This window comes from Tabrizicola sp. (assembly GCF_022842145.1).
Lineage (GTDB): Bacteria > Pseudomonadota > Alphaproteobacteria > Rhodobacterales > Rhodobacteraceae > Tabrizicola.
In genome coordinates, this window is record NZ_JALHQD010000003.1 from 1 (window position 1) to 55486 (window position 55486).

Genomic DNA, 55486 nt, shown 5'->3' on the forward strand with positions numbered 1-55486 from the left:
AGCGCATGGTCGCGCCGGTTCCAGGGCAGGTCCTCGTTCGAGATCACCCCGGCCTCGCGCTCGGCCTTCGAGATGTTGCGGACCTGGCTGGTGCCGGTCTTGCCCGCCATGACCATCGTCGGATCGACGATGCGGCTGGACTTCGCCGTGCCGTGTTCGCCGTTCACCACCTCGTACATGCCCTTGCGCACGGCGGCGAGGTATTCGGGCGGGACCTCCAGCGGTAGTGCCTCCGGGGCGGGTAGTTCCTTGTCGCGGACCATGCGGACCAGACGCGGCGTCACGGCGCGACCGCTGGCGATGCGGGCGGTCATCACGGCCAGTTGCAGGGGCGAGCTCAGCACGTAGCCCTGCCCGATCGAGGCGTTGATCGTGTCACCGATCCGCCAGTCCTGCTTGTGGCGTTCCATCTTCCACTGCTTGTTCGGCATGATGCCGTCGGTGATCGCCGACATCGGCATGTCGTAACGCTGGCCCAGGCCAAGCCTGCGGCCCATGTCGGCGATCCTGTCGATGCCGACCTTCTGGGCGATGTCATAGTAATAGACGTCGCAGCTTTCCGACAGGCTGCGTTCCAGCCGGACCGTGCCGTGGCCCGCGCGTTTCCAGCAGTGGAAGCGGCGGCCGCCGAATTCGATGTAGCCGGGGCAGCTGACCTTGGTGTCGGCGTTGATGACCCCTGCCTCAAGAGCGGCGAGCGCGGTGACCATCTTGAAGGTGGACCCCGGCGGATAGGCGCCCGAGACGGTCTTGTTCGCCAGGGGCCGGTGGTCGTCCTCCATCAGGCCCTTGTAGTCGGTATGGCTGATACCGCGCACGAAGAGGTTCGGGTCGAAGGATGGGGCCGAGGCGCAGCACAGGACATCCCCGTTGGTCGTGTCGATCACCACGACGGCGGCGCTTTCCTCGCCCAGGCGCACCTGGGCAAAGTTCTGCAGGTCTGCGTCGATGGTCAGGCGAATGTCGGTGCCGGGGTCACCCTCCTGGCGTTCCAGTTCGCGCATGACGCGGCCGGCGGAGTTCACCTCGATCCGCTTGGTCCCGGCGTCGCCGCGCAGGGTGTCCTCCATCCACTTCTCGACACCGATCTTGCCGATCTGGAATTTCGGGATCTTCAGCAGGGGATCGGGGGCGTCCAGTTCTGCCAGGTCCTTGTCGCTGACCGGGCCGACGTAGCCGACGACATGGGCGAAATCGAAATCCAGGGGATAGCGGCGGGACTGGCCGACCTCGGGAACGACACCGGGCAAGGCGGGGGCGTTGACGGCAACCTTGGAGAAATCGTCCCAGCTCAGCCGTTCGGCCACGGTCACGGGGACGAAGGCCGACAGCGCGTCCACCTCTTCGATGGTGGCGCGCATCTCTTCGGCGGTCATCGGAATGATGCTGGCAAGACGCCGCATGACAAGATCGACGTCGCCCGCCGCCTCGCGCGTGATGACCACGCGGTAGTTCTGTTCGTTGCCCGCGATGATCTTGCCGTTGCGGTCCTGGATCAGGCCGCGGACCGGGGGGATCAGGCGGATGTTGATGCGGTTTTCCTCGGCGAGAAGCTTGAACTCGTCGGCCTGATCGACCTGAAGATAGCGCATCCGCACGCCCAGGACGGCGACCATCGCCGCCATCGCGCCGCCCAGCATCAGGGTACGGCGGTTGAGGGTGCGGTTGCTTTCCTCAGTGTCGCGGGCCGTGCGTCTCACAACCGTCTCCCGAAATTGTCCACTTCGCCGGTCGCGGGCTTCCGGAGGTCAAGCGCCAGCCGCGACAGGCCCACGACCACCGGGTAGACCGCGATCGACCACAGCACCTGCACGATGGCAAAGCCGAACGGGGCCTGCGGCACGAAGGCAATGCCCAGGGCCAGCCGGTACAGCAGCATCATGCCGAGCATGGCGCCCGAGACCAAGAGCCATTCCACCACGAAACTTAACTCCCGCGTGAGCGCGATGCGCCCGCGCAGGATTTCGGTCGCCAGGATCACCACGGCGGTCCAGAGGCCGGGGGGGCGCATCAGGATCAGGTCCTCGGCCAGGATGATGATCAGGATCAGCGGCATCGGCAGGAAATCGGGCCGCCGCACGATCCAGGCCATGATCACGCAGATCAGAAGATCGGGGCCGGGCAGCGCGCCGGGCGCATTGCCCAACGGCAGAAGCCGGATGAACAGCAGGACCAGCGCGATGGCCACGAAGAGCGCACGGAAGACCCACTGTTCCTGACGCCAGAAATCACCCATCGACGGCCTCCGGCGCGGGGCCTTCTGCGGCACCGGAACCGGCTTCCTCGACGTTGCCGCCCTCGGTCTCGACTGGCGGGGCACCCGCCGCGGCCTCGGCGGCCCCGGCCGAGGTGTCGGGCAGGGGCGCTGTGGCGGGCGGGGCGATCAGGCTGCCGGGATCGGTGATCGGTTCCAGGTTGTGGCTGCGCAGCACGCGCAGGAACTCCAGCCGCTGGTAATCCGCCGCCAGAACCACCCGCAGGCGCTTGTCGGTGCTAAGCGCCACCTGGCCGACCAGAAGACCGGCTGGAAAGACCTCGCCCTCGCCCGAGGTCACGACGCGGTCGCCGGGGCGGACCTCGTCGGTGTCCTCGATGAACTCCAGCGGCGGCAGGGGCGAGTTGTCGCCCGAGAGAAGCGCCTTCTGCCCCGAGGGCTGGATGGTGACGGGAATGCGGCTGTTGCTGTCGGTGACCAGGATCACCCGCGCGGTGCGTTCGCCCACGCCCGAGATGCGGCCCACAAGGCCGATCCCGTCCATCGTCGCCCAGCCGTCGCGGATGCCGTCGCGGGCGCCGACGTTCAGCAGGACCGACTGGCGGAAGGGGCTGCCGCTGTCGGCCATCACGACCCCGGTGACATGGGTCAGCTTGGGGTCAAGGCGCACATTGTTCAGGTCCAGGAGGCGGGCGTTCTTCTGTTCAAGCTGAAGCGCCGCCTCTTTCCAGGCCTTCATCTGCTGCAACTCGCGCTTCAGCTCCTGGTTCTGTTCGTAGATCCGGGTGTAGGACTGGAAATCGTCGACCATGCCCGCGACCATCGTGATCGGTCGCATCGCCCAGTCGAAGTTCGGCACCACCGCATCGATGATCGCGGCGCGGAAGCGTTCCACGCGCGGGGAATCGATCCGCCAGATCAGAAAGATCGCCAGCAGGAACAGCACCGCGATCCAGACCAGCAGACGGCGCAGCGGGCGCGAGTATTCCTCGGGGGCGGTGCGGTTCTTGGCCACGTGTCAAGCTTCCTTCGCCGCAGGGGCGCGCGCTCAGGTATCGTAGTCGATCACATGCCGAAGCTGCTTCTCGTATTCCAGCGCCTTGCCGGTGCCGAGGGCAACACAATTCAGTGACTCGTTGGCGACAGAGATCGACAGCCCGGTCTGTTCGCGCAAGGACAGGTCCAGCTCGCCCAGAAGCGCACCGCCCCCGGTCAGCATGACGCCCCGGTCGACGATGTCGGCGGCCAGGTCCGGCGGAGTGGCCTCCAGCGCCTGCATCACCGCGTCGCAGATCTGCTGCACGGGTTCGGCCAGCGCTTCCGCGACCTGGGCCTGGTTGATCTCGGTTTCCTTCGGGACGCCGTTCAGAAGGTCGCGGCCGCGGATGGTCATCGAGGAGCCGCGCCCGTCGTCCGGCATCCGCGCGGTGCCGATCGAGGTCTTGATGCGTTCGGCGGTGCTTTCGCCGATCAGAAGGTTCTGGTGGCGGCGCAGGTAGTTCACGATGGCTTCGTCCATCCGGTCGCCGCCGACGCGGACCGAGCGGGCATAGACGATGTCGCCCAGCGACAGGACGGCGACTTCGGTGGTGCCGCCGCCGATGTCGACGACCATGTTTCCGGTGGGTTCGGTGATCGGCATCCCCGCGCCGATGGCCGCCGCGATGGGTTCGGCGATCAGGCCCGCCCGCTTGGCGCCTGCAGAAAGCACCGACTGACGGATCGCCCGCTTTTCAACGGGGGTCGCGCCGTGCGGCACACAGACGATGATCTTGGGCTTACTGATCGTGGACCGCTTGTGCACCTTGCGGATGAAATGCTTGATCATCTCTTCCGCCGCTTCGAAGTCGGCGATCACCCCGTCGCGCATCGGACGGATCGCCGAGATGGTACCGGGGGTCCGGCCCAGCATCAGCTTCGCATCTTCACCCACCGCGAGGACCTGCTTCTTGCCGTCCTTGATGTGATAGGCCACCACCGAGGGTTCGTTCAGCACGATCCCCTTGCCACGGATGTAGACCAGCGTGTTCGCGGTCCCGAGGTCGATAGCCATGTCCGACGAAAACAGGCTTGGGAAGAAAGCCATGTGCAGTCCTTCAGGTAATAGATACGGCCCCGACTCGGGGGCACCGACGGGGCGCCTTCTTATAGTGGCATGGCGAGCAGAAGCGAAAGCCCCGCTGGAGGTACTCCGCGCACTTCCGCGTGCTTGAGGTAATGCGACTTAAATGGCAGAGGATCAGGCTGGATTTTCCGTCTTCCTTGCACTTTTACGATATGAGACCGTCAAGGCACCCAGGGACAGGATCAGGCAATGACAGGGACTGGACGCGTGGCGCTGGTGACGGGGGCGGGATCGCCCGGGGGAATCGGCTTTGCCACCGCGCGGGCGCTGGTGGCGGCGGGCGCGCGGGTTGCGATCAGCGCGACCTCGACGCGCATCCACGACCGCGCGGCGGAGTTGGGTTGCCTGGCGCATATCGCCGACCTGACCGACGCGGTGCAGGTGGCGGGCCTTGTGGCCGCGGTCGAGGCAACCCTGGGGCCGGTGGAAATCCTGGTGAACAATGCCGGCATGGTGCAGACCGGCAAGACGGTCAGCGACGGACGACTGGCCGAGATTGACGATGCCGCCTGGGCGCATCATCTGGCTTTGAACCTGAACACCACCTTCCACTGCTGCCGCTCTGTCCTGCCTGGAATGGCCGCGCGCGGGTTCGGCCGGATCGTCAACATCGCCTCGGTCACCGGACCCCTGGTCACTTTCGCGGGGGCGGCGGGCTATTCCACCGCCAAGGCCGCCGTGGCCGGCCTGACCCGGTCCATCGCGCTGGAATATGGGGTGCAGGGTGTCACCTGCAACGCGGTCCTGCCCGGCTGGATCGCCACCGAAAGCCAGACCGAGGAGGAAGCGCGGGCAGGTCTTGCAACCCCCTTGCGGCGGTCCGGCACGCCCGACGAAGTGGCGGCTTGTGCCGCCTTCCTTGCGTCGGATATGGCCTCATACGTCACGGGCGCGATGCTGGTGGTCGATGGCGGCAACGTGCTGCAGGACATGAAGGGCCAAGACCTATGACCGATTTCCTGCCTGGTGTTCCCGGCGATGCGGTGCTTGCCGCCCTTGGCCGCTCACCCGGCAACGAACTGGCCTCGGGCAAGTTTGACAGCCCGGAATCCTCCGCCGCGCTGGTGGCCAATGCCTTCGGCTGGTTTCTCGACCGGCCCAGGTCCATGCTTCCCCTTCCCGGCGTGCCGATGGGTCTGCCGGAGGCCCTGGAGATCGAGGCCGAGTTGCGCTTTCCCTGGAGCGGCGGACGCCACCCCTGGCTGGATGCGGCGATCACCACGCCCACCACGCTGGTCGGGATCGAAAGCAGACGCTACGAGCCGTTCCGGCCCGGCAAGGCCAACAGCTTTTCCGAAGCTTTCGACAGCCGGGACTGGGGCGCTGGCATGAGGCGGTATACGGCGATGCGGCAGGCCTTGGCGACGGGGCGGCAAAGCTACCGCTGCCTGGACGCCGTGCAATTGGTCAAGCACGCCTATGCGTTGCGGACCCAAAGCCTGAAGCGGGGCCTTGGCGCGGTGCTGGTCTATCTGCACGCGGCGCCTGCCACCTGGGCCAACGGCAAGCCGGTGTCCCGCGACGCCATCGCCCGGCATCAGGCCGAGATCGCCGATTTCGCCCGGGCGGTGAAAGGCGATAACGTCAGCTTTATCGCATTGCGCTGGGCCGACCTCCTGGCCGACTGGGCGAAGATCCCTGCGGTGGCCGCCCATGCTGCGGCGATCAGCGCAAGGTTCGGCCCGCTTTAGGCCAGATGCAAGGAGTTTGGCGCGGGCTAAGGTCAAGACCCGTGAACGCCCGCAGCCAAGTCATTGACTTCATAGGGATGGCCCCAGCCGCCACGCATGGCGCCGGGGGCCGGTTCCTCATTCGCCGTGGTAAGAGACGGTCTTCACATCCTCGCCCGGCGCGGTCTTCTGCCGCCGGATGATCAGCCGGTTCAGCGCGTTGATATAGGCCTTCGTCGAGGCCACGATCGTGTCGGTATCCGCCGACGAGCCGGTCACGATGCGCCCGTCCTCCTCCAGCCGGACCGAGACCGTCGCCTGCGCGTCGGTCCCCTCGGTCACCGCATGGACTTGATAGACCTGCAGCCGCGCCTTGTGGGGGAAGAGCATCTTCACACACATGAACGCCGCATCGACCGGCCCGTCGCCCGTGGCGTCGATGTGGTGGTCGACCCCGTCGATGGTCAGGATCATGTCGGCCTCTTGCGGGCCCTCGGTGCCGCAGACGACGCGCAGCTTCTTCAATTGCAGGTATTCGTAGGCGTCGTTGGTCTGCTCGTCGCTGACGAGGGCGATCAGGTCGTCGTCGTAGACTTCCTTCTTGCGGTCGGCCAGCGCCTTAAAGCGGACGAAGACGTCGTTCAACTGGTTGTCGGCGAGGTCGAAGCCCAGGTCCTTCAGCTTGGACCGCAGCGCCGCGCGGCCCGAGTGCTTGCCCATCGTCAGGTTCTTCTGGGTCAGCCCGATATCCTCGGGGCGCATGATCTCGAAGGTCTGGACGTTCTTCAGGACGCCGTCCTGATGGATGCCGGATTCATGCAGGAAGGCGTTCTTGCCGACGATGGCCTTGTTGAACTGGACCGGGAAGCCCGAAACCTGAGAGACGCGGCGGCTGAGGTTCATGATCTTGGTGGTGTCGATGCTGGTCTGGAACGGCAGGATGTCGTTGCGGACCCGCATGGCCATCACGACCTCTTCCAGCGCGGTGTTGCCCGCCCGCTCACCCAGACCGTTGATCGTGCATTCGATCTGCCGGGCACCGGCTTCAACGGCCGCCAGGGCGTTGGCGGTCGCCATGCCGAGGTCGTTGTGGCAGTGGGTGGCGAAGATGATCGTGTCGGCGCCGGGGACGCGCTCCAGAAGCATGCAAATGATCTTCGCCGATTCCATCGGGTAAGTGTAGCCGACGGTGTCGGGGATGTTGATCGTCGTCGCCCCCGCCTTGATCGCGATTTCCACCACGCGGCAGAGGTAGTCGTGCTCGGTCCGGGTCGCGTCCATCGGGGACCACTGGACGTTGTCACAGAGGTTTCTGGCGTGGGTCACCGTGTCGTGGATCCGCTCGGCCATCTGATCCATGTCGAGGTTCGGAATCGCCCGGTGGAGAGGCGAGGTGCCGATGAAGGTGTGGATGCGGGGGGATTTGGCGTGCTTCACTGCCTCCCAGCAGCGGTCGATGTCCTTGAAGTTCGCGCGGGCGAGGCCGCAGATGGTGCTGTTCTTGGCCCGGCGGGAGATTTCGGAGACGGCGGCGAAGTCGCCTTCGGAGGCGATGGGGAAGCCGGCCTCGATGATGTCGACCCCCATCTCGTCCAGGAGGGAAGCGATCTCCAGCTTTTCCTCGTGGGTCATGGTCGCGCCGGGGGACTGCTCTCCGTCGCGCAGGGTGGTGTCGAAGATGACGACTTTGGCTTGTTTGGCTGGATCGGGGGTCATTGGTCTGGTCCTTGTCTTAGCTGAGCGTGGGGGGCGCTGGTCACCTCTGAGCGGTCGCGCCCGGGGGCACGCTCAGAGGCGGCTAAGAAGCAGGAGACCAAGGGGCATCGTCGGGCGGAGCGCCCGGACGGTGGGGGAGATGTGGTGAGCCCTGATCATGGGGGGCGACTATACGGGGGAAATCCGGGAAGGGAAGGGGTTTTGTTGCGGGCGGGGGCCGGGAGGGGACCGCTAGGGACATCCGGTGCGTCCACAGCGGGAAAATCGGTAAGCCGTGGAGTTTACTGGAAAGATTGTGGACAGTCAGGTTTGTCATCGGGTCCGGGTGTAGCCACTATGCAGGATAAAGCTTCGCTGGCTCGTGATGACGAGAACAGATGGAACGCTTGACGAGAAACCGCGTTGGACAAAAGGGACCGTCCTCGACCTGACCGCGATTAGAATAGTTCTCTGCCGTGGTCATGTGCTACCAGTAAGGTTGACAGCTATCGGCCTGGGTTTTCGCGCGCGCAGTCCATTCGGAACCATGCGTGTACAACAGAGCATCAGGAGGAAGCGTCTTGCCACATACACTTCTCGAGCCCGCCGAGGCTGCGAGCACCTTGGCTGTGGTTGTTGCCTCCAACGAGCCGCTGCTTTTTCTGACCGAAGATCTGGTCGTCATCGCGGCAAGCAGTTCGTTCTGTCGGGCATTCGCCGTCGACCCGAAAACGGTCTTCGGACGTCATCTCAAGGATCTGGGACATGGCGAATGGAAGATGCCGAAACTTGTCTCCTTGCTGAAGACGACGGCCTCTGGAAGCGCTGAGGTCGAAGCTTACGAAATCGATCTTGTCAGACCGGACCAAGAGACGCGCAATCTGGTGATGCATGCCAAGGTTCTTGCCGATGGGCAGGACGGACCAGTGCGGCTTTTGCTGGCCATAACGGACGTTACGGTCGCGCGCGCCGAAGCGCGACACAAGGACGACCTGATCCGCGAAAAGGCAATCCTGGTGAAGGAGATCCAGCACCGGGTGGCAAACAGCCTGCAGATCATCGCCAGCGTGCTGATGCAGAGTGCCCGCCGCGTCCAGTCCGAAGAAGCGCGGGGCTACCTGCAAAGCGCGCATCACCGCGTGATGTCGATCGCAGCCGTGCAACGGCAGCTGTCCGGATCGGACGGCGACACCGTCGTGATGCGCGACTATCTGGTCCAGCTTGGGGAAAGCCTGAGTGCGTCCATGATCCCCGATCCGGAATGCCTGCGCCTGACCGTGACGGTGGATGACAGCGTCGTCCCGGCGGCGTTGTCGGTCAGCATGGGGCTGATCGTGACCGAACTGGTCATCAACGCGCTGAAGCATGCTTTCCCCGAAAAGCGGCAGGGCTTGATCGCCGTGGACTACCGGTCGGAGGGGACCGAGTGGACCCTCTCGGTGATCGACGACGGCGTCGGGATGGACACGGGCGAGAATGCTCCGAAGGCCGGGCTGGGGACGGGGATCGTCGAGGCTCTGACCCGCAACCTTGATGCCGGGATCGTGGTAAGCGATGCAGAGCCTGGTACTGCCGTCGTGATCAGTCATCGCGGGGCGAAGACGCAGAAGGAAGATCTTCCGCCCGCCGCCTAGGAACAACACCCTCGCAGCGCAGTTGAGTAGCATGGCCGCCCCGAGTGCCGCCGAAATAAGGTAAGAGTCATGAAGAACGACAGGGCGGTCGTGCTGGTGGTCGAGGACGACCCGCTGATCCGGATGGGAGCGGTCGATCTGGTTATGGCGGCCGGCTACGAGGCGCTGGAAGCGAGGGACGCCGACGCGGCGATCGCGATCCTGGAGATGCGGACAGACATCGATCTGGTCTTCACCGACGTGCAGATGCCGGGCACGATGGACGGGATCAAGCTGGCCCACTACATCCGCGAGCGCTGGCCTCCGGTGCGGATCATGGTCGCCTCGGGGGCCGCGATCCTGGCGGAGAGCGAACTGCCGATGGGGAGCCTGTTCTTCTCGAAACCCTACAATGACACCGCGATCACCGACACGATGGCCCGAATGCTGGCCAGCTGAGGCGCTGGTAGGGGCCGCAAGGGACTCCGTCGGGGTGCCCGCGCGTGGCGCGAATCGCAAATAGTTGATTTTATTGATGGATGCGGTGGGCGTTAGGGGTTTGTTAAGGGGTTGATGAGCGGAGTGCTCGTCCCGTCAAAGCCGGTACTCTTGCCGATGTCGATGAGGGGCGTGGAGGCGCCGAACGGGGCCTGCAAGGGACTCCGGTGTGTCCACGGTGGACGGTACGGGTTTTGCAAGCATGAGGGATAACAAGGGTATGCATAGATAATGCAACTATCCATTGCCCGGATGTTCAGAGGAAGACCTCGGGGATATCAACGCCGGTGTTCATGCGGGATTGCGTGTCCAACACCGATGTAGGAAGACAATCAAGTGGCAAGGGCGAAAGGCTCTCTGATATTGACGGAGGGAAGATCGGGGTCGAACTGGCTTATCTCTCTGACCAATGGAACTGGCTTTCTTGGCAACAGCGGTGAATGGTTTTCCAGCTGGTTCTTGCGGAACCCGATGCCGAAAAATCAGGAAGAACTGATAGAAAGAGTGTTGGCGAAGGCATCCACCAGTAATGGATACTTCTGCGTAAAAATCTTTCCGGCGCATGTTCACTTCGTCCAGATCAAGTTCGGCTTCGATCTGATCAAGTATTTCATGGACGAACATGACACCAATCTGGTTCGCCTGACCAGACGAGATCGCATTCGCCAAGCAATTTCGTACGCGCGGGGAATCCAGACAAACCAGTGGACTAAAAGCAATCCTAAAAGGGCAGAGGCAGAGTATGACTTTGACTTGATCTGCCGCTGCTATTTTCTTCTTTCACGGTCGGATGCCTACTGGAACGCCTATCTTGAACTGCGGCAACTTGAGCCTGACTGCTTCGTTTACGAAGATCTACTCGGAACGCCGGAAAAATTTGTTAACTGCATTTCCGATCACTGCGGACGTGCCGTCAGCAGTCTTCCGGAAAGCAAACATTCGATCCAGAGAGATGCGCGCACAGAGGAATGGCTGGCGCGGTTCGTCGAAGATGTCGGTCAAAGGGGAATAGTCGAGCCGTCGACGCCGACCAGGCATCCCCCAGGGACTGCTTCAAATCTGGTCCGGCTGTTCCGAGGCAAAGCACTAAAGCCCTATCCCTACACATTCTGAGGCGCTTTCCGGCGGTATATCCTGATGATCTGCTCCATAATAATCCCGACTAAGGACCGGCCAAAAAGCTTGCTCGCCGCGGTCAAGTCCGCACTGAATGCGTTGCCAGATGGCGGGGAAATCGTCGTCGTAGATGATGCGGGGTCAATCCCGGCCGTCGAGGCGCTTTCCGGTTTTATGAGCGAAAAGATCAAGGTCCTGAACAATCCCGGACCGCATGGTCCCTCACAAGCACGCAATTTCGGCATCTCGCAGTCCGGTGGGGAAGTCCTGTTCTTCCTTGATGATGATGACGAATTGATGCCGGACTATTGCAAGAGGGTACTGAATAGCGCGCGTCCGGCGCAATGCGCATACGGCCATTGTGCGCCTCTTCATATGGAACTTGACGGCCAGCCCACCTATCACGGAAGAAAACAGGCAACGGGCATCTATGGAGATGGGTCGGAATTGCATTTGCGGCTTGCCGGTATGGGAATGGGCTTCTGGATTCGCCGGGACGCCTTTATCCAGTCTGGTGGAATTGATGCCAGAATTCGGGTGAACGAAGATACGGAATTCTGTATCCGGTTGGCGTCGATGGGTCTTGAGTCCTACTACGACCGGGAGCCGGGTGTATTGCTGAGACACGACCCGACGAGAGCCGAGGGTGATAAAGCAAGCATCACTAAATCTGCGAATGCCTTGGAACGCGCACGGGGATTCGAGTATATTCTGTCGAAGCACTCAGAGTTCCTGATTGCTCATCCAAAGTTTAGGCGTCTTTTCCTGAGTCGCGTGGTGAAATACCGCAGCAGGGCCATGGCAATGGACGGTTTCGACGAGTTTTCCCGAACGGTGCGACCAGTTAGCGACAGACTGCTCATGTCATCGCTTGGACGTGCCTTCATTGCCTGCTCCATCTCTGTTCGAAGCCGCAGACAGATCGCAATCCAGGAATAGCGCACCAACTGGGGCTCACACCACCATATGCCGCACCCGCGCGCCCCACTCGATGGCCGCGGCGTGGAGGCGGTCGATCTTCAGCTCCTCCCGGACCTCCTCCAGCATGCGGAGCTCGACCTGGGAGTGGCGACCGTCCGCAGTGACCACGTCGCAGGCCAGGGCGTAGGCGGTCTCGTACAGACGCTCGGGCAGGGCCCCGCGGATCAGGCCGAAGAGGGCGTCGAGGCCGTCTTCCTCCTCGAACAGATCGAACACGATGCGGCTGACGCGGCGGATGCGGTCGGGGTCGTAGGTGGCGAAGGCGGGCATGTGGTTGACCATGCGGGTGATCGCCACCAGCTCGGCCGTTCGCATGTTCTGATCGGAGGCGGAGGTGGCGACCATGACGGCCACAAGGGCATCCTGGGGGGACATGGCGGATTCTGGCATGGTCGGCTCCTGGCTCAAGCGGTTGGCGGCAGATTATTGACGGGGGGGACGGGGGGCAATAGAGGACGGCTTCTACACAAGTTTGAGGCCTGCGACATGGGGTCTGCGGGCGGATCTGGAGATATGCGATGAGTGCCCTGCGGGATGCGGCGATGAATTCGAAGGCCTGGCCCTTTGAAGAGGCCCGCGCGGTGCTGAAACGCTATGGTGGCAAGGACCCGGCGAAGGGCTATGTCCTGTTCGAGACGGGCTACGGGCCGTCGGGCTTGCCGCATATCGGGACGTTCGGCGAAGTGGCGCGGACGACGATGATCCGGCGGGCGTTCGAGATCATCTCGGACATCCCGACGCGGCTGATCTGTTTTTCCGACGACGTGGACGGAATGCGGAAGGTGCCGGAGAACGTCCCGAACCAGGAGATGCTGCGGCAGTACATGCAGATGCCGCTGACCTCGGTTCCGGACCCCTATGGCGAGTTCGAGAGCTTTGGCCACCACAACAACGCGATGCTGCGGCGGTTTCTGGACACGTTTGGCTTCGAGTACGAGTTCATCTCGGCCACGGAGTTCTACAAGAGCGGGCGGTTTGACGACACGCTGCGGCTGTGTGCCGAGCGGTATGACGCGATCATGGCGATCATGCTGGCCAGTCTGCGCGAGGAGCGGCAGCAGACCTACAGCTGCTTCCTGCCGATCCACCCTGAGTCGGGCCGCGTCATGTATGTGCCGATGAAGCATGTCGATGCGGCGCGGGGCGAGATCACGTTTGACGACGAGACCGGGCGGGAGTGGACGGTGCCGGTCACGGGTGGCCATGTGAAGCTGCAGTGGAAGCCGGATTTCGGCGCGCGCTGGGCGGCGCTGGATGTGGACTTCGAGATGTACGGGAAGGACCACAGCACGAATACTCCGATCTACGACGGGATCTGCGAGGTGTTGGGGGGGCGGAAGCCGAACCACATGACTTATGAGCTGTTTCTGGATGACCAGGGGCAGAAGATTTCGAAGTCGAAGGGCAACGGCCTGACGATCGACGAGTGGCTGACCTATGCGGCCACCGAGAGCCTGTCCTACTTCATGTACCAAAAGCCGAAGACGGCGAAGCGGATGCATTTCGACGTGATCCCGCGGGCGGTGGATGAGTATCACCAGCAGTTGCGCGCCTATCCGACGCAGGATGTGGCGGGCCAGGTGAACAATCCGGTCTGGCATATCCATGGGGGCAAGCCTCCGGAGAGCCGGATGGTGGTCAGCTTTGGCATGCTGTTGAACCTGGCGAGCGTGTCGGGGGCGAAGGATGCGGGGGCGCTGTGGAAGTTCCTGAAGCGGTATGCCGCGGACGCTTCGCCCGAGACGCATCCGGATCTGGATGCGGCGGCGGGCTATGCGGTGCGGTATTTTGCCGACAAGATTGCTCCGACGCGGCAGTTCCGGTTGCCGGACGACCGGGAGCGGGCGGCGATGGAGGATCTGGTTGGTCGCCTGAAGGTCTGGGACGGGGCGACGGACGACGAGGCTTTGCAGTCGATGGTCTTTGCCGTGGGCAAGGACCACGGGTTCGAACCGCTGCGCGACTGGTTCAAGGCGCTGTACGAGGTGCTTCTGGGGGCGTCGGATGGGCCGCGTTTTGGCGGGTTCATTGCCTTGTATGGCGTGGACGAGACGGTGGTGCTGATGGAGCGGGCGCTGAAGGGCGAACTGGTCGCCTGAACGGAGGACCGGATGGGGCGCGAGGCGGAAGGGCATGCGGTCTGGCGCGGCCAGTCGGGTGCCGTGAAGGCCTATCTGGAGAGCGGTGGGATTACCCTGCGCGGCGAGGTGCGGGGTAGCTTGCCGCGGGCCGGGCTGACGGGGTGGCGGGTCGAGGGCGAGGACCTTTGCCTGCACTCCGATGGCGAGCCGCTGGTGCTGACGCTGGGAGCGACGGAGGCGGCGGCCTGGGTCAAGGCGCTGGAAAAGCCGGTGCCGTCGCTGGCGGCAAAGCTGGAGGTTTCAGCGACGGCGCGGGCCTGGGTGATCGGGGGGCCGCCACCTGAGGAGATCGCGGTGGCTGTGTCAGGGGCGACCGCGCCGGGATCGCAGGGTGCCGCGATGATCGTGGCTGTGCTAACGGGGCCGGGCGACTTGGAGGCGGCGCTGGCGGCCGGGCAGGCCAGCGGGCTGCGGGTCTGGTGCGTGCATGGCAAGGGCAAGGGTGCCGCCGTCGGCGATGCGGCGGTGCGGGCGGCCTTTCGCGGGGCGGGCTGGATGGACATCAAGACGAGCGCGGTGTCGGAAGGGTTCACGGCCACTCTGTATCGCCCGCCGGTCTAGCGGGCGGCTCGTCGGGGACTGCGTCCCTTCTCGCGTTCGGTAAGTCACGGCGGCGGCTCGTCATGCGCCTTCGTCTTTTCCTCGCGGCGGTGGCTCGTCGTTCGACTTCGTCTTCTCCTCGCGGGGGTGCTCCGACGAGGAGACGAAGTCGAACGAGGAGGCGTCCTACTGGAGGTGCGGCTTCAGGAAGGCCACCGTTTCGCCCACCATCTGGTCAAGCGTTTCCGGCCCGGTAAAGGCGTTGAAGACGTGGTCCATATCAGCGATCCACTTCGACTCTTCGCCCTCATGCGCGGCGAGGAAGGTGTCGACGGCGGCGGGCAGGACCGTGGTGTCCTTGGTGCCATGCGCGATGAACAGGGGACCGGCATAGGAGGCAAGTTCAGCCGGGGGGTCGAAGGTGGTGACGCCCTCGAAGAAGCCGCGCTTCAGCTCGACCACGGCACCCCAGGGCAGGGTGACGGGCAGGGCCGCGTCGCCCGCTTCGAGGCCCTTGGCAAGGGTCTCGGCCCCGACGATGCCGCCAAAGCTTTCCTCGGGGTTGGCCACGGCGGCCCAAAGGACCAGCGCGTCGGGCTTGTCGGACCGGCCCGCGACGGCGGTGGCGACAAGGCCGCCCTGGCTCCACCCGATGACGGCAAGACGCTGGCCGTCGACGGCGGCGTTGGCCTCCAGCCAGTCGATGGCGGCCAGTCCGTCGGCGACCTGGCCTTCGAAGGTGGTGTCGGCAAAGGCACCGGGGCTTTCGCCCGAGCCGCGGAAGTCGATCCGCAAGGAGGCGATGCCCTGTTCGGCCAGGAGGCGCGCGGTGCGGGAGAAGACGCCCTCGTCGGTCGTGGCGACGGGGAGTTCGTCGCGGACGCCGGTGAAGCCGTGGAAGAGGAGGACCACGGGCGCGGGGTCGCCGGCCGGGATTTCCAGGGTGCCGATCACCGGGCCAAGCGGCGTGTCGATAGTCACGGCTTCTTCGGACTGGGCGAAGGCAGGGGCGGCGAGCAAAGCAAGGCAGGCGGTCAGAACGCGCATCGAACTCTCCTTGGCTGGGTGCGGACAGGGAAGCGCGGCGGCGGCGGTTTCGTCAAGCGCCATCGCGGTTGCGGTTGACTTCGGGGCAGATGGCCTAGGTCGGTGGGAATGGGGATGTTCGACCGGGAGCGATTGCCGATGCGCAATGGTATCTATGCCGCCTTCTTTGCCACTGTTCTGGCCTTGCCTGCCGCCGCTCAGGAGGCGCCGATCCAGGACACGATCCGCAGCCAGATCGACGCCTTCCAGGCCGACGATTTTGGCCGCGCCTTCACCTTTGCCAGCCCCACGATCAAGGGGATGTTCGGCACGCCCGAGAATTTCGGCGCGATGGTGAAGCAGGGCTATCCGATGGTCTACCGTCCGGCAGAGGTCCAGATGATGGACCTGCGCGAAGTGGCGGGGAACCTGTGGCAGCGGGTTCGGATCACCGATCAGGCCGGGGCGGGCTGGTTTCTGGACTACATGATGGTCGAGACCGCCGAGGGCTGGCAGATCAATGCGGTGCAGATCCTGCCGGCGCCTGACGTCGGGGCCTGAGGCGGGCTGCCCGCTTTCCGGTCTGGTCCTTCCCGTGACGCCGGGGGGTGACGGTGCGTCCGCAAAGATCGCTTTTACATCTGAGTTTGCCGCCACCCCCTGACCCTGACCCCCTCGCCTGCGGGTGGGGGAACGCGTTTCGTCGGCCTCATCCGATGGCCGGGAGTGCACTTGTGTTGCGCAAAATGCCCGTCCGGCGCGCGGCACCCTGAGCCGCGGTTAAGGCTTCCTTGCTACCCCCTTGGCCCCATGACGGCGCGTTGTCCGGGGGGTCCTGGTGCATCGCGCGTGGCAGTGGCGCGAAGCGAGGCAAGGGAAACGAAGATGAACAAGGCTATCACTGACGGGCTGGTCCTGATGCCGCCGCCGTTCTCGGCAGGGCTCAATCTCTGGTCGCGCGAGGACGGGACGCCCGGTTCGGGCTCGTACCAGGGCCAGCCCAATGCGGCGCTGGTGACAAGCGACCAGGACTTCGGCGGCTGCCTGGAATTGCAGAAGACCGAGGCCACGCAGAAGCTGCGGTCCTTCGCGCAGACGCCAATCCAGCCGGGGCTGTACCTGCGGGTGACGGCGCGGGTGAAGGCGGTGGCGGGGAACCTGCCTTCCGTCCGGATCGCGGCCTGGGCGGGGGATGTCAGCGGGGTGAACGTGGTGGGCCTGCCGCAGACCGGGGCCTCGGTCGCGCTGACGGCTTACGGGCAGGTGGTGACGGTCAGCGCGATCATCTCGCCGGCCAGCCGCACGGGGGTGACGCTGCCCTGGTCGCTGCAGTCGGTCTACGCCCATGTCGGCCTGGACCTGACCGGCGCGAACGGGGGCGTGGTGCGGATCGACGACATCGAGGTCGAGGATGTCACCAACATCTTCATCCGCAAGCTGATGGACTGGGTCGATGTGCGCGACTATGGCGCCTTGGGGGACGGGACAACGAATGACGCGCCGGCCTTCCTTGCCGCCGATGCGGGGGCGCAGGGGCGCGAGATCCTGGTGCCGTCGGGGGTGTTCCGGCTGAACAGCGATGTCACGATCAACAGCCGCATCCGGTTCGAGGGGACGGTGTCGATGCCGTCGAACCGGCGGCTGGTGCTGACGCGGAACTATGACCTCAACACCTATGGCCAGGCCTTCGGGACCGAGTTGGAGGGGTTCCGCCGGGCGCTGCAGGCGCTGTTCTTCTTTACCGACTATGTCACGCTGGACCTGTCGGGTCGCCGGGTCGAGATCACCTCGCCCATCGACGTGGCGGCGCTGTCGGGCCTGACCAGCTTTACCGGGCGCCGGGGTGTCCGGAACGGCTCGCTCGTCGCCATCCCCGGGCCGGCCTGGACGACCGAGGAGTTCACGTCGATCGCCACCTATTCGACCGCCAACAACCTGACGCTGACCAACGTCGCTAACGTGGCGAACATCCCGGTCGGCGCGCTGGTGGTCGGGACGGGGGTGGGGCGCGAGGTCTATGTCTCGGGCAAGAACGTCAGCGCGGGGACCCTGTCGCTGAGCCAGCCGCTTTACGCGGCGGCGGGCACGCGGAGCTATACCTTCCGGCGGTTCAAGTACATGCTGGACCTGTCGGGCTTTCAGCTGATGTCGCGGTTCGAGCTGGAGGACCTGGAGTTCAACAACAACGGCACGGGATCGGCGGTGATGCTGCCGATGACGGGCAACACGCAGCGGTTTCTGTCCTGCACCTTCAACCGGCCGCAGGACCGGGGGATCACCTCTCCGGGCGAGGGCTGCCAGGGCATGTTCGTCGACATGTGCCAGTTCCTGTCGAACGAGCAAAGCGTGGCGGCGGTCGACCGCACCTCGATCTGCCTGAACATCAACGCCAACGACGTGAAGCTGCGCAACAACCGGATCGTGCGATTTGCGCATTTCGCGATCATCCACGGCTCGGCCCACCTGATCCATGCCAACCACTTCTTCCAGGGCGACAACACCGCGGCCGGTCTGCGGCGGGCGGGGCTGGTCTTCACGCAGACCAACGTGTCGACCGTGGTGACGGGGAACTACATCGACAACTGCTTCATCGAATGGGGCAACGAGCATGACAGTGAGCCGCAGGAGAATGGCGAGTTCTCGTTCGGCGGGCTGAACATCGTCGGCAACGTGTTCATCTCGTCCGATACCTCGGCCGCGTTCCGCTGGATCGTGGTCAAGCCCTACGGGCCGGGACATTTCCTGTCGGGCTTCTCGATCGTGTCGAACAGCTTCCGCAGCATCAGCGCCATCGTCGACCGGGTGGACATGGTGGACACCAGTTTCGCCTCGCTGGACTTCGCGCGGTCGCGCAACGTGCGGGTCGAGGGGAACAGCTTCAACAACGTGACCCAGTGGATCATCAACCCGGTGCAGGTGACGCATACCCAGAACACCGCCGCCGAGACCTGGAACGTCAGCGCGGGTGGCTTCGTGCCGTTCGGCGCGCGGATCCGGATGGTCGAGGCTGTGTCACCGGAGGGTATGATCACCAACGGGGCGGGGGCCGCGCGCTATGTCTTCCCGTATTCGGTGCCGGGGACGGGTGCGGGCGGCAACGAAGCGCAAGTGCGCTGGGGCGAAGCGGTGCGGGGCAAGGCGCTGGTCACCATGCGGATGGACGTTCCGGCCTGATTGGCGGGATGGCGGTGACGAGGCGGGCGGTCCTTCGGGGCCGCCCGCTTTCATTCACAGATCTTCGGGTGCCACGTGGAAGGCGCGCGCGAAGCCACCGTTCAGCAGGGCCGAGACGGGTGTCAGGCGCACGAACGCGAAGTCGGGCAGGTCGATGTAGAGCGTCGCCTTGGGGTTCCGCTCCAACCAGCGGGCGCGGAGGTTGGGGCGGTCCGGGTCGTCGGGTGCGACGAAGCTTGCGCGGGCGCGGACCATCAGGCGCGGGTGGGTGAGGGGATCGCCCTTGTCGCCAACCTCGCCCAGCATGAGGGCGCAGTCGGGCCGGTCGCGCAGAGCGCGGAAATGGGGGGCGAGGCCGGAGACAAGGGTCAGCATCCCCGCCTGCGGGTCGCGGGCAAAGGCGATGCGGCTGATCCCGGGGGTGCCGGTGTCCGGGTCCTCCCAGGCCAGGGCGGCGTGGCCCAGCGACAGAAGCTGACGGACGAGGGCGAGAGCGTCCTCGGTGGCGGGCTGGACGGGGTCGGGGCGGGTGGTCATGGAAGCTGTTGACAGTCCAAGGGCAGAGGAATCTTCTGGCGGCACCCGGGGCACGAGGACCAGCAACGACTGGCGAGCTCCGGCTAGGGCACCATCATGACCGACACCGCACGGGGCCACAATGGCCCGTCCGAGTTCCTGCCGAAGCTTCTGACCGTCTGGCGCGAGGGTTATGGGCTGGCCCATCTGCGCGCGGATGCACTGGCCGGGCTGACGGTGGCCATCGTGGCGCTGCCCTTGTCGATGGCCATCGCGATTGCCAGCGGCGTGGGGCCGGAACGGGGGCTTTACACGGCAATCGTGGGCGGGTTCCTGGTCAGCGCGCTGGGCGGGTCGCGCTATCAGGTTGGCGGCCCCGCGGGGGCGTTCATCGTGCTGGTCGCGGCCTGCGTGACGGCGACGGGGGTGCAGGGGCTGATCCTGGCGACGATTTTGTCGGGTCTGATCCTGATCGCGGCGGGGTTGCTGCGCCTGGGCACCTATATCCGCTACATCCCCTATCCGGTCACTGTGGGTTTCACCGCCGGGATCGCCGTCATCATCTTCGCCAGCCAGCTGCGCGAGATGTTCGGTCTGACCCTGCCCGGGACGGAACCCGGCGAGATCATCGAGAAGGTCCGCGCCCTGTGGGAGGCGCGGGGGACGGTGACCTGGGCCGCCGTGGTTGTGGCGGCACTGACGGCGGCGGTGATCCTGGGGCTGCGCCGGGTCAGGCCGCACTGGCCCGGGATGCTGATCGCGGTGGCGCTGGCTGCGGTCGTGGTGGCGGTCCTGACCTTGCCCGTGGCGACCATCGGCTCGCAGTTCGGAGCCTTGCCGCAGATGCTGCCCATGCCTGCGATGCCGGACCTCACGCTGTGGCAGCAGGCGCTGCCCTGGGCGGCGAGCTTTGCGCTTCTGGGGGCGATTGAGTCGCTCCTCTCCGCCGTGGTGGCCGACGGGATGTCGGGCGCGCGGCACCGGTCGAACGCCGAGCTGGTGGCGCAGGGGGTGGCGAACATCGGCTCGGGCTTGTTCGGCGGGTTCTGCGTGACGGGGACAATCGCGCGGACGGCGACCAACGTGCGGGCGGGAAGCAAGGGGCCGGTGTCGGGGATGCTGCATTCCCTGTTCCTCTTGGCCTTCCTGATGATCGCCGCACCGCTGGCCGCCTATATCCCGCTGGCGGCCCTTGCCGGAGTGCTGGCCGTCGTCGCCTGGGGCATGGCCGAACGGCACGAGTTCGCGGCGCTTCTGCGGTCCAGCCGGGGCGATGCGCTGGTGGTCCTGGCGACCTTCCTGCTGGTCGTCTTCCGCGACCTGACCGAAGGGATCGTTGTGGGCTTCGCGCTGGCGGGTCTGGTCTTCATCAAGCGCATGTCGGAAACCGCCGGGATGCGACCGCGCGCCGAGCAACTGGAGACGCCGCGGGCGGACCGCGTGGTCTATCACCTGGAGGGCCCGTATTTCTTCGGCGCCGCCGCGCAGCTTGGCGGCGTTCTTGACCAGATCGCCGAGGCGCCGCGCGCGCTGGTGCTGGAGATGTCGGGCGTGCCGTTGATCGACAGTTCGGGCGCGCGGGGGATGCACAGCCTGGCCGCCCGCGCGCGGCGGCGGGGTGGACGGCTTTACCTCGTCGGATTGAAGCCGGAGTTGCGCCGCCAGCTGGAAGCGCAGGGCTTGCGCGTGCCGGAAGTGCAGTACGCCGCCAGCCTGGCCGAGGTCGATGCCGCGCTGGACGCGCAACTGGACGGCGAATCACGTTGAACCCGGGCGTCACCGGACCGGTTCCGCTCACTTCACCAGAAATGCGTCCATCTTCACGGGGCCGTGAGCGGTAACGGGCCAGCGAAAGCAAGCACTTGGGCGACACAATTTTCACACATTTACTAAAATTACCGATCATCAGTTAATTAGTTTACAGAATTATCGATGAAAAATAGGGGGTTACGAAATTCTTTACGAAGTGGTAATCTTGGCGTGGGGAAGGCCTTCCTGACCTGTCCCACGTTGTTCCGGGGTGTTGGCCCACACCCCTCTCGGGAGGAGAGAAAATGACCGAAGCCGCCAAATCCATCTATCCGCCGTCGAACGACTTCGTGGCGAAAGCCCATGTCGACGCGAAGGCGTATGAGGCGCGCTATGCGGCCTCGGTCCAGGACCCGGAGGCGTTCTGGGGCGCCGAAGGATTGCGCCTGGACTGGATCAAGCCCTACACCCGCGTCAAGAACACCTCGTTCCAGCCGGGCAACGTGTCGATCAAGTGGTTCGAGGACGGGCATCTGAACGTCAGCGCCAACTGCATCGACCGCCACATGCTGACCCGCGCCGACCAGACCGCGATCATCTGGGAAGCCGATGATCCGAAGACTCCGTCCAAGCACATCACCTACCGCGAGCTTCTGGAGCAGACCTGCCGTCTGGCCAACGTGTTGAAGGCGCATGGCGTGACCAAGGGCGACCGGGTTGTCCTTTACATGCCGATGATCCCCGAGGCGGCTTACGCGATGCTGGCCTGCACCCGGATCGGGGCGGTGCACTCCATCGTCTTCGGGGGCTTCTCGCCGGACGCGCTGGCGAACCGGATCAACGATTGCGACGCCAAGCTGGTGATCACCGCCGACTGGGCGCCGCGGGCGGGCAAGAAGACCGGGTTGAAGGACAATACGGACAAGGCGCTGCTGCACTGTTCCGACAGGGTGCGCGTGCTTGTGGCCAAGCGCACCGGCGACCAGACGTCCTGGGTCGAGGGCCGGGACTTCGACCTGAACGCCGAGATGGCGGCGGCGAAGCCCTATTGCCCTTACGTCGAGGTCGGAGCGGAAGACCCGATGTTCATCCTGTACACCTCTGGCTCGACCGGCAAGCCGAAGGGCGTGGTGCATACCACCGGCGGATACCTCGTTTACGCCTCGATGACGCAGCAGATCACCTTCGACTACCATGACGGCGATGTGTTCTGGTGTACGGCGGACGTGGGTTGGGTCACGGGGCACAGCTACATCGTCTATGGGCCGCTCTCCAATGGCGCGACGACGCTGATGTTCGAAGGCGTGCCCAACTTCCCCGACGCGGGGCGGTTCTGGGAGGTTTGCGCCAAGCACAAGGTCAGCCAGTTCTACACCGCGCCGACGGCGATCCGGTCGCTGATGGGGCTGGGGACCGAGTGGGTCGAAAAGCACGACCTGTCGTCGCTGAAGCTGCTGGGGTCCGTGGGCGAGCCGATCAACCCGGAAGCCTGGGCCTGGTACAACACCCATGTCGGCAAGGGGAAGCTGCCGATCGTCGACACCTTCTGGCAGACCGAGACCGGGGGCCACATGCTGACGCCGCTGCCGGGTGCGATCCCGACCAAGCCGGGCTCGGCCACGGTGCCGTTCTTCGGAGTGCAGCCGGTGGTGCTGGATGCGGCCTCGGGGGCGATCCAGTCGGAAACCGAGACCGAGGGCGTCCTTTGCTTTGCCGACAGCTGGCCGGGACAGATGCGGACGCTCTGGGGTGACCACGCCCGCTTCGAAGAGGCCTACTTCAGCCAGTACAAGGGCTATTACTTCACCGGGGACGGCTGCCGCCGCGATGCGGATGGCTATTACTGGATCACGGGCCGCGTCGACGATGTGATCAACGTCTCGGGTCACCGGATGGGGACGGCGGAAGTCGAATCTGCGCTGGTGGCGCATGAGGCGGTGGCCGAGGCGGCCGTGGTGGGCTATCCGCACGACATCAAGGGGCAGGGCATCTATGCCTATGTGACCCTGATGAAGGGCGTCGAGCCGACCGAGGATCTGCGCAAGAAGCTGGAAGCCTGGGTGCGGAACGAGATCGGGCCGATTGCCAAGCCGGACCTGATCCAGTGGGCGCCGGGCCTGCCGAAGACCCGTTCGGGCAAGATCATGCGCCGCATCCTGCGCAAGATCGCCGAGAACGACTTTGGGGCGCTGGGTGACACCTCGACGCTGGCCGATCCGGCGGTGGTCGACGACCTGATCGCCAACCGCATGAACAAGGGCTGACCCGTGGGGCCGGTTCTGATCCTTCTTGGTCCCCCAGGCGCAGGCAAGGGCACGCAAGCGCGGATGCTGGAGGAGGACTTCGGTCTGATCCAGCTTTCGACCGGCGACCTTCTTCGCGCCGCTGTGGCAGCGGGGACCGAGGCGGGCAAACGCGCCAAGGCGGTGATGGAGTCTGGGCAACTGGTCTCCGACGACATCGTGCTGGCAGTGCTGAAGGACCGGATGGCCCAGCCCGACGTGGCGAAGGGCATCATTCTGGACGGCTTTCCCCGCACGGCGGGTCAGGCCGCGGCGCTGGACCAGTTGCTGGCCGAAGGCGGTGGGAAAGTCACTGCCGCCGTCAGCCTGGAGGTCGAGGACGCGGCGATGATCGCCCGCGTCTCGGGCCGCTATACCTGCGCCTCGTGCGGCGAAGGCTATCATGACGAGTTCAAGCAGCCCGCCACGGCGGGGACCTGCGACAAGTGTGGCGGCACGGCGTTCAAGCGCCGGGCCGACGACAACGCCGAAACCGTGCGGGCCAGGCTGCAAGCCTACCACGCCGAAACGGCACCGCTGATCGCGCATTACGACCGTCTGTCCGTTCTGGAACGGGTGCCGGCGATGGGGTCCATCGACGGTATCCGCACCATGCTGGCCGACATCGTGGGGCGCGTCTCGGCGTGATGGGAGGGGCCGCTCCCCTGGATCCCCCAGGGGTGCGGAAAACAAACAAGGGAGTTCACCTCATGGCAGACAAAACTTCTGCCAACGCCTATTGGGCAGCGAACATCAAGGTCATCACCATCTCGATGATCATCTGGTTCGTCTGTTCCTTCGGGCTTGGCATCCTGCTTCGGCCGGCACTTTCCGGGATCCATGTCGGCGGCGCCGACCTTGGCTTCTGGTTCGCGCAGAACGGCTCGATCTTCGTGTTCCTGATCCTGATCTTCGTCTACGCGAAGATCATGAACGGGATCGACCGCGCCCACGGCGTGGAAGAGTAAGGGGTCAGGGACAGATGGATCAGTTTACTCTCAACCTCATCGTCATCGGGGCATCCTTCGCGCTCTACTTCGGGATCGCGTTCTGGGCACGGGCCGGATCGACGGCGGAATTCTATGCCGCCAGCCAGGGTGTTCCCCCGGTCATGAACGGCATGGCGACGGCGGCCGACTGGATGTCGGCAGCGTCCTTCATCTCGATGGCGGGTCTCATCGCCTTCGGGGGCTACAACAACTCGGTCTTCCTGATGGGCTGGACCGGCGGCTACGTGCTGCTGGCACTTCTGCTGGCCCCTTACCTGCGCAAGTTCGGCAAGTTCACCGTGCCGGAATTCGTGGGCGACCGCTTCTATTCGACCACGGCCCGCATGGTCGCCGTTGTCTGCCTTCTGGTTATCTCGATCACCTACGTGATCGGGCAGATGGTCGGCGTCGGCGTGACCTTCGCGCGCTTCCTGGAAGTGTCGACCACGACGGGCCTTCTGATCGGTTCGGCCGTGGTGTTCGCCTATGCTGTGTTCGGCGGCATGAAGGGCATCACCTATACCCAGGTGGCGCAGTACATCGTGCTGATCATCGCCTACACCATCCCGGCGATCTTCATCTCGCTGAACCTGACCGGGCATTTCCTGCCGCAGCTTGGGTTCATCGGGGGCTACGCGCCGACCGGTGGCGAGACCTACTTCCTGGACAAGCTTGACCAGGTCGTGACCGACCTTGGCTTCACCGCCTATACTGCCGACACCACGAACATGCTGAACATGTTCCTTGTCACGATGTCGCTGATGATCGGGACCGCGGGTCTGCCGCACGTGATCATCCGCTTCTTCACCGTGCCGAAAGTGTCGGACGCCCGTATCTCGGCTGGCTGGGCGCTGGTCTTCATCGCGCTGCTTTACACCGTGGCTCCTGCCGTGGGTTCGATGGCGCGTCTGAACATCACCACCACCTTCTGGCCGGGTGCGATTGACGGCGAGACCTTCTCGAAGCCCGCGCTTTCGATCGCCGAGATCGACAGCAACCCGGACCTCACCTGGATCCGGAACTGGGAAAAGACCGGCCTTCTGGCGTTCTCTGACAAGAACGGCGACGGCATGATCCAGTACTTCAACGAGCCGAAGCCGCTGGTCGATGCGAACACCGCACTGGCCGCTGCGACCAAGGCACTGGCCGATGCTGCCGCCGACGCCGACAAGGCGCCGCTGGAAGCCGCGGTTGCCGAAGCCACCACCGCACGCGACGCGGTTCTGGCCGAAGCACAACTGGGTGGTCAGTCGCTGGCCGCACAGGGCATCGTCGGGAACGAACTGACCACGGTCAACAACGACATCATGGTTCTTGCGAACCCTGAGATCGCTGCTCTGCCGGGTTGGGTCATCGCCCTGGTCGCCGCCGGTGGTCTTGCCGCCGCGCTGTCGACCGCTGCGGGCCTGCTGTTGGCCATCTCTTCGGCCATCAGCCACGACCTGATCAAGGGTGCCTTGAACCCGAACATCAGCGAAAAGGGCGAGCTTCTGGCCGCGCGGATCTCGATGGCCTTCGCCATCGTGCTGGCGACCTGGCTTGGCTACAACCCGCCCGGCTTTGCCGCGCAGGTGGTGGCGCTGGCCTTCGGTCTGGCAGCCGCGACGATCTTCCCGGTGCTGATGATGGGTATCTTCTCGACCCGCGTTGGCAAGGAAGGCGCGATTGCCGGCATGATCGTCGGCCTGATCACGACCTCGGTCTACATCTTCCTGTTCCTGGGCTGGTTCTTCATCCCCGGCACGAACGTGTACCCGAACACGCCTGACGCCCACTGGTTCGGCATCTCGCCGGCAGCGTTCGGCCCGATCGGTGCGATCCTGAACGTCGCCACGGCCTACATCGTGTCGGCGATGACGAAGGCTCCGCCGCAGGAAGTGCAGGACCTGATCCAGTCGATCCGCGTGCCGAAAGGCGCCGGCAAGGCAACGGCTCACTAAGCACTCTGCGCCTCCGGGACTATTCCCGGGGGCGCACCTCCCTTACCGGAAACAGGATCATGGATCAGGACAGCACCACGCTTCTGGCCTTCCTGGAGACGGTGCACCCCTATGACAGCCTGCCGCGGGACGAGATGGCGCGGGTCGCCGCCTCTTTCAGCCGCAGACATTACGACGATGGCGCCGTGATCTATTCGGCCGGTCAGCCGATGACGGGCATCTATCTGATCCTGGGCGGATCGGTCGAGGTTCTGGAGCCTTCGGGCGGACTGGTCTCGCTTCTGGGTCCCCGCAACAGCTTTGGCGAACGCGGGCTGATGCGGGACGGGATCGCGGTGACGACCGCCCGGGCGACCGAGGGCGCCGAGATCCTGATGCTGCCCGAGTCCGAGTTCCGGCGGCTGATCGCGACTTATCCAGCTTTTGAACGGTTCTTCCATCGCGGTCGCCAGCACGAGAACCGCGAGGCCGACATCTCGACCCGCAAGGTCGGCGACCTGATCGCGCGGGCACCCATCGCGGTGCCACCCCAGACCTCGATCCGCGAGGCGGCGGCGAAGATGCGGGATGCGCATATCTCGTGCCTGGCGATCACCGAAGGGGACCGCCTGGTCGGCATCGTCACCGCGCGGGACTTTGTGAACAAGGTGCTGGCGCAGGGGTTGGACCCCGCAGCCCCGGTCAGCACGGTCATGGCCGCCAATCCGATGGTGCTGGGACCGGACAGCCTTGGCTCGGACGTGCTGAACCGGATGCTGGAACACCGGATCGGGCACCTGCCCGTGGTCGACGACGGCAAGCTGGTGGGCATGATCACCCAGACCGACCTCGTGCGCTTTCAGGCGGTGTCCTCGGCGCTGCTGGTGCGAGACGCGGCGACGGCGCAGACGGTGGCGGAACTGGCCGAAAACACCGCCCGTATCCCGCGCCTTCTGGTGCAACTCGTGGGCGGCGGGTCGGCGCATGAGGTCGTCACCCGGCTGATCACCGACATCGCCGACACGGTGACGCGGCGGTTGTTGGCGATGGCCGAAACGGAACTGGGACCTGCCCCCGTGCCTTACCTGTGGCTCGCCTGCGGGTCGCAGGGCCGGCAGGAGCAGACGGGGGTCAGCGACCAGGACAACTGCCTGATGATCGACGATGCCGCAACCGAGGCCGACATGGCCTATTTCGCCAAGCTCGCCCGGATCGTGAGCGATGGTCTCAACGCCTGCGGCTACGTCTACTGCCCCGGCGACATGATGGCCACCAACCCGCAGTGGTGCCAGCGGCTGTCCGTCTGGCGCGACTATTTCCGGAAATGGGTGACGACCCCCGACCCGATGGCGCAGATGCTGGCGTCGGTCATGTTCGACCTGCGCCCCATCGGCGGGACGGCCAGCCTGTACAGCGATCTTCAGGCCGAAGTGCTGCAGATGGCCGCGAAGAACTCGATCTTCGTGGCGCACCTGATTTCCAACAGCCTCAAGCACAACCCGCCGCTTGGCCTGCTGCGCGGCTTTGCCACGATCCGGTCGGGCGAGCACAAGAACCACATCGACCTGAAGATGAACGGCGTCGTGCCAGTGGTCGACCTGGGCCGGGTCTATGCGTTGATCGGCGAGACGCCTGCCGTCAACACCCGTGCCCGGCTGGAGGCTGCGGCCGAACTTGGGGTGATCAGCCCGAGTGGCGCGCGCGACCTGATCGAGGCCTACGACCTTATCGCCGAGAAACGTCTGGAACATCAGGCGCGGCGGGTGAAGGCGGGCGAGAAGCCTGACAACTTCATCGCGCCGTCGGAACTGTCGGATTTCGAACGGAGCCACCTGCGCGACGCCTTCGTTGTCGTGCGCACCATGCAATCCGCCGTGGGATCGTCCCGCGGCGCCAGGAGTTGATACACCCAAATGGCACTTGAACTCCTCGGCTCGTTCTTTGTCGCCCTGACGCTTGGCCTTCTGGTCTGGGCGCTGCGCAAACGCTTTGCCGCCATTCCCGGCTGGCTGACGCCGGTTTCGGCGGGCCTGGGCCTGATCGTCACCGCGATCTGGATGGAATACAGCTGGTTCGACCGCGTCTCTGGCGCATTGCCTACCCAGTTCCTGGTGACCAACGAGGAAACCACCGCCTCGCCCCTTCGGCCCTGGACCTATGTCGCACCCCTGGTGAACCGCTTCACTGCTCTGGACGGGTCGAAGCTTGCCCGACACCCCCAGCGCGGTGAACTGATCGTCGCTCCGGTCTTCGGCTTTGCCCGCTATCAGAACCCTCAGACCGCTTTGATGGTCTTCGATTGTGCCGGCAACCGCCGCGTTCCGGTGACCGAGGGCATGGCGATCGACGCAAGCGGCACGCTGACCGGCGCCGACTGGCTGGTGCTGGAAACCCCCGACGGCCTGCAACAGGCCGCCTGCAAGGAGGGCTAGGGATGGACCGCAAGCCGCGTATCCTTGTCGTCGAGGACGAGGACAACATCGCCGTAGCACTGGACTACCTGATGACGCGCGAGGGCTATGACCACGACCGCGTGGCAAGCGGCGCCGACGCTCTGCCGCGTATCCGGAGCACGCATCCCGACCTTGTCCTTCTGGACGTGATGTTGCCCGAGGTCTCGGGCTACGAGATCTGCGAAGGCATCCGCACCGACCCCTCGCTGGCGGACGTGAAGGTCCTGATGATGACCGCGCGCGGATCCACCATCGAACGGCGCAAGGGCCTTGCTCTCGGGGCGGACGGGTTCATCTCGAAACCCTTTGAGCTCAAGGACCTGCGCGACGAGGTGCGGCGACTTCTGGCACCCGGAGTTTAGCGGATGCTGACCGGGCTTTCGCTTCGCCTGCGGGTCTTCCTGATCTTCGCGGGCCTCGCGGCTGCGATCCTTGCCGCCACGGGCCTTGGTCTCTGGCTGGGCTACAGCCGCCTCGGCCAGCCCGGCGTCGGGCAGGGCTTTGTCCAGGCCGGGGTCCTGGCGGGCTTTGCCGCGCTGGGGCTGGTCGCGGCCGTGTGGTATCTTTTCGACCTCAACGTCGCGAAGCCGATCGAGACCCTCTCCGGTGCTCTCCGCGCCCGGGCCCACTCCGACGTCACCGCCGAGATGGACGCGGCCATCGCCCGCTACCTCGGCGACCTTGCCCCTGCCGCCCGGGCCGCCGCGCAAAGCCTGTCCGAGACAAGGTCAGCCCTGGCCGAAGCCGTCGCGCGTGAGACGTTGCGTCTGGGCTCGGAAAAGGCCCGGCTGGAGGCGCTGCTGTCCGATGTCCCGGTCGGCGTGGTCCTGTGTTCCGCCGATCACGCGCTGGTCTTCTATAATGGCCCCGCCGCCGACATCATCGGCACCAACCGGGGGCTTGAGGCGGGCCTTGACCGCAAGCTCTTCGACTACCTGCACGCCGCCCCGCTGCGGCTTGCCCATGAACGCCTGATTGCGACCGGCGACCCGGACGCGGTGTCCGATCTTCTGTGCACCACCACCAGTGGCGCCCGCGTGCTGGCCGTCCGGATGCGGCTTCTGGGCGACGGCGGCACACAAGGATACGTCCTGACCCTGCGCGACATCACCGGCGACATGGCGGTGGATGCGCGGCGCGAGGCGATGCTGGAAGCCGCGCTCGACAGCCTGCGCCGGCCCGCGGCGGCTTTGGCGACCCTGGTGGGGGTGATGCCCGGCGACGCCCTGCCCGCACCGATGCAAGGCGCGCTGAAGGACGAAGTCGCGCGGCTGAGCCAGGCGGTCACCCGCTTCGGCGCCGCACGGGACGAGGCGGCGTCCGAAGCCGGTGCCCTGCCACAGACCCGGGCCTTCGACCTCGCGCAGGGCCTTGCCGCCCGGCTGGGGGCACAAGACATCATGATCACCACCGAAACCGCCGATCTGATCCTGCGCTGCAACGGCTATGAGATCCTGACGCTGTTGGAGCACCTCGCCCGCCATCTGTCGGACCGCAGTCCCCTGCACCTGACCATCGAGGAAGAGGACACCGGCGCGACCATCCGCCTGTCCTGGACCGGCCCGCGCGTCGGCGTGGGCGAGTTGGACGGCTGGCTGGCCTTCCCCCTCACCGACGACAGCGACCGCCCGGCCCGCACGGTTCTGGCCGCCCATGCCACCGAGATCTGGCCCGAGATGCTGGCGGACGGCCGCCCCGCCCTGTGCCTGCCGATCCGCCAGGCCCGCCGCGCAGTGGCCCGCCCGAAGCCCGTTGCGCGCAAGGTGGTTTACGACTTCGACCTCCTTTCGCCCGCCCGCACCGACAGGCTGGCCGAGACGCGGCTTGACCGGTTGACCTACGTGGTCTTCGACAGCGAGACGACGGGCCTCAATCCGCGTCAGGGCGACGAAATCGTGCAGCTTGCCGCCGTCCGCATCGTCAACGGGCGGCGTGTCGAAGGGGAGGTCTTCGACACGCTGGTGAACCCCGGCCGCGCCATCCCGGCAGTTTCGACCGAGGTGCATGGCATCACCGACGCGATGGTCGCCGATGCGCCGGGGGTGGCCGACGTTGTCCGCCACTTCCACAAGTTCGCGGAAGGCGCCGTCCTGATCGCCCACAACGCGCCCTTCGACATGGAATTTCTGCGTCGCCTGGAAGGCCAGCTGGGCCTGACCTTCGACATGCCCGTTCTGGACACCGTGCTTCTCTCCGCCGTGGTCTACGGCCAGCACGAGGTCCACAGCCTGGACGCGCTGACCCATCGCCTTGGGATCACCATTCCCGAGGAAGACCGCCACACGGCCTTTGGTGACACCATCGCCACGGCGGATGCGTTCCTGAAGCTGATGCCGATGCTGGCCGGCCGCGGCCTTGATACCTTCGGCGCAGTGCTGACCGAGGTGCGCAAGCATGGGCGGCTCTTGAAGGACCTGAACTGACTGGCCCTTTCACATTTGCCCAAATATCCCACGGGGGTCCGGGGGTGTGAAACCCCCGGCGCCTGTCACCCCGCGAAGGGATCGACCGGATAGCTCACCCCCACCAGATACAAGCCCTGCGGCGGGCTGACGGGTCCGCAGGCCGCCCGGTTCCGCGCCTCCAGCGCCGCGCGCACGTCGCCGGGCGTCCAGGCCCCCGCTCCGACCCGTTCCAGAGTCCCGACGATGGAGCGCACCTGGTTGTGCAGGAACGACCGCGCGGCCAGGTCGAAGCGGTACTCGATGCCGCCGGGGTAGGGGTGTTCGCCGATCTCGATCCGGTCGAGGGTCTTCACCGGGCTTTTCGCCTGGCAGAGGGTCGACCGGAAGGTGGTGAAGTCGTGGTGTCCGATGAGTTCGGCCGCGCCTTCCCGCATCGCGCCCAGGTCCAGCGGGCTCAGCACCTGCCAGATCAGGCCCCTGTCATGCGTGACGGGCGCGCGGCGGGCGACCAGCCGGAATGTGTAGCGCCGCCCGGTGGCCGAGAAGCGGGCGTGGAAGTCCTCGGGCACCCGCGCGCAGGCCAGGATCGCCACCGGGTCCGGCCGCAGATGCGCGTTCAGCGCCGAGGCAAGCCGGAACGGGTCCCAGTCCTTTGCAAGGTCCACATGGGCCACCTGCGCCGTGGCGTGGACCCCGGCGTCGGTCCGACCGGCGGCGGCGATGGTGTGGGGGCCGGGCTCCAGCCTGCCAAGCGCCCGCTCCACCGCCTCCTGCACCGAGGCCAGGCCCTGCGCCTGCCGCTGCCAGCCCGCGAAGGGGCCGCCGTCATACTCGATCTGCAAGGCATAGCGGGGCATGGGTCTTCCCTACCCCGGAAGCGGGCCATCGCGCAATCCTTGCCAATTTCCGCACCCCCACAAGGAAGCCCATGAAAAGATTGGACATGCTTCCGCCGTCCGGCGTGGACAGGGCAGGAGTAGGGTGGGCAATACTGCCCACCCTCCCCACCCGCCTTCCATTCCCGCCCGGCCCATCCTATCTTGACCTCCGCGAAGGAAAAGGAACGAACCGTGGCATTCTCCGGGTTGACGGACGGGATCACCCGCGGGATCGAAGGCGTGGGGGCAGGGCTCTCGGAAAGCCTCTTCGACACCACCCTCCGACTGGGCGTGACCGGGCTTTCCCGCGCGGGCAAGACCGTCTTCATCACCGCCCTGGTCGCGAACCTCTTGAACCGGGGCCGGATGCCGCAGCTGCGCGCCCAGGCCCAGGGCCGCATCCAGGCAGTCTACCTGCAACCCCAGCCCGACGTCACGCTGCCGCGCTTCGATTACGAGGCCCACCTCGCCGCGATCACCGGCGACAGCCCCCGCTGGCCCGCCTCCACCCGCGCGATCTCTGAACTGCGCCTCTCGTTCCGGGTCCAGCCGGCCGGGATCCTCTCCTCCTGGCGCGGCCCCCGGACGCTCCACCTCGACATCGTCGACTATCCCGGGGAATGGCTTCTGGACCTGTCGCTTCTCGACCACAGCTACGAGGAGTGGTCGGAAAGCACGCTCGCCCGTCTCGAGAAACGCCCCGAGGCCTCGCCCTACCTTGCCCTAGCCCGCGCCGAGGATGGGGCACTAAGGCTGGACGAAGCCCGCGCCCGGCAACTGGCCGAGACCTTCACTGCCTATCTGACCGCCGCCCGGGATCTTGGCCGCGTCGATGTCACGCCCGGCCGGTTTCTCTTGCCGGGCGACCTTGCCGGGTCCCCCGTGCTGACCTTCGCCCCGCTGCCGAAGCCTGCCAGCACCGGCCGGACGAGCCTCTGGCGCGAGATGGAGCGGCGGTACGAGGCCTACAAGTCGAAGGTCGTGCGCCCCTTCTTCCGCGACCATTTCGCCAAGATCGACCGGCAGGTCGTGCTCGCCGACGTCCTGGGCGCGATCCACCAGGGACCCCGGGCGGTCGAGGATCTGCGGCGGGTGATGGCCGAGGTCCTGTCCAGCTTCCGGCCCGGGCGGAACACCTGGCTTTCCGGGATTTTCGGCGGGCGGCGCGTGGAGCGCATCCTCTTTGCGGCCACCAAGGCCGACCACCTGCACCACGAACAGCACCCCGCGCTGACCGCGATCACCGCCAGCCTCTTGGCCGAGGCCAGGCAGCGGGCCGACTTCTCGGGCGCCAGGACCGAGGCGATGTCGCTGGCGTCCCTGCGGGCCACGGTGGAGGAGGTCGTCACGCGGGACGGGGTCGAGGTTCCGGCAGTGCGGGGGGTGCTGCAATCGACGGGCAAGCCCGCGCTGATGTATCCCGGCGCCCTGCCGTCCGACCCGTCGCGGCTGTTGTCCCCCGCGCGTGAGGGGGCGACGGCCTGGCTGGACGCGGACTACAGCCTCATGACCTTCGCCCCCGCCCGGCTGACCCTGCGGCCCGGCGAAGGCCCGCCGCATATCCGGCTGGACCGTGCCGTCGAATTCCTGATCGGAGACCAGTTGTGAGCCGCCCGCCGAAGCCCTTCACCCAGGAGATGGAGGAGGTCGTCGATCCCTCGCTTGCCCCGCCGGTGCCGGACAGCCTGCCCGAGGGACAGGCGATGCAGGCGGTGGCGGCGCTGAGCCAGAAGCGCGGATCGGCCCTGGGGCGGTTCGCGGTCTGGGCTTTCGGAGCATTGTTCACCTTCACCCTGTCGGTCGCGGCCTATGACTTCGTTGTGGGGCTCCTGGCGCGGAATGTGGTGCTGGGATGGGCCGCATTCGCGCTGGTGGCGGTCGCTGTCCTGGCCGCGCTGGTGCTGGCCCTGCGCGAATGGGGGGCCTTCCTGCGGCTGGGGCGGCTGGACAGCTTGCGCGCGCGGGCGGTGGACGCGCGGGCTGCGGCGGACCTGAAGGCGGCGCGGCGGGTGGTCTCAGGCCTGGTGTCGCTTTACGCCGCGCGGGGCGATACCGCCTGGGGCCGGGCGCGGCTGGCCGAGCGGGAAGGCGAGGTGATGGATGCCGATGCCCTGCTGGCGCTGGCGGAGCGAGAGCTGTTGACCACGCTCGACGCCGAGGCGCGGCTGGTGATCGAGGCTGCTGCACGGCAGGTGGCGACGGTGACGGCGCTGGTGCCGCTGGCCCTGGCCGACGTGGCGACGGCGGCGGTGGCCAACCTGCGGATGATCCGGCGGATCGCCGAGATCTATGGCGGGCGGTCGGGGAGTTTCGGCAGTTTGAAGCTGCTGCGACGGGTGTTCGGCACGCTGGTGGCGGCGGGGGCAATGGCGCTGACCGATGACATGATCGGCTCGGTGGCGGGCGGCGGGGTGCTGTCGAAGCTCTCGCGCCGGTTCGGCGAGGGAGTAGTCAACGGCGCGCTGACGGCTCGGGTGGGGGTGGCGGCGATGGAATTGTGCCGGCCGATGCCCTTCGTCGCGCTGGAGCGGCCGGCAGTGTCGTCGCTGGTCAGCCGGGCGCTGGCGGGTCTGGTGTCGCGCGGCGAGCGGCGCCAGTCAGATTGAGCGCGTTCCGCGCAAGCCCTTTGTCTCGCCTATTTGCGCGCGAAGGGCGCGCAACCGGCTCGGGCGTGCCTCCGGCGGGGATATTTGGGTCCAGGTGAAAGGGCATTTTCGGGCCGCGGCCGCCGCTCTGGTGGCGCATCAGGGAGGCGGGGCAATCCAGTCGATCCAGCGGCCGTGGAAGTCGGCGCGTCCAAGGGGAATGGCTTCGTCGCCGGGCCAGAGGGTCAGGGTCAGGGCCGCGCCGGGGGAGAGGCCGTCGGCCTCCATCGACAGGCGGGCGATGGGGGTGGCCGCGCTGGCATCCTGCATCGCAGCAAGGGCCCGGGCCTGGGTTGCGGGTGGGAAGTATTGCCAGGCGACGGTGTGGACCACGAGGTGGAGGGCGCCGTCCGTCCGGGGGACAAATCGGGTTTCCAGCCAGTCGGCAGCATCGGCCCGGTCCACCTGCGGGCGGAGCCGGGCGGCAAGGTCCAGGGCCATGCGCGTGCGGGCCAGGCGCTCGGGCTGGTCGGGCCAGATGTAGGCCATGATGCGCAAAGCGTCTGTCACGGGATCAAGCGGGTTCAGGTCCACGCCCCGGCGCTCGAAAAGGATCGGGGATGCAGCGGGCGGCGGTGGACCGGTCCAGTCCGGTGCAAGCACCAGGGCGGGGTCGGCGGGGCCGAAGGTCCTGCCGCCGATGGACAGGGCGTAGTGGTCCCAGAGCAGGTTCAGTCCCACGCTTGCGCCGAGTTCGGAGAGGGCGAGGGGACGGCGGAACCGGGCCGTCAGCCAGTGGGCGGCCGCGATCAGCGGGGCGGAGCGGCGGACCTCGTTGGTCTGGGGCGGCGAGGAGAGCCAATCAAGGAGAAAGGCGGGATGCGCGCGGATCGCGGCCAGGGCGGCTTCGGTTACGTCGGCCGCCGGGTCGGCGTAGGCCCGGCCGAGGTCAGCGTCCTGCCCGGCCAGGACGAGAGCATGGAGCCCCCCGGCCAGCCGCAGCGGCAGGGCATAAGCGCGGGTGGTCTGGTGGCCCTGAAGGCCGAGGATATGGTCGGCGACGGGGTGTCCGGGTTGCAGCCGGTCGGCCAGACCGGACATCAGCCGCGCCATCAGCGGCGAACCCATCGCGGCGCAGTCCTCGGCCTGTTGGCGGAAGGTCTGCCGGATGGCGTTCACCGGAACTTGTCGAGAAGTTTCTGCATGGGAGAGCGGGCGTCCTCCACCGGCTTGGCCTCGAAGACCGGGGCCTCGGGGACCGGGGCCTCGGCCTTGTCCTTCGTGGTCGAGGATCGGGGCGGGGCGGTGCGCAGAGCCACGGCGTTCATGAACTTCTGTCCATCGCCTGCCGCAAGGACCTCGGCCCCTTCGGAAATGCCGCGGAGGAGGTCTTCGAGCCAATCCTGGTCGGCCTTGGCAAAGTCGTGCAGCACGTAGGAGGCCACGGCGTCCTTGTGGCCGGGGTGGCCGATGCCAAGGCGGACGCGGGCGTAGGCCTCGCCCAGATGGCCGTGGATCGAGCGGAGCCCATTGTGGCCGGCGTGCCCGCCGCCCTGTTTCAGGCGCAGTTTTCCGGGGGCGAGGTCAAGCTCGTCATGGAAGACGGTGAGGTCGGCGAGGGGCAGTTTCCAGAAGGCGACGGCGCCCTGGACCGACTGGCCGGAGAGGTTCATGAAGGTCTCGGGCTTGAGGAGTGCCACCTTCTCAGCGCCGAGGCGGCCTTCGGAGACAAGGCCCTGGAATGCCTTGCGCCAGGGGGTGAAGCCGTGGTCGGCGGCGATGCGGTCCAGCGCCATGAAGCCGATGTTGTGCCGGTTGCCCGCGTATTTCGCGCCGGGATTGCCGAGGCCGACCCAGAGTTTCACCTTTGCTCTCCCCTTGCGCGTTGGCTGCGATATAGCTGGGGCCGGGGTTTGAGACAACCAAGCGGGACCCGGATGCGCAGCTTCACCCTTCGCGGCCTGACGCTTTACCTGCCCGAGGCGGCGCTGAAGGGGAACCTGGAGCGGGCGCTGACCAGTGGCCGCTACGAAAACCACGAGGCGGATGCGCTTTTGCTGCACCTCATGCCGGGGGATCGGCTTCTGGACCTGGGCGCGGGGCTGGGGTTCATCTGCGCGCTGTCGGCGGGGGTGCTGGGGGAGGACGCGGTTCTGGGGGTCGAGGCGGGGCCGGACACGGTGAAGCTAGCCCGGCGGAACCTGACGGCGAACGGCTTTGCGGGCGTGAAGGTGATGCGCGGCGCGGTGGTGGCGACGGGCGAGGGCGAGGTGGAGTTCGGGCAGCGGCCTGCCTTCTGGGCCAGCGCATTGCAAGGGCCAGAGGGCTGGCCGGAGAATGCCGAGGTGATCCGGGTGCCTGCGCGGCCGATCGGGAAGCTGCTGGCCAAGTTCGCCCCGACGGTGATCTCCTGTGACATCGAGGGCGGCGAGCAGGGGGTGCTGACCCAGCCGCTGCCGGGGGTGCGACTGGTGGTGGTCGAGACGCATCCGCAGGTCTATGGGACCGAAGGGGTGGCGCGGATCGTCGCGGCACTGGAGGCGCAGGGGTTTGGTGCGGCCGAGGGTGCGAAGAAGGATACGCTGGTCTTCCGCCGGTCAAACAGCTCGGGAGCCGAGTGAACGGTTGTTGCGAAGCGCCGTTGTGTTGGGGGCGCGCGTGTGGCGCGGCGATTGCCGAAACGGCCACGGCGCTGCGCGCGAGTTTCTGGAGGAGAAGGCTCCTCGTGCGACTGCGTCTTCTCGTCGTGGCCTTCCGCGGGGAAGGATGACGTCATCGAGCAGCGGTGCCACAAAAGCAGACGGGGGACCCGAAGGCCCCCCGCTGTGTCAGAACAGTCTGCCCAATCAGGCGCTGGCTTCTTCTTCTTCTTCCGCCGCGGCGAGGCCAGCCGGAGCGGCGACGTTCGCGATGACGAAGTTGCGGGCGATCGTCGGCTTGACGCCGGCGGGCAGTTCCACATCGTCGATGTGGATGACGTCGCCGATCTTCTTGCCGGTCAGGTCGACCGTGATGTGATCGGGGATGTCGGCCGCGGTGACTTCCAGTTCGACTTCCGAGCGGACCACGGTCAGCGTGCCGCCACGCTTCAGGCCAGGCGACGCTTCGTGGTTGATGAAGGTCACGTGGATGAACAGCTCGATCCGGCTGTCGTCGTGGATGCGCATGAAGTCGACATGCGTCGGCATGTCCTTGACCACGTCGCGCTGGACGCCACGGCACACGACGTGCACGTCGGGCTGCCCTTCAACCTTGAGGTTGAACAGCGACTGCAGGAAGCGACCCTGCCGCAGCTTGGTCAGGAGGTAGTTGAATTTCATCTTGATCGCGACCGGCTCAGAGCCGTCGCCGTAGATGATGCCAGGTACGTAGCCGTCACGACGGGCTTGACGGGCGGCCCCCTTGCCTGTCCCCGTCCGTACCTCGGCCAGAAGATCGGTGATCTCGCGTGCCATAGGTTCTCTCCATATAAGTCCGCCATCCTCCAAGGGTGCATGGCGCGACCGGGGGGCATTAACGGAGAAAGCGCAGGAAGGGAAGGGGGAAGTTCGGCGGGGGGAGGAGTGACGTTGCAGAGGGTTGACCGTCGGTGAAGGCGGAAATCCTGGCGCTGGACGCAACGGGGGATGGTGCAATGGGCAAGTCATTGGGGACGCTGGATTAATGCGGTCGGTTTCGGTGCGGACCGGCGTCTGTAACGGGTATGTATCCCGTATTCCTTCCATGCATACGCACGGTCAGACGGGAGGCCGCTAACCTTGCCGCGCGAATCGCGGCGGTGGGATGCGGGTGTCGCTTTCGGAGGGCCGCTGGGTCGCCTCTGGGCTGGATGGAACCGTGTTGCCGGGATAGCTGTCGTTCTCTTGTCCTGGAGCCTTCCGCAATGATTTCCCTTCCCACCCTGGCGCATGCCCGTCCCGCCATCGGGGCCTTTGCGGCGATGGGGGTGTTGTGGGGCACCTTCGCGGCGGTCCTGCCGGACCTGAAGCTGATGCTGGGCGTGGACGAGGCGCAACTGGGACTTCTGATCTTCTGCACGCCCATTGCCGCGATCAGCGCGATGCTGGTGGCTCCGGCGTTCGGCGCGGCGATGGGGCGGGCGGCGCTGCCGCTGGCGGTTCTCTTGATGGCGCTGGCCTTCATGCTGCCGGGGCAGGCCTCGGTCTGGTGGCTCTTTCCGCTGGCGATGGCCTGTGCGGGGGCCGCGACGGGGCTGACGGATGTGCTGATGAACGCGCGGGTGGCGGCAATCGAGACCCAGCGCGGTCTGCATCTGATGAACCTCGCCCACGCGGCCTATTCGTTCGGATATGCCGGGGGTGCGATCCTGACCGGAGTGCTGCGGGGCGCGGGCTGGGGGCCCGACTGGGTGATGGGGACGATGGCGGCGGTGGGGGTCCTCTGCGCGACGCTGACCATCGAACGCGATGGGCGGATCGATGGGCTGCGCAAGCCCAAGGACGGGACCGCAGTGCCGCTGGGCCTAGTGCCGGTGCTGGGCGGCGGGATCGTGCTGATCGCCTTCATGACCGAGAACGCGGCCGAGAACTGGTCGGCCCTGCATATCGAGAAGACCCTTGGGGGCAGTCCCGAGGAAGGTGCGCTTGGCCCGGCCATGCTGGCCCTGACGATGGGCTTTGCACGATTGGGCGGGCAGTGGCTGGCGGGGCGGCTGGATGCGTTCACCATCTTGCGCAGCGGCGCGGTGATCGCGGCGGTGGGCGCGCTGGTCGTGGCGCAGGCCGCAAGTCCGCTGGTGGCTTATCTGGGCTTTTTCGTCATGGGCATCGGGGCCTCGGTCCTGGCGCCGACGGCGTTTTCGCTGGTCGGGCAGATGAGCCCGGACGAGGCCCGGGCGCGGGCCGTCGCGCGGGCGACCTTGCTGGGCTACTTCGGCTACTTTGTCGGGCCGCCGCTTCTGGGCGTGCTGGCCGGGACCTTCGGCCTGCGCTTCGCCTTTGTCTGGGCGGCCTGCCTTGTCGCGCTGGTCTTTGTCCTGGCCCCGATGCTGAAGCGTCAGCGGACCTGAATCTCCAGGAAACGCGGGCCTTCGTGCGGGGTGATCAGAAGCTCGCCCAGCTGGTCGGGGTCGGGGGGCACGCTGGCGAAGACCATGTCGCAGGCCATCGCGAAGTGCTCCATGTCCAGGGGCGAGGGGTGGCAGCCGATGATCTTGTCCACCTTGGCCTGGCGCAGCGCATCCTCGATCTCGCGGAAGCCGGCGTTGTTCCAGACGATGTAGGTGATGGGGAGCTTTTCGTCGACGGCGGTGCGGAGTTCTCCGGGCGAGAATTGCAGGCCGCCGTCGCCGATCAGGCAGACCACGGGCACGCCGGGTGCTGCGATGGCGGCACCGATGGCAGCCCCGGGTGCAAAGCCCAGTGCGCCGTAGCCGGTGGCGGCGTTGAACCAGCCGCGTGGGCGGTCATGGTCGTAGTAGAGGTTCGCGGCATAGACCGGCTGGGTGCTGTCGCCGACGATGATCGAGTTGGGCATGGCGTCGCGGATCACCTCGACCATGTCGAGCTGGCCCGGCATCGCCTCGCTTAGGCCAGCAATCTCGGCCCGGGCGGCTTGGCGGACAGCCTCGGCGCGGGCGGCGCCGTCGCGGTTGCCGCGGATGGTCATCGGTAGAAGTGCGGCCATCATCGCCCCGGCGTCGGCCTTGACCGGCATCTTGGCGGGGTGGCGGGCAAGCTGTTCGGCGCAGATGTCGATGCGGATCATGTCCGACAGGTTCGGCACGCGACCGTTGGCGTACATGTCATAGTCGGTCGGCCCAAGTTCGGTGCCAATGGCAAGGATCTGGTCGGCGTCGGCGATGAACTTCCGCACCGCAGTCAGGCTGGGCGAGGCTGGGATGGTCAGGCGGTGGCCGAACATCGCACCTCGGGCGTTGACGGTCTGGATGACCGGCGCGTCGAGGGATTCCGCCAGTTTCTGCAGCGGACCCTCGGCCCCACGGGTGCCACCACCGGCGAGGATGACGACACGTTCGGCGGCGTTCAGCGCGGCGGCGATGCTGCGCAGGCGACCCAGCGGTAGGGGCACGGCACTGGTTGATGTGACGGAGGGCGGCAGTTCGGGGCAGGGCTGGCCCATCATGTTGGTGGAGATCTGGATATGCGCCGGGCCGGGGCGACCGGCGGTCATGGCGGCAAAGGCGCGGTCCAGAACCTCGCCCAGTTTCTTGGGGTCGGTGACGGTCTCGGTGTGGCAAAGGGTGGCGACCATCGCGCCCTGGTCGGGAAGTTCGTGGAGCCGGCCGAGGCCCTTGCCGAGCGTATCGCTGCGGCCAAGGCCGGAGATCACCAGCATGGGCACCGAGTCCGCCTTGGCCTGTGCCATCGCGGTCAGCGTGTTGGTCAGGCCCGGACCGGTGATGACGAAGGCGGCGGCGGGCTTGCCCGAGACGCGGGCGTAGCCGTCGGCCATGAAGCCCGCGCCCTGTTCGTGGCGCGGGGTGACGTGGCGGATCTTGCCTTCGGCGGCGGCGAGGCCACGGTAAAGCTCGATGGTATGGACGCCGGGGATGCCGAAGACGGTGTCGATGCCGCGGGCGATCAGCCCCTCGACCAGACGGATGCCAACGGTGGTCATGCTGCGTTCCCCAGGATGCTGGCCGCATGGGCGGCGATACGGTTTGCGGCAAGCGCCGTGCGGTCGTCGGGCTGCGTGAGCGACAGGCGGAGCCAGCCGGAGAGCCCCGCGCCGAAGCTTTCGCCCGGCATCACCGCAACCTTCTGCCGGTCAAGAAGCGAGGCGGCGAAATCCTCGCCCGAGAGGCCCGTTGCGCGGACGTCGATCAGGGCGAACATGCCGGCCTCGGGGCGGTGGACGTAGAGGCCGTTCACGCCCGACAGCGCGTCGGCGATGATCCCCGCGCGGCGCGAGAACCGTTCGACCATTCCGCTGGCTACGGGCGAAGGTTCGGAAACTGCTATTTGGGTGGCGTCGGCAAGGAAGGGTTGCGAGCCAAAAAGCATGGTTTCTGAAAGTGGCAGCATCCGCGCGCAGAACTCGGCGGGGCCGACGCACCAGCCGGACCGGAAGCCGGGGGCGGCATGGGACTTCGAGATCGACGAGGCGACGATGGTGCGGTCGGCGAGGTCGGCGAAGTCCAGCGGTGAGGTGAAGGTCACGCCGGGGAAGACCATGTCCTCGTAGACCTCGTCGCAGAGGATCCAGAGGTCGTGGGCCTTGGCGAGGTCCCCCAGCGCGCGGATATCCTGCGGGCGCAGGACCGCGCCGGTGGGGTTGTGGGGCGAGTTCAGGAAGAGGACGCGGCTGCGCGGCGTGATCCGGGGGGCGACATCGGCGGCCTGCATCCGGAAACCGGTTTCGGGCGTCAGCGGGACCGGGACCACCTTGGCGCCGGTCTGGGCGATCAGGCCCTCGTAGGTCGCATACATCGGGTCGCCAAGCAGCACCTCGTCCCCGGCTTCGACCAGAGTTCGGAGAATTCCGTAAAGCACGGTCTGGGTGCCGGGCAGGCACATGATCTGGTCGCGGGTGATCTCGCGGCCGCGGCGGGCGGTGTAGCGGGCGGCGAGGGCGGCGACGAGGCCAGGCTCGCCGCGGCCGTTGGAATAGCCGGTGCGACCGGCCTGCATCGCGGCGCTTGCGGCCTCGATGAAGCGGGTGGGGGTGGGGACGTCGGGCTCGCCGATGGTGAATTCGATGATGTCCTCGCCCGCGGCCTTCATGGCGCGTGCGCGGGCGTGCAGTGCCCATTTGGCACCGCCAAGGCCGGAGAGGCGATCAGTGACGGAGGCGTATCTCATGGGGTGGTCTTTCCGAAGTCGGGGAGCATGGCTGTGTGATCGAGGAGGTTCAGCCCAAGGATGGCACTGATGGAGGACAGTCCGATGGTGATGACCTCGCCGGGGCCGAAGGTGCCGGGCAGAAGCGAGCCTTCGACCCAGAGCCCATCGATCAGCGCGTTGCAGGCGATCGCTTCGACGCGGGTCTGCCCCGGCTTCACCACGCGCGGAAGGGTTTCGATGAGTTGCTGCAGCGTGTCGCGGTAGGCGAGGTAGCTTGCTTCGTGCACGGCCATCAGGTCAGGATCGCTGCGCACCTTGTGCATGTAGCCCGCCCAAAGCACCACGGCGCCTGCGTCAAGGACCGGCGGGCGGAGAGAGGCGGCGATGAAGGCGGCAAGGCGTTCCTCGGGGCCGGCACCGACGCCTTCGATGGCATCGGCACCCTTGGCGGTCATCCCGTCCATCAGCGCGCGATAGGCGGCGCGCGACAGTTCGTCCTTGGACTGGAAGTAATGGCGGATGAGGCCCGGCGTGACCCCGGCCCGTTCGGCGATGGCCCGCACCGTCGCGGCCTCGGGGCCGCCTTCGGCCACCAGTTCCTGCGTGGCCAAAATCAGCGCCGTGCGGCGACTTTCTTCGCTTTCGCGGCGGTAAAGGCGGCGGGCGGGTTGCATGGGGTCCGACTGTTATACGCGCGTATAATCGTGCGGAGGAGGTGGAAAGTCAACCGCTTACGTCTCGCGGTGGACGTCCTTGTGGATGATGACGTCGGCGTGGGGATAGGTGTCGAGGATGGCGCGGCGGAGGCTGGCACCGATGTCATGCGCTTGGCGCAGGGACTGGTCGCCGTCCAGCTCGATATGGAGATTGACGAAAATCCGGCTGCCGGCAGTGCGGGTCTTGAGGTCGTGGTAGCCGCGCACTCCGGGCCAGTCGGCGGCGATGCGGCCGATGCCCTCGATGATCGAGGGGTCGGCGGCGCGGTCCATCAGCGCGTCCCAGGCGTCCTTGCCGATGCGAAGCGCGCCGATGGCCATGACGGCAGCGGCAGCCATCGCCACGATGGCGTCAATCGAGCCGATGCCATAGCGACTGGACGCCCAGAGCGCCGCGATGGCCCCGAGGCTGGGCAGCAGGTCGCCAAGATAGTGCAGCCGGTCGGCGGCGACGACCTTGCTGCCGGTCTGCCGCGCGACCCGGCCCTGCCACCAGACCAGCGCGAGGGTAACCAGGATCGAGGCGACCATGACGACCAGCCCGCGACCTTCAGAGGCAAGCTGGTGCGGAGTGTCGGCGGTCAGGCGGTAGACGGCCGTCCAGCCGATCAGGCCCGCAGAGATGAGGATGAAGGCGGATTGCGCCAGAGCGGCAAGATCCTCGGCCGAGGTGTGGCCGAAGGCGTGGTCCTCGTCGGCGGGGCGGGCGGCGTAGATGATCGCGGCCGCTGCACCGAGCGACATCATCAGGTCCATGGCGGAATCGGCCAGCGAAGCGGCAATCGACAGGGCCCCGGTTTCGGCCAGCGCCCAAAGCTTCAGCGCGACCAGCAGGGCCGCCACGAGGACCGAGGCGAGCCCGGCCGACATCGCAAGGCGGAAGCCGCTCTTGGGATCATTCGACAAGTTCGTCGTCCTTCACACCCCAGATCGCCGTCTTGCGGATCCAGCCGCGGGTCCCCTCCAGCGAGACCCGGCACCAGGTCGGACTGCATTCCAGGATGCGGCCGATGACGCCAAGCTCGGCCTGCGCGACAACGGTGGAGCCGTCTTCCGGTGCGTCGTGGAGTTCGGCCATATCAAGTGTGACGAGCGCGCTGCGCACGCCTGACAAAAGCGAATAGTGGACCCAGCCGCCCGCGCCCTCGAAATCCTCGACCCGGCGCCAGTTCTCGAATTCGGCGGTGATCTTCAGGGGCATGCCGGCACGCGTGAAGACCCAGTCGATGCGGTGGGTCAGGCCGGGACCGCGGCGGGCGTTGCCCTCAGACCCTTTCAGCGACACGTAGCGCGGCAGGGGAAGATTCGTGACGCAACCGATATCGGGTTGGCACTGCTTTTCCGGCGGCTTGTCGGTCACCACGGGGGGGTCGGTTTCAGACGCGGCCGTGTCTTGCGCAAGAAGGGTCGTGCCCTGAAGAGCGCCCAGAAGTGCCAAAAGTCCGACCAACCGTTTCATCTTGCCGCCTTCCGGGATGCCGCGCAGGGCATCCGTGCCGTTACCGCTCACCGGGTCTTGTGCATTGCCCCGCTTGGTTGCACCTTGCCCCAAGGACGCCGGATTTGGAAGTCTCGGGGAGAGTGCAATGCCTGCCAGCCGCCTGACTGTGATCGTGACGCGACGGCTGCCCGAAGCCGTGGAAACACGGATGAAGGAGCTGTTCGACGTCGAGCTGCGCGATCCCGATGTTCCGATGACGCGCGAAGAGCTGGCCGAGGCGATGCGGCGGGCCGATGTTCTGGTGCCGACGATCACCGACACGATCGACGCGGGCCTTCTGGCGCAGGCTGGCGAGAAGCTGAAGCTGATCGCGAACTACGGCGCGGGGGTGGACCATATCGACGTGGCGACGGCGCGGCAGCGGGGGATCCTGGTCGCGAACACGCCGGGTGTGACGACGGAAGACACGGCCGATATGGTGATGGCGCTGCTTCTGGCCGTCACGCGGCGCATCCCGCAGGGGCTGCAAGTCATGCACTCCGGCTGGACCGGCTGGTCACCGATGGCGAATCTGGGCGGGCGTCTGGGTGGACGGCGGTTGGGTATCCTGGGGATGGGCCGGATCGGCCAGGCGGTGGCACGGCGGGCGCGGGCTTTCGGGTTGCAGGTGCACTACCACAACCGCAAGCGCGTCCGCCCCGAAGTCGAAGCCGAACTGGAAGCGACCTATTGGGAAAGCCTGGACCAGATGCTGGCGCGGATGGACATCGTTTCGGTGAACTGCCCGCACACGCCCTCGACCTTCCATCTTCTGAATGCGCGGCGGCTGAAGCTGATGAAGCCCTCGGCGGTCGTCGTGAACACCTCACGCGGGGAGGTGATTGACCAGAACGCCCTGACGCGCGCCCTGCGGTCCGGTGATCTGGCCGGGGCGGGGCTGGATGTCTACGAGCATGGCACGGATATCAATCCGCGACTTCTGGAACTGCCGAACGTGGTTCTCTTGCCGCACATGGGATCGGCCACCATCGAGGGGCGGATCGAGATGGGTGAGAAGGTCATCATCAACATCAAGACTTTTGCCGACGGCCACCGTCCACCGGATCAGGTGGTGCCGGGAATGTTCTAAAACACAACCTATAGGCGAGACTCGGCGGTTTTCTGTGGAGAAACCGTTTCTGGGCCGTGGGATTGATTGCTTGCCAACATTTCGCGCACTAAGGAATTTCGGCAGCTTTGCGGCACCTCCGTCGCGTGCCTGCGGATCAGGAGAATGCCATGTTGAATTCAATCAAGGCGGTGCTGGTGGCTGTCACTGCCCTGTCCGCGTCGACGGCCTATGCCGGCGGCCCGGTCATCATCGACGAGGAAGGCAACGACGAGCTGATCGTCGATAACCCGGGCAGCCGGATCGGCATTCTGCCGGTGCTTGGTGCGCTGGTCCTGGTGTGCCTGATCGCCTGCGGCGGTGGGGACGACGATCCGGCGACGGAGGGAGAGACTGGTCCCAAGGTGCCTTGACACGCCAGCGCTTCAGACCTGAGGGCCGCTATGACAAGGGTAGACGGGACGGCAGGTAATTGTCGTCCCGTCCACGTTGACACGCCAGTGGTGTGTCCCAACCGGAAAGCTCTTTGATCTGCGACGACCCGGCTTTGAGGCAGTCTGTTGCAATAAAGCCAAAGCTGCCGACTCATTCGTCACATTTTCACACGAATCCGTTGTGTCCACATCGGCTCTTGTCTTAGCGTCCGCATGTGAGTTCCCCCGGGATTGCCCGGTAAATTGAAAGGAAATGCCATGAAAAAGTTTCTTGCCCCGATGCTGGCGGCTACGATGATCTCCTCCGCTGCCTTCGCTGGTGGCCCGGTCGTCGTTGAAGAAGAGCCTGTCGTCGAAGCATCCTCGCCCCGTTCGGGCTGGATCGTTCCGGTTGTGGTCGGCCTGGTGCTGATCTGCGCCGTGGCTTGCGGCAACGACGACTGATCTTTCGACACCGCTACGTGTCGATTAACGGCAGCGCTTTGCGCTGCCGTTTCCACTTGGGCTGTCGGTTGGCGGCTCCAGCTTCTCGGCAGTGACTAGAAGGCCATCTGTGCGGGCCGGGCTCGTTCCGGGTTGAAGCGGTTTTCGTCACGTTGCAGACCTATGGTGCAACTTTGGCACAAGCATCAGGTGCAGGCTAAGCCGAACGCGTCCGTTTTCCATTTCATATTCATTTTGTGTTATATGGGCAGCAGGCCGGTTCAGCCGGCCAGACATACAAGGAAAAAGCCCATGACCAAGATTGCAGCAAGCATCCTTGCCCTGACCCTTGCCTTCACCCCCGTCGCCTATGCGGGCGGACCGGTTGTCGTTGAAGAAGAGGGAATGCCAGAAGTCGTTGCCGACAGCCCGCGTTCGGGCTGGATCGTGCCCGTGATCGTCGGTCTGGTGCTTGTCTGCGCCATCGCCTGCGGTGACGACGACGAAACTGCGCTGCAGTAAATCTGCTACGGTGCCCTTCGGCACGGCCCCCGCATCGCTTCCGGATGCGGGGGCCTTTTTCCATTTTACAGACCGTTGATCGGGACCTTCAGATAGCGCTTGCCGTCTTCATCGGGTGGCGGCAGGTCGCCGCCGCGCATGTTGACCTGCAGGGACGGTATGATCAGCTTCGGCATCGCGAGGGTCTTGTCCCGCGCGGTGCGCATTTCGACGAACTCCGCGCGCGTGCGGTCCCCGCCGACGTGGATGTTATGCGCGCGCTCTTCCCCCACGGTGGTTTCCCACCGGATGTCGCGGCCATTGGGGCCGTAGTCGTGGCACATGAAAAGCCGCATCTCGTCGGGCAATGACAGCACCTTCTGGATGCTGTCGTAAAGCTGACCGGCATCGCCGCCCGGGAAGTCCGCACGGGCCGAGCCGCCATCGGGCATGAAGAGCGTGTCGCCGACGAAGGCCGCGTCGCCCATGACATGCGTCATGCAGGCGGGGGTGTGGCCGGGCGTGTGCACGGCAAGGCAGGTCATCCCACCGATCCGGTAGCTGTCGCCGTCGTCAAACAGGCGGTCGAACTGGCTGCCGTCGCGCTGGAACTCGGTCCCCTCGTTGAAGACCTTGCCGAAGGTGTCCTGCACCACGGTGATGTTGCGGCCGATGCCGATCTTGCCGCCAAGCTGGCGCTGGATGTAAGGCGCGGCCGAAAGGTGGTCGGCGTGGACATGCGTCTCGATCAGCCATTCAAGCGTCAGGCCCGATTCCCGCACATGGGCGATCAGCTCGTCGGCGTGGTCGTAGGTGATGCGCCCGGCGGCATAGTCGATGTCCATGACTGAGTCGACGATGGCGCAGGCGGTCGAGTGCGGGTCCTTCACCACGTAGCTGATGGTGTTGGTGGCGGGATCGAAGAAACCTTTCACTTCGGGCTTTACGGACAGATCAACCTTGATGGTCATGCGAACCTCCGTTTGTCAGGCTGGCTTGCGCGCAGGAAAGCGGCCTTGCAGCACGCGAGCCACAAGAAGGCCGCCGATCAGGGCGGCCAGGAACAGGAACACGGTCGGATCTCCGGTGCCAAGCGCCGGAAGCGCGCCACCCGGGCAGAAGCCCGCGATCCCCCAGCCCACCCCGAAGGTGGCGGAGCCGAGGACGAGGCGGCGGTCGATTATGCGGGTGTCGGGCAACTGGAAACCCGGTGCCATCGCCGGGGCAGGGCGGCGGAAGACCAGCCGGTAGCCGGGGATCGCGACGCCAAGTGCGCCCGCCATGACGAAGGCCAGGCTTGGGTCCCAGGTGCCGGCGATGTCGAAGAAGTTCAGCACCTTGGCCGGGTTGATCATGCCGGAAATCGTGATTCCGAGACCGAAGACCAGGCCGATGGCGAAGGCGGACAGCAAGCGCATCACCAGCCCCCCAGCACATGTCGGATGACGAATACGGTGGCGATGGCGGTGGCCATGAACGAGGCCGTGGCCACCAGCGACCGGCGCGAGAAACGCGCGATGCCGCAGACCCCGTGGCCGGAGGTGCAACCGCCGCCGTAGCTGACGCCGACGCCGACGATCATCCCACCCAGGACGACGCCCCAGTTCGGGACCGGCAGATCGATCACCGGCAGCTCGCCCACAAGCACAAGCCAGACGAGCGGTCCGGCGGCCATTCCGGCGATGATCGCGGCCCGCAGCGACCAGTCGGTCGGATCATCGAACCGCAACAGACCGCCCAGGATGCCGGTAGCACCCAGGATCCGGCCATGTAACGCCATCAGAAGAACGGCTGCGAGGCCGATCAGGGCGCCTCCCCCCAGTGAAGCCCAGGGGGTAAAAGCTGTTTCCATGTAACCCTCAGATCCTGCAGGTGTTGATCCCCACCAGCCGGTAGAGCGGGCAGAAACCCACCGCGGCGGTGCCCAGCATGATGACACCAACTGCGGCCGCTGCCCAGACCATCCAGCCCGAGAACCAACCCAGAGCGAACGCTCCAGCCAGCGCAAGGATCCCGATCAGCGCGCGCAATGCCCGATCCGCCGTTCCAACATTTCGTCCCATGTCCAACTCTCCTTCTTTTGGATGAGGAGAGTTTCGCACGGCAGGCCAACGCCTGTCGGTGACTAGGTCACAGAGCGCGCCAATTGTTCCAGCCCGGTACGCTGGGCGATGCGGATCTCCCCCCGCGCGGTTTCCACCCAGCCCCGGCGCTGGAATTCGCCCAGGGTCCGGGAGATGACTTCGCGGGCGGTGCCGAGTTCGACCGCGAGGGCCTGGTGCGTGGCGTGGATGACTTCGTTCTGTTCCAGCGCCAGCAGGCGTTCGGCGAGGCGGACGTCGATGCGCTGGAAGACGATGTCATCGATCAGCGCGAAGAGATCGGCGATGCGGCGGGAATAGGCGCGGAAGACGAAGGTGCGGAACTGGACGGAACGGCCGGTCAGGTCGTCGAAGGCGGGGCGGGGGATGGCGACGGCCTCGACATCGGTCTCGGCGATGCCTTCGGCGGCATAGTCCTCGTCCGCCAGCATGCAGGCGGTGGTCAGGATGCAGCTTTCTCCGGCATGGACGCGGTAGAGAAACACTTCGCGCCCGGTGTCCGAGACCTGCTGGACGCGCACGCTTCCGGCCAGAAGCAGCAGCATGTTCTGCGCGTGCTGGCCGACTTCGAATACCCGGGTTCCGGCGGGCAGATGGACGACCCGGCTGCGCGTCTGCAGATCCGAGGCGATGTCGGCGGGCAGGGTGCGGAGTTCGGCGAAGCGCTGGGTCCAGGACATCTAGGCGCGAATCCGGGCCCCGGTCGGGTCGTAGATCGGGTCCAGCGTGACCTCGGCCGGGGTCTCTTCCCCCGCGATGACCAAAGCGTAGCGGCCCTGGTTCACCCAGTCGTGGGTGACACCCTGGTCGTTCCTGACGTAGCCGTAGCCGATGCTTTTCCCGATGCTGTAGCCGTAGCCGCCAGAGGTCAGGTAGCCCACGGGTTGGCCGTCGCGCAGAATGGTCTCGCGGCCGACCAGGACAGCCGTCGGGTCGGCGACGGTGAAGCCGGCGAAAAGCTTTGGCAGCGGCTGTGCCTGCCGCGCGATCAGCGCCTCGCGCCCGAGGAAGGGGAGGCCGGATTTCAGCTTGACCGCCCAGCCAAGGCCCGCCTCGAAGGGCGTGTCGTTCGGCGTGATGTCCGAGGACCAGGCGCGGTAGCCCTTTTCCAGCCGCAGGGATTCCAGCGCGCGGTAACCCACGGGTTTCAGCTGTGGATCGGCAGCCATCAGGGCGTCGTAGACGGTGCCGAGGGCGGCAATCGGGACGTGCAGCTCCCAGCCCAGTTCACCGACGTAGGTGACGCGGAGGGCGCGGACCGGGGTGCCTGCGATGGTGATCTCTCGGACCGACCCGAAGGGCAGGGCGGTGTCCGAGACGTCCGCCGAGGTAACCTGCGACAGGATGTCGCGTGCCCTGGGGCCCATCAGCGACAGCGTGCCCCAGTCTTCGGTGACGTCCTTGAACGTGGTGCCCTGGGCGGGCAGGTGGTCGGAGATCCAGCCGAAGTCATGGGTCCGAAAGCCGGTGCCGGTCACGATGTAGAAGTGGTTGTCGCTCAGCCTTGCGACGGTCAGGTCGCATTCGATCCCGCCGCGCGAGTTCAGAAGCTGGGTGTAGGTCAGCCGCCCCACGTCCCGCGCGACCCGGTTGGCGCAGATCGCCTCCAGCGCCTCGGCCGCCTTGGGGCCGGACAGTTCGTATTTGGCAAAAGAGGATTGGTCGAAGACCCCGGCGTGGGCGCGGACGTGCAGGTGTTCCTGCCCCACCGCGTCGAACCAGTTCTGGCGGCCCATCGAGTAGACATCCTTCGGCTCCACCCCCGGCGGGGCGAACCAGTTCGGGCGCTCCCACCCCAGTTTCGAGCCGAAGACCGCCCCAGCGGTCTTGAGACGGTCGTACAGCGGCGAGACGATGCGCGGGCGGCCCGAGGTGTATTCCTCATGCGGGAAGGCGACGGTGTAGTGCTTGCCGTAAGCCTCCAGCGTGCGTTCGGCGACCCAGGTGCGGTCGCGGTGGAGGCTGGAGAAGCGCCGGATGTCGACCGCCCAGAGATCCAGGGGGGCTTCGCCCTTCATCACCCATTCGGCCAAAACCCATCCCGCGCCGCCCCCGCTGGCAATGCCAAAGGCGTTGAAGCCCGCCCCCACATACATGTTCGCGCATTCCGGCGCCGGGCCGAGGATGAAGTTGCCGTCCGGCGTGAAGCTTTCCGCGCCGTTGATCATCTGTTTGACGCCGACCTCGGCCAGCGCGGGAATGCGGGCGATGGCCTGTTCCAGATGCTGGCCGAAATGATCGTAATCGTCGTCAAACAGCCGGAACTCCCAGTTCTCGGGGATGTCGCCGGTGACCCAGCCCTGCGGGTTCGGCTCGTAGCCGCCCATGACCAGACCGCCGACCTCTTCCTTGAAGTAGGTGCGGCGATCGGGATCGCGCAGGGTCGCTGCATCGAGGGAAAGGCCGGGGATCTTCTCGGTCACGATGTACTGGTGCTTCACGGGGTGCAGCGGCACCGCCACCCCGGCCATCGCACCGATCTGCCGGGCCCACATGCCACCGCAATTCACGACCGTCTCGCAGGCGATGTCGCCTTCGGTGGTCTCGACATGGGTGATCCTGTCGCCGGCGATCTTGAAGCCGGTGACCCGGACGCCTTCGACGATCTTTGCCCCATGCATCCGCGCGCCTTTGGCGAGGCTCTGCGTGATATCCGACGGGCTTGCCTGCCCGTCCGTGGGCAACCAGGAAGCACCGATCAGGTCCGAGGTGTCCATCAGTGGCCACATCCGCTTGACCTCGTCCGGGCCGATCAGATCCATCTCCATGCCGAAGCTTTTCGCCGTCGTGGCCAGGCGCCTGAATTCCGTCCAGCGGTCGGGCGTGGTGGCAAGACGCAGGCAGCCGGTCATTTTCCAGCCGGTATCAAGGCCCGTCTCGGCGGCCAGGCCCTTGTAGAGGTCGACCGAATACTTGAGCACCTTGGTGATCGAGGCCGAGGAGCGGAGTTGCCCGACAAGGCCTGCCGCATGCCAGGTCGACCCCGAGGTCACCTTTCCCTGCTCCAGCAGGATCACGTCGGCCTTGTGGTCGCGCGCAAGGTGGTAGGCGGTCGAGCAGCCGATGATCCCGCCGCCGATGACAACGATCTGGGCTTGTGCAGGAAGTGTCATTTCCGGGCATCCCTGTTGGCTTCAGCCGGTCCGAAAGCTTGCCGCGGCCCCGGCTTTCCGCGACAGGTTAGTGCGTGCCGGGGCGGAACAGAAGCCTTCTCTGCGGTCTGGCGCCTGTCACACCTTTCCACTTGCCCCCAACCTTTGCTGCCATTAAATCAGGGTCACGGAGGCGTGGCTGAGAGGCCGAAAGCACTCGGTTGCTAACTGAGCGTACGGGGAACCGTACCGTGGGTTCGAATCCCACCGCCTCCGCCACTTTCCTGGTGAAACCGTTTACGTCCAGCTGCGGCCGAGACTACTGCAGCGTCGGAACAACTTGAACAGGGCTGTATCGGTGAGGTCGCGACGCCCTCATCTGTCCTTATTCGTCGCAACTATTCCCCCGATTTTGACTAAAATGGTCAGGGACCAAACACGCTTTCGCCACGTTCTCCGGCGAATGACTAACCAGAGGTTAAGAAGCTGACCCTCTGCGATACATTAACGATTGGCATGTCAGGACGACAGAACTATGCACCCAGAGGAAGAAATCAACGGCGACCCCGCGATCCTACGGATCCAGGCACCCAGGCTCGATGCCAGCAAGGCGTCGGCGCTTCGCGAGGTTCTGGTCGATCTCATCGAGGGTGGTCAGCAGTCGATCGTCCTTGACCTTGAAATGGTTGAATTCATGGACAGCGCGGCGCTAAGTGCACTGATCACCGCGGTCAAGAAACTGGGTCCTTTGGGGACGATTTCGATAGCCTCTGCGCGCTTTCCTGTGGCACGCTTGTTCTCTATAACGAAGATGGATCGGGTATTTCCGATCACGGCAACGGTCGATGAGGCGGTCCAGCGCCTGGCCGCATGAATTGAGTGATTGAATGGCGGAAACGCGCTTCCGGGCTGTCAGTCGTGACCTGGAGGCGATCGGACCGGCCGCCGATGCCCTTCGCCATACCCTGCTTGACGTTCTCGACGAGGAAGGCCTGGCCTGTGTCGAACTGGCCGTCGTGGAGGCGCTGACAAATGCCGTCCGGTTCGGCACCTCGTCAACCGGGAAGCCGATTGACCTTTATCTGGAGATCGATGACCGAGATGTCGTCATCGAGATCGGGGACGAGACACAGCCCGATCCCGGCTTGTTCCACGGCGCAGGGCCCGACCGGCTGGATTTCGACCCCTCCGACCGGCAGAGCATCGCCGAAAGCGGACGCGGGTTGTCGCTGATGGTCGTCTCGATGGATGAGGTCTCGTTGCGCAGGGTGGGGGATCACCTGCGCCTTCGGATGGTGCGCCACCGCCCCTAGTTGGCGAAGGCCAGTGCGGCCGCAACGATGCCGGGCCGCCAGATGGGGCCAGCATTGCCCGCAAGCTCCCAGAGTTGGTCGGCGCGCCTGCGCCCCTCGTCGATGTCCAGCACTCCGGCCTCCACGGCATTGGACAGCGCCACCAGAAGCGAAGCGGCCGCCGCAGCATCTGCGGGAGAGGCCGCCAGCCGCGCCTCGGCTTGCCCAAGCGCCTCCGTCGCCTCGGCGGCGAGGCGCGCGTCCGTGGCAGCCACTCTGGCCCTTTGGACTGCCTCCTGCTCTCCTATGCTCAACCGCTCCAGATGGATGATCGCCACCGTCGACAAGGCCAGGGCCGCAATCCAGGCAATCTGGCTGCGCGCGCCGATCAGGGCTTCACTGAACTTCATGCTGGAACCGTTCCATGATGGGAAGGTCGAACTCCGGGTCTGGCTTCCAGACGGCGGCGAAAATGATGGGCATCAGCGACAGGATGTTGTTTACACCCCAAAGCGTGTTGGCGACCAGCCCGCCGATGGAATAGGTGCCCCCGCCCCCCAGATGCAGCGTCCAGGCCCAGATCAGCCCGGCGATCGACAACCCGACCACCAAGAGCTGCCATTTGACCAGCGACAGGAACCGACCTTCGCTGCGCTGCTTCGGGGTGACGGGGAAGGAAATCTTGCGCTTTCGTACCACCGCCCAGAGCGCCTGGATGTTCAGCGGGAACATCGCCAGATACCAGCGCCGCCCCGACATGGTCTTCGCCCCCCAGAAGCCCGCAAGCTGTGCCAGCTCGTTCAAGAGCAGGAAGGGAACGATGTGAAGAAGGAAGTCGATGGAATAGGTGGCGACCGGCACGAGGCCGGTGAACAGGAAGATCACCGGCCACAGCAGGAACACCACGTTCCACAGCGGCGAGAGATACGAATAGAAAGTCACCCCGTACATTATGCGCTGCGGCAGGGTCATGCCTTTCGCAAACAGCGGATTGTCGGTGCGCAGGATGTCCAGTGTCCCCCCGGCATACTTGAAGCGCTGGATCGTCCAGCTCAGCAGGTCGTTGGGCGAAACCATGCGCGAGACCACCACCGGGTGCTGAACCGATTTCCAGCCGCGCTCGCGGTCTTTGTGCAGCCGGATCGAAGTGTAGATGTCTTCGGAAACGTGCAGCATGAACGGGGTGAAATCCACCTCCTGAGCGGCGCTGACACGCGTGACCGTGGCCAGCCGCCTGTCGACCTCGGCTTCGCCGGTCAGCTGCCGGATTTCGTCCAGCTGCCGCTGGAACGAAACGTCGACATCCGTGGCCCAGGTGCGGAGCGCGACTTCCATGACGGCCTCTCGCCGGTGGACGGACCCGGCCCCGCAGCAAAAGGCTGCGTTCGCCCAGTTCCGGCGGCGCAGGATGAAGTCGTAGAAGAGTTGGGGGTCGTTGCCGAACGGGTCCTCGCCCAGGCGGACCGGCCCGATCAACGCCTCGGCGGCACGGCCGACGCCGCCCCCCACACGGCCGAAGCGGCGTGCCAGCATAACGGGCAAAGGCACGCCCGGGGGCACATCCCAGAACCATTGCGGGGTCTGCACCCAAGCCATGCGCGGGTCGCGGAAATAGCCAAGCGTCTCAGTCAGAAGGTGCGGCAGCGGGATCGTGTCGGCGTCACAGATCACGATCAGGTCGCCCGAGGTATGGTTCATCGCATTACGCAGGTTCCCGGCCTTGTAGCCGACATTGTCCGTTCGGGTGATGTAGTTCACCCCCTCCTCGCGCGCGACGTCGCCCATCGGCGGGCGGCGGCCGTCATCCAGCACATGGACCCTGACCTCTATCGGATGAGGATAGTCCAGCCGCTTTGCCGCCTGCAGGCCCTTGCGGACGATCTCGGGGTCTTCGTTGTAGGTGGCGAAGAACACGTCGATCACGAGTGGCCGCTCGGGCGTCAACGGGTCGCCGGTGATGTCGCGCAGCGAGTGCGGGGACGGGCCGGGCTGAGGCGACCGATCGGTCCAGATGTTGATCGTGAAAAGGATCAGCCCGATA

General features: G+C 65.9%; 54 protein-coding genes and 1 tRNA gene (1 of these 55 cut by a window edge). 30 read left to right on the top strand and 25 right to left on the bottom strand.

Annotated features, from left to right (window positions below):
- The 4 genes from mrdA to Q0C42_RS08195 form a co-directional block, all read right to left on the bottom strand.
- Positions 1–1700 (bottom strand): penicillin-binding protein 2 (gene mrdA, locus Q0C42_RS08180; protein WP_295074342.1); only part of this gene is annotated, 1700 nt, incomplete at its 3' end.
- Positions 1697–2236 carry a rod shape-determining protein MreD gene (locus tag Q0C42_RS08185; RefSeq protein WP_295074343.1) on the bottom strand — a complete coding sequence of 180 codons (540 nt, stop codon included), beginning with the start codon at positions 2234–2236 and terminating at the stop codon, positions 1697–1699. The genes Q0C42_RS08185 and mrdA, both read right to left, overlap by 4 nt.
- Positions 2229–3230: a rod shape-determining protein MreC gene (mreC, locus tag Q0C42_RS08190; RefSeq protein ID WP_295074344.1), complete on the bottom strand. Its 1002-nt coding sequence runs from the start codon at positions 3228–3230 to the stop codon at positions 2229–2231. The genes Q0C42_RS08185 and mreC overlap by 8 nt, the downstream gene beginning before the upstream one ends.
- 33 nt (positions 3231–3263) lie before the next feature.
- On the bottom strand, positions 3264–4301 hold the full coding sequence (locus Q0C42_RS08195) for a rod shape-determining protein (RefSeq protein WP_295074345.1): 1038 nt from the start codon (positions 4299–4301) through the stop codon (positions 3264–3266).
- Between the two features lie 228 nt (positions 4302–4529).
- Between Q0C42_RS08195 and Q0C42_RS08200 the strand changes: the two genes are divergently transcribed.
- Positions 4530–5291 carry an SDR family NAD(P)-dependent oxidoreductase gene (locus tag Q0C42_RS08200; protein ID WP_295074346.1) on the top strand — a complete coding sequence of 254 codons (762 nt, stop codon included), beginning with the start codon at positions 4530–4532 and terminating at the stop codon, positions 5289–5291.
- The gene (locus Q0C42_RS08205) at positions 5288–6031 is read left to right on the top strand and encodes a hypothetical protein (protein ID WP_295074347.1); all 744 of its coding nucleotides are present in this window, start codon (positions 5288–5290) and stop codon (positions 6029–6031) included. Before Q0C42_RS08200 ends, Q0C42_RS08205 begins: the two co-directional genes overlap by 4 nt.
- 117 nt (positions 6032–6148) lie before the next feature.
- Here the strand turns inward: Q0C42_RS08205 and Q0C42_RS08210 are convergent, their stop codons facing one another.
- On the bottom strand, positions 6149–7726 hold the full coding sequence (locus Q0C42_RS08210) for a 2-isopropylmalate synthase (RefSeq protein ID WP_295074348.1): 1578 nt from the start codon (positions 7724–7726) through the stop codon (positions 6149–6151).
- 560 nt (positions 7727–8286) lie between these two features.
- Here Q0C42_RS08210 and Q0C42_RS08215 point away from each other — a divergent pair.
- From Q0C42_RS08215 to Q0C42_RS08230, 4 genes are all read left to right on the top strand, one after another.
- Complete coding sequence (locus Q0C42_RS08215) at positions 8287–9339, top strand: histidine kinase dimerization/phosphoacceptor domain -containing protein (protein WP_295074349.1); 1053 nt, start codon at positions 8287–8289, stop codon at positions 9337–9339.
- 69 nt (positions 9340–9408) lie between these two features.
- A complete protein-coding gene (locus Q0C42_RS08220; protein WP_295074350.1) occupies positions 9409–9777 on the top strand; it encodes a response regulator in 369 nt (122 codons plus the stop codon).
- A gap of 375 nt (positions 9778–10152) precedes the next feature.
- On the top strand, positions 10153–10929 hold the full coding sequence (locus Q0C42_RS08225; RefSeq protein ID WP_295074351.1) for a Stf0 family sulfotransferase: 777 nt from the start codon (positions 10153–10155) through the stop codon (positions 10927–10929).
- A gap of 24 nt (positions 10930–10953) precedes the next feature.
- Positions 10954–11871 (top strand): glycosyltransferase family 2 protein, encoded by a 918-nt coding sequence (locus Q0C42_RS08230; protein WP_295074352.1) that lies wholly within the window; start codon positions 10954–10956, stop codon positions 11869–11871.
- 15 nt (positions 11872–11886) lie between these two features.
- On the opposite strand, the gene Q0C42_RS08235 is transcribed toward Q0C42_RS08230, so the two are convergent.
- Entirely contained in the window at positions 11887–12303 is a 417-nt protein-coding gene (locus Q0C42_RS08235; RefSeq protein ID WP_295074353.1) for a tellurite resistance TerB family protein, read from the bottom strand.
- 128 nt (positions 12304–12431) lie between these two features.
- Here Q0C42_RS08235 and Q0C42_RS08240 point away from each other — a divergent pair, with 128 nt between their 5' ends.
- Together Q0C42_RS08240 and Q0C42_RS08245 are read left to right on the top strand one after the other, a co-directional pair.
- Positions 12432–14012: a lysine--tRNA ligase gene (locus Q0C42_RS08240; protein ID WP_295074354.1), complete on the top strand. Its 1581-nt coding sequence runs from the start codon at positions 12432–12434 to the stop codon at positions 14010–14012.
- A gap of 12 nt (positions 14013–14024) precedes the next feature.
- The gene (locus Q0C42_RS08245) at positions 14025–14615 is read left to right on the top strand and encodes a hypothetical protein (RefSeq protein ID WP_295074355.1); all 591 of its coding nucleotides are present in this window, start codon (positions 14025–14027) and stop codon (positions 14613–14615) included.
- A 165-nt stretch (positions 14616–14780) separates the two neighbouring features.
- Here the strand turns inward: Q0C42_RS08245 and Q0C42_RS08250 are convergent, their stop codons facing one another.
- Positions 14781–15641, bottom strand: a complete 861-nt coding sequence (locus tag Q0C42_RS08250) for an alpha/beta fold hydrolase (RefSeq protein WP_295074356.1) — start codon at positions 15639–15641, stop codon at positions 14781–14783.
- 138 nt (positions 15642–15779) lie between these two features.
- Here Q0C42_RS08250 and Q0C42_RS08255 point away from each other — a divergent pair, with 138 nt between their 5' ends.
- The gene (locus tag Q0C42_RS08255; protein ID WP_295074357.1) at positions 15780–16181 is read left to right on the top strand and encodes a DUF4864 domain-containing protein; all 402 of its coding nucleotides are present in this window, start codon (positions 15780–15782) and stop codon (positions 16179–16181) included.
- Positions 16182–16505: 324 nt separating this feature from the next.
- Positions 16506–18794 carry a glycosyl hydrolase family 28-related protein gene (locus tag Q0C42_RS08260; RefSeq protein WP_295074358.1) on the top strand — a complete coding sequence of 763 codons (2289 nt, stop codon included), beginning with the start codon at positions 16506–16508 and terminating at the stop codon, positions 18792–18794.
- 54 nt (positions 18795–18848) lie between these two features.
- Here the strand turns inward: Q0C42_RS08260 and Q0C42_RS08265 are convergent, their stop codons facing one another.
- Positions 18849–19331, bottom strand: a complete 483-nt coding sequence (locus Q0C42_RS08265) for a pyridoxamine 5-phosphate oxidase (protein ID WP_295074359.1) — start codon at positions 19329–19331, stop codon at positions 18849–18851.
- Positions 19332–19427: 96 nt separating this feature from the next.
- Here Q0C42_RS08265 and Q0C42_RS08270 point away from each other — a divergent pair, with 96 nt between their 5' ends.
- From Q0C42_RS08270 to Q0C42_RS08310, 9 genes are all read left to right on the top strand, one after another.
- Entirely contained in the window at positions 19428–21077 is a 1650-nt protein-coding gene (locus Q0C42_RS08270; RefSeq protein ID WP_295074360.1) for a SulP family inorganic anion transporter, read from the top strand.
- 287 nt (positions 21078–21364) lie between these two features.
- Positions 21365–23323, top strand: a complete 1959-nt coding sequence (gene acs / locus Q0C42_RS08275) for an acetate--CoA ligase (RefSeq protein ID WP_295074361.1) — start codon at positions 21365–21367, stop codon at positions 23321–23323.
- A gap of 3 nt (positions 23324–23326) precedes the next feature.
- On the top strand, positions 23327–23989 hold the full coding sequence (locus Q0C42_RS08280) for an adenylate kinase (RefSeq protein WP_295074362.1): 663 nt from the start codon (positions 23327–23329) through the stop codon (positions 23987–23989).
- Between the two features lie 62 nt (positions 23990–24051).
- Complete coding sequence (locus Q0C42_RS08285) at positions 24052–24309, top strand: DUF4212 domain-containing protein (RefSeq protein ID WP_295074363.1); 258 nt, start codon at positions 24052–24054, stop codon at positions 24307–24309.
- 14 nt (positions 24310–24323) lie between these two features.
- On the top strand, positions 24324–26270 hold the full coding sequence (locus Q0C42_RS08290; RefSeq protein ID WP_295074364.1) for a sodium:solute symporter family protein: 1947 nt from the start codon (positions 24324–24326) through the stop codon (positions 26268–26270).
- A 59-nt stretch (positions 26271–26329) separates the two neighbouring features.
- Entirely contained in the window at positions 26330–28153 is a 1824-nt protein-coding gene (locus Q0C42_RS08295; RefSeq protein WP_295074365.1) for a DUF294 nucleotidyltransferase-like domain-containing protein, read from the top strand.
- 9 nt (positions 28154–28162) lie between these two features.
- Positions 28163–28681, top strand: coding sequence for a hypothetical protein (locus tag Q0C42_RS08300; protein WP_295074366.1), 519 nt, complete (start codon positions 28163–28165; stop codon positions 28679–28681).
- A 2-nt stretch (positions 28682–28683) separates the two neighbouring features.
- A complete protein-coding gene (locus tag Q0C42_RS08305) occupies positions 28684–29064 on the top strand; it encodes a response regulator (protein ID WP_295074367.1) in 381 nt (126 codons plus the stop codon).
- A 3-nt stretch (positions 29065–29067) separates the two neighbouring features.
- On the top strand, positions 29068–31125 hold the full coding sequence (locus Q0C42_RS08310; RefSeq protein WP_295074368.1) for an exonuclease domain-containing protein: 2058 nt from the start codon (positions 29068–29070) through the stop codon (positions 31123–31125).
- A 65-nt stretch (positions 31126–31190) separates the two neighbouring features.
- Here the strand turns inward: Q0C42_RS08310 and truA are convergent, their stop codons facing one another.
- Positions 31191–31964: a tRNA pseudouridine(38-40) synthase TruA gene (gene truA / locus Q0C42_RS08315; protein ID WP_295074369.1), complete on the bottom strand. Its 774-nt coding sequence runs from the start codon at positions 31962–31964 to the stop codon at positions 31191–31193.
- 213 nt (positions 31965–32177) lie between these two features.
- On the opposite strand from truA, the gene Q0C42_RS08320 reads away from it, so the two are divergent.
- Positions 32178–33593, top strand: coding sequence for a YcjX family protein (locus Q0C42_RS08320; protein ID WP_295074370.1), 1416 nt, complete (start codon positions 32178–32180; stop codon positions 33591–33593).
- Entirely contained in the window at positions 33590–34591 is a 1002-nt protein-coding gene (locus tag Q0C42_RS08325) for a YcjF family protein (RefSeq protein ID WP_295074371.1), read from the top strand. Before Q0C42_RS08320 ends, Q0C42_RS08325 begins: the two co-directional genes overlap by 4 nt.
- Positions 34592–34729: 138 nt before the next feature.
- Here the strand turns inward: Q0C42_RS08325 and Q0C42_RS08330 are convergent, their stop codons facing one another.
- A complete protein-coding gene (locus tag Q0C42_RS08330) occupies positions 34730–35749 on the bottom strand; it encodes a DUF2332 domain-containing protein (protein ID WP_295074372.1) in 1020 nt (339 codons plus the stop codon).
- Positions 35746–36435, bottom strand: a complete 690-nt coding sequence (gene pth / locus Q0C42_RS08335; RefSeq protein WP_295074373.1) for an aminoacyl-tRNA hydrolase — start codon at positions 36433–36435, stop codon at positions 35746–35748. The genes Q0C42_RS08330 and pth overlap by 4 nt, the downstream gene beginning before the upstream one ends.
- Positions 36436–36507: 72 nt before the next feature.
- Between pth and Q0C42_RS08340 the strand changes: the two genes are divergently transcribed.
- The gene (locus Q0C42_RS08340; protein ID WP_295074374.1) at positions 36508–37191 is read left to right on the top strand and encodes an FkbM family methyltransferase; all 684 of its coding nucleotides are present in this window, start codon (positions 36508–36510) and stop codon (positions 37189–37191) included.
- Between the two features lie 225 nt (positions 37192–37416).
- Here Q0C42_RS08340 and Q0C42_RS08345 read toward each other — a convergent pair whose 3' ends face one another.
- Positions 37417–38025 (bottom strand): 50S ribosomal protein L25/general stress protein Ctc, encoded by a 609-nt coding sequence (locus Q0C42_RS08345; protein WP_295074375.1) that lies wholly within the window; start codon positions 38023–38025, stop codon positions 37417–37419.
- Positions 38026–38453: 428 nt separating this feature from the next.
- Between Q0C42_RS08345 and Q0C42_RS08350 the strand changes: the two genes are divergently transcribed.
- Complete coding sequence (locus tag Q0C42_RS08350; protein ID WP_295074376.1) at positions 38454–39599, top strand: MFS transporter; 1146 nt, start codon at positions 38454–38456, stop codon at positions 39597–39599.
- On the opposite strand, the gene Q0C42_RS08355 is transcribed toward Q0C42_RS08350, so the two are convergent.
- The 5 genes from Q0C42_RS08355 to Q0C42_RS08375 are packed head-to-tail and all read right to left on the bottom strand — an operon-like array spanning position 39587 to position 44562.
- Positions 39587–41170, bottom strand: coding sequence for a 5-guanidino-2-oxopentanoate decarboxylase (locus Q0C42_RS08355; RefSeq protein WP_295074377.1), 1584 nt, complete (start codon positions 41168–41170; stop codon positions 39587–39589). The two genes, Q0C42_RS08350 and Q0C42_RS08355, sit on opposite strands and share 13 nt — an antisense overlap.
- On the bottom strand, positions 41167–42354 hold the full coding sequence (locus Q0C42_RS08360) for a pyridoxal phosphate-dependent aminotransferase (protein WP_295074378.1): 1188 nt from the start codon (positions 42352–42354) through the stop codon (positions 41167–41169). The genes Q0C42_RS08355 and Q0C42_RS08360 overlap by 4 nt, the downstream gene beginning before the upstream one ends.
- The gene (locus Q0C42_RS08365; protein ID WP_295074379.1) at positions 42351–43010 is read right to left on the bottom strand and encodes a TetR family transcriptional regulator C-terminal domain-containing protein; all 660 of its coding nucleotides are present in this window, start codon (positions 43008–43010) and stop codon (positions 42351–42353) included. The genes Q0C42_RS08360 and Q0C42_RS08365 overlap by 4 nt, the downstream gene beginning before the upstream one ends.
- A gap of 57 nt (positions 43011–43067) precedes the next feature.
- Positions 43068–43922, bottom strand: coding sequence for a cation diffusion facilitator family transporter (locus Q0C42_RS08370; RefSeq protein ID WP_295075308.1), 855 nt, complete (start codon positions 43920–43922; stop codon positions 43068–43070).
- Positions 43923–43947: 25 nt separating this feature from the next.
- On the bottom strand, positions 43948–44562 hold the full coding sequence (locus Q0C42_RS08375) for an SH3 domain-containing protein (RefSeq protein ID WP_295074380.1): 615 nt from the start codon (positions 44560–44562) through the stop codon (positions 43948–43950).
- Between the two features lie 76 nt (positions 44563–44638).
- Here Q0C42_RS08375 and Q0C42_RS08380 point away from each other — a divergent pair, with 76 nt between their 5' ends.
- From Q0C42_RS08380 to Q0C42_RS08395, 4 genes are all read left to right on the top strand, one after another.
- Positions 44639–45622 carry a D-glycerate dehydrogenase gene (locus Q0C42_RS08380; RefSeq protein WP_295074381.1) on the top strand — a complete coding sequence of 328 codons (984 nt, stop codon included), beginning with the start codon at positions 44639–44641 and terminating at the stop codon, positions 45620–45622.
- Between the two features lie 149 nt (positions 45623–45771).
- Positions 45772–46014, top strand: coding sequence for a hypothetical protein (locus Q0C42_RS08385; protein ID WP_295074382.1), 243 nt, complete (start codon positions 45772–45774; stop codon positions 46012–46014).
- Positions 46015–46293: 279 nt separating this feature from the next.
- Positions 46294–46479, top strand: a complete 186-nt coding sequence (locus Q0C42_RS08390; RefSeq protein ID WP_295074383.1) for a hypothetical protein — start codon at positions 46294–46296, stop codon at positions 46477–46479.
- Positions 46480–46770: 291 nt separating this feature from the next.
- A complete protein-coding gene (locus tag Q0C42_RS08395; protein WP_295074384.1) occupies positions 46771–46980 on the top strand; it encodes a hypothetical protein in 210 nt (69 codons plus the stop codon).
- Positions 46981–47045: 65 nt separating this feature from the next.
- On the opposite strand, the gene Q0C42_RS08400 is transcribed toward Q0C42_RS08395, so the two are convergent.
- From Q0C42_RS08400 to Q0C42_RS08425, 6 genes are all read right to left on the bottom strand, one after another.
- Entirely contained in the window at positions 47046–47930 is an 885-nt protein-coding gene (locus Q0C42_RS08400) for an MBL fold metallo-hydrolase (RefSeq protein ID WP_295074385.1), read from the bottom strand.
- A 15-nt stretch (positions 47931–47945) separates the two neighbouring features.
- Positions 47946–48377, bottom strand: a complete 432-nt coding sequence (locus tag Q0C42_RS08405; protein WP_295074386.1) for a DUF6691 family protein — start codon at positions 48375–48377, stop codon at positions 47946–47948.
- A complete protein-coding gene (locus tag Q0C42_RS08410) occupies positions 48377–48811 on the bottom strand; it encodes a YeeE/YedE family protein (protein ID WP_295074387.1) in 435 nt (144 codons plus the stop codon). The genes Q0C42_RS08405 and Q0C42_RS08410 overlap by 1 nt, the downstream gene beginning before the upstream one ends.
- Before the next feature lie 7 nt (positions 48812–48818).
- On the bottom strand, positions 48819–49022 hold the full coding sequence (locus tag Q0C42_RS08415; protein WP_295074388.1) for a DUF2892 domain-containing protein: 204 nt from the start codon (positions 49020–49022) through the stop codon (positions 48819–48821).
- Between the two features lie 62 nt (positions 49023–49084).
- Positions 49085–49741: a Crp/Fnr family transcriptional regulator gene (locus Q0C42_RS08420; RefSeq protein ID WP_295074389.1), complete on the bottom strand. Its 657-nt coding sequence runs from the start codon at positions 49739–49741 to the stop codon at positions 49085–49087.
- Complete coding sequence (locus Q0C42_RS08425) at positions 49742–52174, bottom strand: FAD-dependent oxidoreductase (protein WP_295074390.1); 2433 nt, start codon at positions 52172–52174, stop codon at positions 49742–49744. It abuts the gene before it with no gap.
- A gap of 168 nt (positions 52175–52342) precedes the next feature.
- Between Q0C42_RS08425 and Q0C42_RS08430 the strand changes: the two genes are divergently transcribed.
- The 3 genes from Q0C42_RS08430 to Q0C42_RS08440 all read left to right on the top strand — a co-directional run bounded on the left by Q0C42_RS08430 (position 52343) and on the right by Q0C42_RS08440 (position 53466).
- Positions 52343–52432, top strand: a tRNA-Ser gene (locus Q0C42_RS08430).
- 256 nt (positions 52433–52688) lie between these two features.
- Positions 52689–53027, top strand: coding sequence for an STAS domain-containing protein (locus Q0C42_RS08435; RefSeq protein WP_295074391.1), 339 nt, complete (start codon positions 52689–52691; stop codon positions 53025–53027).
- A gap of 13 nt (positions 53028–53040) precedes the next feature.
- Positions 53041–53466: an ATP-binding protein gene (locus Q0C42_RS08440; RefSeq protein WP_295074392.1), complete on the top strand. Its 426-nt coding sequence runs from the start codon at positions 53041–53043 to the stop codon at positions 53464–53466.
- Here the strand turns inward: Q0C42_RS08440 and Q0C42_RS08445 are convergent.
- Both Q0C42_RS08445 and Q0C42_RS08450 read right to left on the bottom strand, forming a co-directional pair.
- Positions 53463–53855: a hypothetical protein gene (locus Q0C42_RS08445; RefSeq protein ID WP_295074393.1), complete on the bottom strand. Its 393-nt coding sequence runs from the start codon at positions 53853–53855 to the stop codon at positions 53463–53465. The genes Q0C42_RS08440 and Q0C42_RS08445 overlap by 4 nt on opposite strands.
- Positions 53842–55486, bottom strand: the 3' portion of a protein-coding gene (locus tag Q0C42_RS08450) for a glycosyltransferase (RefSeq protein WP_295074394.1). Its footprint extends 194 nt past the window's final position; the window shows 1645 of its 1839 coding nt (coding positions 195–1839); its start codon lies off the right edge, out of view; its stop codon occupies positions 53842–53844. The genes Q0C42_RS08445 and Q0C42_RS08450 overlap by 14 nt, the downstream gene beginning before the upstream one ends.

Excerpts from the sequence above, each read along its gene's own strand:
- Q0C42_RS08245 (WP_295074355.1), top strand. The coding sequence starts at position 14,025 with ATGGGGCGCGAGGCGGAAGGGCATGCGGTCTGGCGCGGCCAGTCGGGT.
- Q0C42_RS08370 (WP_295075308.1), bottom strand. The coding sequence starts at position 43,922 with ATGTCGGCCGGGCTCGCCTCGGTCCTCGTGGCGGCCCTGCTGGTCGCG.
- Q0C42_RS08230 (WP_295074352.1), top strand. The coding sequence starts at position 10,954 with ATGATCTGCTCCATAATAATCCCGACTAAGGACCGGCCAAAAAGCTTG.
- Q0C42_RS08305 (WP_295074367.1), top strand. The coding sequence starts at position 28,684 with ATGGACCGCAAGCCGCGTATCCTTGTCGTCGAGGACGAGGACAACATC.
- Q0C42_RS08340 (WP_295074374.1), top strand. The coding sequence starts at position 36,508 with ATGCGCAGCTTCACCCTTCGCGGCCTGACGCTTTACCTGCCCGAGGCG.
- Q0C42_RS08300 (WP_295074366.1), top strand. The coding sequence starts at position 28,163 with ATGGCACTTGAACTCCTCGGCTCGTTCTTTGTCGCCCTGACGCTTGGC.
- Q0C42_RS08355 (WP_295074377.1), bottom strand. The coding sequence starts at position 41,170 with ATGACCACCGTTGGCATCCGTCTGGTCGAGGGGCTGATCGCCCGCGGC.
- Q0C42_RS08365 (WP_295074379.1), bottom strand. The coding sequence starts at position 43,010 with ATGCAACCCGCCCGCCGCCTTTACCGCCGCGAAAGCGAAGAAAGTCGC.
- Q0C42_RS08240 (WP_295074354.1), top strand. The coding sequence starts at position 12,432 with ATGAGTGCCCTGCGGGATGCGGCGATGAATTCGAAGGCCTGGCCCTTT.
- Q0C42_RS08405 (WP_295074386.1), bottom strand. The coding sequence starts at position 48,377 with ATGCGCTTGCTGTCCGCCTTCGCCATCGGCCTGGTCTTCGGTCTCGGA.
- Q0C42_RS08205 (WP_295074347.1), top strand. The coding sequence starts at position 5,288 with ATGACCGATTTCCTGCCTGGTGTTCCCGGCGATGCGGTGCTTGCCGCC.
- Q0C42_RS08235 (WP_295074353.1), bottom strand. The coding sequence starts at position 12,303 with ATGCCAGAATCCGCCATGTCCCCCCAGGATGCCCTTGTGGCCGTCATG.
- Q0C42_RS08345 (WP_295074375.1), bottom strand. The coding sequence starts at position 38,025 with ATGGCACGCGAGATCACCGATCTTCTGGCCGAGGTACGGACGGGGACA.
- truA (WP_295074369.1), bottom strand. The coding sequence starts at position 31,964 with ATGCCCCGCTATGCCTTGCAGATCGAGTATGACGGCGGCCCCTTCGCG.
- Q0C42_RS08390 (WP_295074383.1), top strand. The coding sequence starts at position 46,294 with ATGAAAAAGTTTCTTGCCCCGATGCTGGCGGCTACGATGATCTCCTCC.
- Q0C42_RS08400 (WP_295074385.1), bottom strand. The coding sequence starts at position 47,930 with ATGACCATCAAGGTTGATCTGTCCGTAAAGCCCGAAGTGAAAGGTTTC.
- Q0C42_RS08270 (WP_295074360.1), top strand. The coding sequence starts at position 19,428 with ATGACCGACACCGCACGGGGCCACAATGGCCCGTCCGAGTTCCTGCCG.
- Q0C42_RS08220 (WP_295074350.1), top strand. The coding sequence starts at position 9,409 with ATGAAGAACGACAGGGCGGTCGTGCTGGTGGTCGAGGACGACCCGCTG.
- Q0C42_RS08250 (WP_295074356.1), bottom strand. The coding sequence starts at position 15,641 with ATGCGCGTTCTGACCGCCTGCCTTGCTTTGCTCGCCGCCCCTGCCTTC.
- Q0C42_RS08385 (WP_295074382.1), top strand. The coding sequence starts at position 45,772 with ATGTTGAATTCAATCAAGGCGGTGCTGGTGGCTGTCACTGCCCTGTCC.
- Q0C42_RS08410 (WP_295074387.1), bottom strand. The coding sequence starts at position 48,811 with ATGGAAACAGCTTTTACCCCCTGGGCTTCACTGGGGGGAGGCGCCCTG.
- Q0C42_RS08380 (WP_295074381.1), top strand. The coding sequence starts at position 44,639 with ATGCCTGCCAGCCGCCTGACTGTGATCGTGACGCGACGGCTGCCCGAA.
- Q0C42_RS08350 (WP_295074376.1), top strand. The coding sequence starts at position 38,454 with ATGATTTCCCTTCCCACCCTGGCGCATGCCCGTCCCGCCATCGGGGCC.
- Q0C42_RS08285 (WP_295074363.1), top strand. The coding sequence starts at position 24,052 with ATGGCAGACAAAACTTCTGCCAACGCCTATTGGGCAGCGAACATCAAG.
- Q0C42_RS08185 (WP_295074343.1), bottom strand. The coding sequence starts at position 2,236 with ATGGGTGATTTCTGGCGTCAGGAACAGTGGGTCTTCCGTGCGCTCTTC.
- Q0C42_RS08425 (WP_295074390.1), bottom strand. The coding sequence starts at position 52,174 with ATGACACTTCCTGCACAAGCCCAGATCGTTGTCATCGGCGGCGGGATC.
- Q0C42_RS08210 (WP_295074348.1), bottom strand. The coding sequence starts at position 7,726 with ATGACCCCCGATCCAGCCAAACAAGCCAAAGTCGTCATCTTCGACACC.
- Q0C42_RS08310 (WP_295074368.1), top strand. The coding sequence starts at position 29,068 with ATGCTGACCGGGCTTTCGCTTCGCCTGCGGGTCTTCCTGATCTTCGCG.
- Q0C42_RS08295 (WP_295074365.1), top strand. The coding sequence starts at position 26,330 with ATGGATCAGGACAGCACCACGCTTCTGGCCTTCCTGGAGACGGTGCAC.
- Q0C42_RS08255 (WP_295074357.1), top strand. The coding sequence starts at position 15,780 with ATGCGCAATGGTATCTATGCCGCCTTCTTTGCCACTGTTCTGGCCTTG.
- Q0C42_RS08200 (WP_295074346.1), top strand. The coding sequence starts at position 4,530 with ATGACAGGGACTGGACGCGTGGCGCTGGTGACGGGGGCGGGATCGCCC.
- Q0C42_RS08360 (WP_295074378.1), bottom strand. The coding sequence starts at position 42,354 with ATGAGATACGCCTCCGTCACTGATCGCCTCTCCGGCCTTGGCGGTGCC.
- Q0C42_RS08415 (WP_295074388.1), bottom strand. The coding sequence starts at position 49,022 with ATGGGACGAAATGTTGGAACGGCGGATCGGGCATTGCGCGCGCTGATC.
- Q0C42_RS08420 (WP_295074389.1), bottom strand. The coding sequence starts at position 49,741 with ATGTCCTGGACCCAGCGCTTCGCCGAACTCCGCACCCTGCCCGCCGAC.
- Q0C42_RS08435 (WP_295074391.1), top strand. The coding sequence starts at position 52,689 with ATGCACCCAGAGGAAGAAATCAACGGCGACCCCGCGATCCTACGGATC.
- Q0C42_RS08445 (WP_295074393.1), bottom strand. The coding sequence starts at position 53,855 with ATGAAGTTCAGTGAAGCCCTGATCGGCGCGCGCAGCCAGATTGCCTGG.
- Q0C42_RS08440 (WP_295074392.1), top strand. The coding sequence starts at position 53,041 with ATGGCGGAAACGCGCTTCCGGGCTGTCAGTCGTGACCTGGAGGCGATC.
- Q0C42_RS08195 (WP_295074345.1), bottom strand. The coding sequence starts at position 4,301 with ATGGCTTTCTTCCCAAGCCTGTTTTCGTCGGACATGGCTATCGACCTC.
- acs (WP_295074361.1), top strand. The coding sequence starts at position 21,365 with ATGACCGAAGCCGCCAAATCCATCTATCCGCCGTCGAACGACTTCGTG.
- Q0C42_RS08265 (WP_295074359.1), bottom strand. The coding sequence starts at position 19,331 with ATGACCACCCGCCCCGACCCCGTCCAGCCCGCCACCGAGGACGCTCTC.
- Q0C42_RS08260 (WP_295074358.1), top strand. The coding sequence starts at position 16,506 with ATGAACAAGGCTATCACTGACGGGCTGGTCCTGATGCCGCCGCCGTTC.
- Q0C42_RS08395 (WP_295074384.1), top strand. The coding sequence starts at position 46,771 with ATGACCAAGATTGCAGCAAGCATCCTTGCCCTGACCCTTGCCTTCACC.
- Q0C42_RS08290 (WP_295074364.1), top strand. The coding sequence starts at position 24,324 with ATGGATCAGTTTACTCTCAACCTCATCGTCATCGGGGCATCCTTCGCG.